Genomic DNA, 55674 nt, shown 5'->3' on the forward strand with positions numbered 1-55674 from the left:
GCTCAGTGTTGGCGGCGCCGAGCCCGTTGAAGCTGTTCAGCGAGGCGTTGCCGATGCCGGCGATCAGGAGGACACCGAAGCCGAGACCGCAGCCGATGGCCAGCCAGCGCTGGCCCTTGAGGGTCTCCTTCAGGGAGTCCGCCGCCGTGACACCGACGAGCATGACCACGAAGAGGAACAGCATCATGATCGCGCCGGTGTAGACGACGACCTGGACGATGCCCAGGAAGTACGCCCCGTTGGCGAGGTAGAAGACCGCCAGGATGATCATGGTCCCGGCGAGGCTCAGCGCACTGTGCACGGCCCTCCTCATCAGGACGGTGGACAGCGCGCCGATCACGGCGACGGTGCCGAGCACCCAGAACTGGAAGGCCTCGCCGGTGGAGGTCTGGGAGGCCGCAGCGGCCAGGCCGGTCATGCGTCCACCTCCGAGCCGTTGCTCTCGTGCGCGTCCTCGGCCGGCTTCTCGCCCTTGGAGACGGCGACCTGACGTTCCGTACCGGGGGCGACCTCGGTCACCAGGCCCCGGTAGTAGTCCTGTTCGTCCGTGCCGGGGAAGATCGCGTGCGGACTGTCGACCATGCCTTCCTCCAGGCCCGCGAGCAGCTCGTCCTTGGTGTAGATGAGGCTCTCGCGGGTGGTGTTGGCCAGTTCGAACTCGTTGGTCATCGTCAGCGCCCGGGTCGGGCAGGCCTCGATGCACAGTCCGCACAGGATGCAGCGCGCGTAGTTGATCTGGTAGACGCGGCCGTAGCGCTCCCCCGGGGAGTAGCGCTCCTCGTCGGTGTTGTCCGCGCCCTCGACGTAGATCGCGTCCGCCGGGCAGGCCCAGGCGCACAGCTCGCAGCCGATGCACTTCTCCAGGCCGTCCGGGTGGCGGTTGAGCTGGTGCCGGCCGTGGAAGCGCGGCGCCGTCACCTTCGGCGTCTCCGGGTACTGCTCGGTCAGCCGCTTCTTGAACATGGCCTTGAAGGTCACGCCGAAGCCGGCCACCGGATTCTGGAACTTGTCGTCCGAGGACTGCGGGGACTGGGCGGACCCGCCGGCCCCCGAACCCCCGGAAGCCACACTCGACCCCGTCGGCCCGGTGGCCTTCGGGGGCCTCTCGGACCCCCGCGACTCAGGCAGTTCAGACATGGTCGGCCTCCTTTCCGTCACTCGGATTTCCGTCACTCTGAGTATCCACGCCGCCACTGACAACGAGCTCGCGCTCACGGCGCGGCACCCGCCTCGGCACGGGCGGCAGGGTCTGTCCGGGCAGGGGTGGCACCGGGAATCCGCCCGCCATCGGGTCGAACGCGGGCTCCGGCTCGGCCTCCGCCTCGGCGGCCCGGCCCTTCCTGTCGCGGAACATGTCGACGACGAAGGAGATCAGCAGGATCGCGATCACGGCCCCGGCCACGTAGAGCAGGATCTTCGAGTAGTCGTAGCCCTCGTTGCGCAGCGCCCGCACCGTGGCGACCAGCATCAGCCAGACCACGGAGACCGGGATCAGGACCTTCCAGCCCAGCTTCATCAGCTGGTCGTAGCGGACCCGGGGCAGCGTGCCGCGCAGCCAGATGAAGAAGAACAGCAGCAGCTGGACCTTGATGACGAACCAGAGCATCGGCCACCAGCCGTGGTTCGCGCCCTCCCAGAAGGTGCTGATCGGCCACGGGGCCCGCCAGCCGCCCAGGAACAGGGTGATGGAGACCGCGGAGACGGTGACCATGTTGACGTACTCGGCGAGCATGAACATCGCGAACTTGATAGACGAGTACTCGGTGTTGAAGCCGCCGACCAGGTCACCCTCGGACTCGGGCATGTCGAACGGGGCGCGGTTGGTCTCACCGACCATCGTGATGATGTAGATGATGAACGAGACCGGCAGCAGCAGGATGAACCAGCGGTCCTGCTGCGCCTCCACGATCTTCGAGGTCGACATCGACCCGGAGTAGAGGAACACCGAGGCGAACGCGGCGCCCATCGCAATCTCGTAGCTGATCATCTGCGCGCAGGAGCGCAGGCCGCCGAGCAGCGGGTACGTCGATCCGGATGACCAGCCCGCGAGGACGATGCCGTAGATGCCGACCGAGGCGACCGCGAGGATGTAGAGCATCGCGATCGGCAGGTCGGTGAGCTGCATCGCCGTACGGTGCCCGAAGATCGAGACCTCGTTGCCGGACGGGCCGAACGGGATCACCGCGATCGCCATGAACGCCGGTACGGCGGCGACGATCGGGGCGAGGATGTAGACGACCTTGTCCGCACGCTTGACGACCAGGTCCTCCTTCAGCATCAGCTTGATGCCGTCGGCCAGCGACTGGAGCATGCCCCAGGGGCCGTGCCGGTTGGGACCGATGCGCAGCTGCATCCAGGCGACGACCTTGCGCTCCCACACGATGGAGAAGAGCACGGTCACCATCAGGAACGCGAAGCAGAAGACCGCCTTGACGACGACGAGCCACCAGGGGTCGGTGCCGAACATCGACAGGTCCTCGGCGGCGAGCACCGCACCGTGCGGGGCCGCGGCCAGTTGAGCGAGGGCAGTCACGCTCGCACCTCCGGTGTGACGTCGGGAGTACCCGGTGCGGCGGGACCGATCCGCACCAGACCGCCGGGCTGGGCGCCGGTGGTGGCCGGCACGCCCCGTCCGGTGGAGTTCAGCGGCACCCAGACCACCCGGTCCGGCATGTCGGTGACCTGGAGCGGGAGTTCCACGCTCCCGGCCGGACCGCTGACGGCCAGCAGGTCGCCGTCCTTGACTCCGGTCTCGGCCGCGGTGACGGCGGAGAGCCGGGCGACCGCGGCGTGCCGGGTCCCGGCCAGCGCCGTGTCGCCCTCCTGGAGCCGGCCCAGGTCGAGCAGCATCCGGTGGCCCGCGAGGACCGCCTCGCCGTCGCCGGGCCTGGGCAGCGGCTGGGACGCCTCACGCGGGTCGTCCGCGTGCGTGCCCCGCCACCCGCCGAGGCGGTCCAGCTCGCGGCGGACCGACTTCAGGTCCGGCAGCGCGAAGTGGACGTCCATCGCGTCGGCCAGCATGTGCAGCACCCGGGCGTCGCCCGGCGCGAGGGTCCGGGTCATCTGCTCGGGCTTCAGCGCGGCCTCGAACATCCGGGCCCTGCCCTCCCAGTTGAGGAAGGTGCCGGACTTCTCGGCGACCGCGGCCACCGGGAACACCACGTCGGCGCGGTCGGTGACCTCGCTGGGGCGCAGTTCGAGGGAGACCAGGAAGCCGACCCGGTCCAGGGCCTCCAGGGCCAGCGCGGGGTCGGGCAGGTCCGCGGTCTCGACCCCGGCGACGAGCAGGGCGCCCAGTTCACCGGAGGCCGCGGCCTCGATGATCTGGCCGGTGTCGCGGCCGAAGCGGGACGGGAGTTCGGCGACGCCCCACAGGGCCGCCACCTCGTCCCGGGCCCTCGGGTCGGTGGACGGGCGGCCGCCGGGCAGCAGCGACGGGAGTGCGCCCGCCTCCACCGCGCCGCGCTCGCCGGCCCGCCGGGGAATCCACACCAGGCCGGCACCGGTGGCGGCGGCGGCCCGTACCGCGGCGGTCGGGCCGCCCGGCACACCGGCCAGCCGCTCCCCCACCACGATCAGGGCGCCGGCACCGCGCAGCGCCTCGGCAGCGGCGGCTCCGTCGCCGTCCAGGCCGACGCCGCCCGCGATCGCGTCCAGCCACTCCGTCTCGGTTCCGGGGGCGGCCGGCAGCAGGGTGCCGCCCGCCTTGGTGAGCCCTCGGGTGGCGTGCGAGGCGACGGCGAAGGTCCGCTGGCCGCTCTTGCGGTTGGCCTTGCGCAGCCGCAGGAAGACGCCGGGCGCCTCCTCCTCGGACTCGAAGCCGACCAGCAGTACGGCCGGTGCCTTCTCCAGCGAGGTGTACGTGGCCCCGGCGCCGTCCAGGTCGCGGCCGCGCCCGGCGACGCGGGCGGCCAGGAAGTCGCCCTCCTCGCTGCTGTGCACCCGGGCCCGGAAGTCGATGTCGTTGGTGTCCAGGGCGATCCGGGCGAACTTGCTGTACGCGTAGGCGTCCTCGACGGTCAGCCGGCCGCCGGTGAGGACCCCGGCCCTGCCGCGTGCGGCGGCGAGCCCGGTGGCCGCGGCCTCCAGCGCCTCGGGCCAGCTCGCCGGCTCCAGCTCGCCGGACTCGCCGCGCACCAGCGGGGTGGTGAGCCGGTCGCGCTGCTGGGCGTAGCGGAAGCCGAAGCGGCCCTTGTCGCAGAGCCACTCCTCGTTGACCTCGGGGTCGTTGGAGGCGAGCCGCCGCATGACCTTGCCGCGCCGGTGGTCGGTGCGGGTGGCGCAGCCGCCGGCGCAGTGCTCGCACACGGAGGGCGTGGACACCAGGTCGAAGGGGCGGGAACGGAACCGGTAGGCCGCCGAGGTCAGCGCGCCGACCGGGCAGATCTGGATGGTGTTGCCGGAGAAGTACGACTCGAACGGGTCGCCCTCGCCGGTGCCGACCTGCTGGAGCGCGCCGCGCTCGATCAGCTCGATCATCGGGTCGCCCGCCACCTGGTTGGAGAACCGGGTGCAGCGCGCGCAGAGCACGCACCGCTCACGGTCCAGGAGCACCTGGGTGGAGATCGGGACGGGCTTCGCGAAGGTGCGCTTCTGCCCGTCGAAGCGGGAGGTCGCGTCGCCGTGCGACATCGCCTGGTTCTGCAGGGGGCACTCGCCGCCCTTGTCGCAGACCGGGCAGTCCAGCGGGTGGTTGATGAGCAGCAGCTCCATCACACCGCGCTGCGCCTTTTCCGCGACGGGCGAGGTGATCTGCGACTTGACGACCATGCCGTCGGTGCAGGTGATGGTGCAGGACGCCATCGGCTTGCGCTGGCCCTCGACCTCGACGATGCACTGGCGGCAGGCGCCTGCGGGGTCGAGGAGCGGGTGGTCGCAGAAGCGCGGGATCTCGATGCCGAGGAGTTCGGCGGCCCGGATGACCAGGGTGCCCTTGGGCACGCTGATCTCGATGCCGTCGATGGTCAGCGTGACGAGGTCCTCGGGCGGGAGAGCCGCCTCGCCGCCCCCGGAGGGCGCACTCGTGGTGACTGTCATGCGTTCACCCCCCGGTGAGCGTTCTTGTCGTCGGCCCAGACGGTCGACTTGGCGGGATCGAAGGGGCAGCCCTTGCCCGTGATGTGCTGCTCGTACTCATCGCGGAAGTACTTGAGCGAGGAGAAGATCGGTGAGGCGGCACCGTCACCGAGGGCGCAGAACGACTTGCCGTTGATGTTGTCGGCGATGTCGTTCAGCTTGTCCAGGTCGGACATCTGGCCCTTGCCCGCCTCGATGTCGCGGAGCAACTGGACGAGCCAGTAGGTGCCCTCGCGGCAGGGTGTGCACTTGCCGCAGGACTCGTGGGCGTAGAACTCGGTCCAGCGGGTGACGGCGCGTACGACGCAGGTCGTCTCGTCGAAGCACTGGAGCGCCTTGGTGCCGAGCATGGAGCCGGCGGCGCCGACGCCCTCGTAGTCGAGGGGTACGTCGAGGTGCTCGTCGGTGAACATCGGGGTGGACGAGCCGCCCGGGGTCCAGAACTTGAGCCGGTGGCCGGGGCGCATGCCGCCGCTGATGTCGAGGAGCTGGCGCAGCGTGACGCCGAGCGGGGCCTCGTACTGGCCGGGGCCCGCGACGTGGCCGCTGAGCGAGTAGAGCGTGAAGCCCGGGGACTTCTCGCTGCCCATCGACTTGAACCAGTCCTTGCCCTTGTTCAGGATCGCGGGAACCGAGGCGATGGACTCGACGTTGTTCACCACAGTGGGGCAGGCGTACAGACCGGCGACCGCGGGGAAGGGCGGCCGGAGCCGGGGCTGGCCGCGCCGTCCTTCGAGCGAGTCGAGCAGCGCCGTCTCCTCACCGCAGATGTAGGCGCCGGCGCCCGCGTGCACGGTGAGTTCCAGATCGAGTCCGGAGCCCAGGATGTCCTTGCCGAGATAGCCCGCCTCCCGCGCCTCGCGTACGGCCTCGTGCAGCCGCCGCAGTACGGGGACGACTTCGCCGCGCAGGTAGATGAAGGCGTGCGAGGAGCGGATCGCGTAGCAGGCGATCACGATGCCTTCGATGAGGCTGTGCGGGTTGGCGAAGAGGAGCGGGATGTCCTTGCAGGTCCCCGGCTCCGACTCGTCGGCGTTGACCACCAGGTAGTGCGGTTTGCCGTCGCCCTGCGGGATGAACTGCCACTTCATCCCGGTGGGGAAGCCTGCGCCGCCCCGGCCGCGCAGACCGGAGTCCTTGACGTACGCGATGAGGTCGTCCGGGGACATGGCCAGCGCCTTGCGCAGACCTTCGTAGCCCTCGTGGCGGCGGTAGGTCTCCAGCGTCCAGGACTCTGGCTCGTCCCAGAAGGCGGACAGGACCGGTGCCAGAAGCTTCTCGGGACTGGTCCCGTTCTTGTCGATTTCGGCGGCCAACGTCATCACTCCCCCTCCTCGGCGGCGGGACCGGCCGGGTGGTCCGGGTCGGATGCCGAGGTCTGCTGTGGCGCGTCATGGGAGCTGAGGTGTTCGGCACCCTTCTGCGGTTCGTCGCGCGGGGCTTCGCCGCGCTGGCCCACCACGCGGGGCTGCGGCCCGGCCTCGCCCTTGGCCAGCTTCAGGCCGATCAGCGAGGCGGGTCCGGCGCCGCCGGTCGCCTCGACCGCGCCGGGGCGCTCGTCGGGGAAGCCGGCCAGTATCCGGGCGGTGTCCTTGTACGAGCACAGCGGGGCACCGCGGGTCGGCTCGACGGTGCGGCCGGCGATCAGGTCGTCGACGAGCCGGGTCGCGCTCTCGGGCGTCTGGTTGTCGAAGAACTCCCAGTTCACCATCACGACGGGCGCGAAGTCGCAGGCCGCGTTGCACTCGATGTGTTCGAGGGTGACCTTGCCGTCCTCGGTCGTCTCGTCGTTGCCGACGCCGAGGTGCTCCTTGAGCGTGTCGAAGATGGCGTCGCCGCCCATCACCGCGCAGAGCGTGTTGGTGCAGACGCCGACCTGGTAGTCACCGCTCGGCCTGCGCCGGTACATCGTGTAGAAGGTGGCGACCGCGGTGACCTCGGCGGTGGTGAGGCCGAGCAGTTCGGCGCAGAACGCCATGCCCGTGCGGGAGACGAACCCCTCCTCCGACTGCACCAGGTGCAGCAGCGGCAGCAGCGCGGAGCGGCTGCCGGGGTAGCGCGCGATCACCTCCTTCGCGTCCGCTTCGAGCCTGGCGCGCACCTCGGCCGGGTAGGCGGGGGCGGGGAGCTGCGGCATCCCCAGACTGACTTCGCTGCGTGCTTCGGTCACCGGTCGACGCCTCCCATCACGGGGTCGATGGACGCGACGGCGACGATGACGTCAGCGACCTGGCCGCCCTCGCACATCGCCGCCATGGCCTGGAGGTTGGTGAAGGACGGGTCGCGGAAGTGGACCCGGTAGGGGCGGGTGCCGCCGTCCGAGACGACGTGCACCCCGAGTTCGCCCTTGGGCGACTCGACGGCGGTGTACGCCTGCCCGGCCGGGACCCGGAAGCCCTCGGTCACCAGCTTGAAGTGGTGGATCAGGGCCTCCATGGAGGTGCCCATGATCTTCCTGATGTGGTCGAGCGAGTTGCCGAGTCCGTCCGGTCCGAGCGCGAGCTGCGCGGGCCAGGCGATCTTCTTGTCGGCCACCATGACCGGGCCGGGGGCGAGCCGGTCGATGCACTGCTCGACGATCCGCAGCGACTGGCGCATCTCCTCCAGCCGGATGAGGAAGCGGCCGTAGGAGTCGCAGCTGTCGGCGGTGGGGACGTCGAACTCGTAGTCCTCGTAGCCGCAGTACGGGTCGGTCTTGCGCAGGTCGTGCGGGAGTCCGGCGGAGCGCAGGACGGGACCGGTGGCGCCGAGCGCCATGCAGCCGGTCAGGTCGAGGTAGCCGACGTCCTGCATGCGGGCCTTGAAGATGGGGTTGCCGGTGGCTAGCTTGTCGTACTCCGGCAGGTTCTTCTTCATGGTCTTCACGAACTCGCGCAGGTGGTCGACCGCACCCGGCGGCAGGTCCTGGGCGAGTCCGCCGGGCCGGACGAACGCGTGGTTCATCCGCAGGCCGGTGATCAGCTCGAAGAGATCGAGAACCAGTTCACGATCGCGGAAGCCGTAGATCATGATCGTGGTGGCGCCGAGCTCCATGCCGCCGGTGGCGATGCACACCAGGTGCGAGGAGATCCGGTTGAGCTCCATCAGCAGCACGCGCAGGACGGTCGCCCGGTCGGGGATCTGGTCCTCGATGCCGAGGAGCTTCTCCACCCCCAGGCAGTACGCCGTCTCGTTGAAGAACGGCGTCAGGTAGTCCATGCGCGTGACGAAGGTGGTGCCCTGCGTCCAGTTCCGGAATTCGAGGTTCTTCTCGATTCCGGTGTGGAGGTAGCCGATGCCGCAGCGGGCCTCGGTGACGGTCTCGCCGTCGATCTCCAGGATCAGCCGGAGCACACCGTGCGTGGACGGGTGCTGGGGGCCCATGTTGACGATGATGCGTTCGTCGTCCGAGGCGGCCGCCGACTGGACGACCTCGTCCCAGTCGCCGCCGGTGACTGTATATACAGTCCCCTCGGTGGTGGCCCTGGGCGTTGCGTGGGGAGTGGTCATCAGGAGTACGACCTCCGCTGGTCCGGAGCCGGGATCTGGGCGCCCTTGTACTCGACGGCGATGCCGCCGAGCGGGTAGTCCTTGCGCTGCGGGAAGCCCTGCCAGTCGTCCGGCATCATGATCCGGGTGAGGGCGGGATGCCCGTCGAAGACGAGCCCGAAGAAGTCGTAGGTCTCGCGCTCGTGCCAGTCGTTGGTCGGATAGACCGATACGAGGGACGGGATGTGCGGATCGCGGTCCGGTGCGGACACCTCCAGCCGGATCAGCCGGCCGTGGGTGAGCGAGCGCAGGTGGTAGACGGCGTGCAGCTCACGCCCCTTGTCACCGAGGAAGTGGACGCCGCTCACCCCCGTACAGAGCTCGAAGCGCAGTGCCGGGTCGTCGCGCAGGGTCTTCGCGACGGTGGGCAGGTGCTCGCGGGCGATGTGGAAAGTCAGCTCGCCCCGGTCCACGACGGTCTTCTCGATGGCGTTGGCGGGAAGCAGGCCCTGTTCCTCCAGGGCCCCTTCGAGCTCATCGGCCACCTCGTCGAACCAGCCGCCGTACGGGCGCGAGGTGGCGCCCGGCAGCGTGACGGTACGGACGAGCCCGCCGTAGCCCGAGGTGTCGCCGCCGTTGTTGGCGCCGAACATGCCCTTGCGTACGCCGATGACCTCGCCGGTCTCGTCGCGCGGGGAGGGGACGCCGTTGGCGCCGGGCTCCTGCTCGCTCATCGAAGCAGCCCCTTCATCTCGATCAGGGGCAGTGCGTTGATCGCCGCTTCCTCCGCCTCGCGGGCGGCCTCCTCCGCGTTGACCCCGAGCTTGGAGCCCTGGATCTTCTGGTGGAGCTTGAGGATCGCGTCGATCAGCATCTCGGGACGCGGCGGGCAACCCGGCAAATAGATATCAACCGGCACAATATGGTCAACACCCTGAACAATGGCGTAGTTATTGAACATCCCGCCCGATGACGCGCAAACCCCCATGGAGATGACCCACTTGGGGTTCGGCATCTGGTCGTAGACCTGCCGCAGAACGGGCGCCATCTTCTGGCTGACCCGTCCTGCCACGATCATCAGGTCCGCCTGCCGCGGCGATCCGCGGAAGACCTCCATCCCGAACCGGGCCAGGTCGTAGCGACCGGCCCCGGTCGTCATCATCTCGATGGCGCAGCAGGCGAGGCCGAAGGTGGCCGGGAAGACGGAGGACTTCCGTACCCAGCCGGCGGCCTGCTCGACAGTGGTCAGCACGAAGCCGCTGGGCAGCTTCTCTTCGAGTCCCATAAGTGCCCCTCAGCCCCTCAGTCCCATTCCAGGCCGCCACGACGCCACACATACGCGTAGGCGACGAAGACGGTGAGCACGAAGAGCAGCATCTCGACGAGCCCGAAAATCCCCAGGGCGTCGAAGGTGACCGCCCAGGGATAGAGGAAGACGATCTCGATGTCGAAGACGATGAAGAGCATCGCCGTCAGGTAGTACTTGATCGGGAAACGGCCGCCTCCGGCTGGAGTGGGGGTGGGTTCGATACCGCACTCGTACGCTTCCTGCTTTGCCCGGTTGTACCGCTTGGGGCCGATAAGCGTGGCGCTGACCACGGAGAAGATCGCAAACCCTGCCCCGAGGGCGCCGAGCACGAGGATGGGCGCGTAGGCATTCACGCTCCTCGCTCCTTCCAGTCGTCCTTGACCGTTGGACCGCATCGGGCAATCTGGCTCGCCACCCCACCAAGATCGTGCACATGTGAGGCAGTTCACAAGCCTGACTGCCCCGCATCCTATGCCCGCCATCCTGTGATCTGCGACACGGGGTACGACAACGCCTTTGTGATCTCCACCACCTGACGAACGATCATGAAGTCGGATGAGCGGTGATCTTCATACACGAAGCGGCCGAGTGATCACGAGACGTGACATCCGGTGTCGTCATGGCTGGTCAAAGGGGTGTCGCTCTATCAAGAGATGGTGGCTACAGCAAAATTGGCGATGGACGCGATGCGGTGATATAGGGATCTGCCCCACTCTGGGGCGACGACGGAACTCCGGGGCGATCGAGGCCATCGGGGTCGCGGGGGCCCATCGACGTCACCGGGGTCGCCACGGACAGGCGAATCCCTACGATCCGGACATCAACCCTCTTCCGGACGAATAGGCCACCGTGCGCAGTCAGTTCGACGGCCGCGCCACACCTCTCGCGCGAGGTGCTCGTATGTCCGTCACGTCGAGACCATGCTGTGACCTGCGTCACTCAACCATCCCCGTCATATAAGCGGGCTTGGCCAACCGTGTGAACGGATGGTAAGTGACGGGCAATTCGGGCGTATTACCGAAAACCCGTGATCACAGCCGTGATCGCTCCCGCCCGATTTGCCCGTTACGGCGTCAATAAAGGCCACCGGAAAGCGGATTCACAGATTCCGGACGTAACTGTGTCGCAACACACGTTTCTTGATGGGACCCCTGAGGCCCTGATAGCGCTAGTACCCATGTCCCACACCGCTCTCATACCCAGCCACCGGAAGCCCCGCCAAAGCGCCTCGAAGACGGCACTGCGGGCCGGAGTTGCCGGTGGCGTCCTCAGCACCATCGCGGTCGCAGGCGCTGCCGGTCCGGCCCAGGCCGAGCCGGTGACCCAGACCATCGAGATGCCCACCATCACGGCAGGCCTCTCCACCACCGTCGCGGCGTCCGCCGAGGCCACGCAGCAGGTCGCCCTGGACCTGGAGACGCAGGCCAGCGAGGACGCCGCAGCCGCGACCGCGGCCAAGGCCGCCAAGAAGGCCAAGGCGGAGGCCGTCCGCAAGGCAGAGGCCAAGAAGAAGGCCGAAGCCGCCGCGGAGGCCAAGGCGGAGGCCGCCGAGCGCGCCTCCCGCTCCGCCGAGCGCACGGCGCTGAGCGCCCCCTCCGGCTCTTCCTCCTCTTCCTCCTCCTCTTCCTCCGGTTCCTCGGTGTCGACCGCTTCGGCGCCCGCCTCCTCGTCCGCCACGGGCTCCGCGGCCTCCGTCGTCTCCTTCGTGCAGATGCAGGTCGGCGACGCGTACGTGTCCGGCGGCACCGGCCCCAACTCGTGGGACTGCTCCGGCCTCGTCCAGGCCGCGTTCCGCACGGTGGGCGTCGACCTGCCGCGCGTCTCGCAGAGCCAGTCGACCGCCGGCACCCAGGTCGGGCTCGGCAACCTCCAGCCGGGCGACATCCTTTACTGGGGCGGCGCGGGCAGCGCGTACCACGTCGGGGTCTACGTGGGCGGCGGCCAGTTCGTCGGTGCGCAGAACTCCTCCACCGGTGTGGTGCAGCGCCCGCTGGACTACGACATGCCGACCGGCGCGGTCCGCGTCCTCTGAGTCCCGCTCACTGAGTTCACGGATTCACAAGCGCCCAGGCGCACATCGACAGGCGCACATCGAAGGGCCGTCGCTCCCCCGCTCGGGAGCGACGGCCCTTCGCCGTTCCCGGCCATCGGTTCAGCCGGCCGATTCCACGTGCGCTTCCGCCGTGCGCGTCCAGCGTGCGCTTCCGGCTGCCGGTTCCAGCGAAAAGGCGACATCACCCCGGCGACCGCGGTTGACGTCGGGAACCTGCCGGACACCGGCCGCGCGCGCTTGTGAACTGGAGCGAACAGCCCCGCTCCACGAGCACAGGACGGCCCCGCCATGCGCCACACGCCCGCCACGGACACCGCCACCTCCGCCACGTCCCGCACCGGCGCTCCACCCCGCGCACACTTACGCGGCATCCCGGCGGTGTTCTCCCTGACGCTGGCCCTCTTCGCCATCGTCACCACGGAGATCCTGCCGATCGGTCTGCTGACGCCGATCGGGGCCGAGTTCGGCGTCGCGGACGGCACGGCGGGCCTGATGATGACGATGCCCGGCCTCCTCGCCGCCGTCGCCGCCCCGACGGTGACCCTCGCGACGGCCCGCGTCGACCGCAGGCTGATGCTCTGCGCCCTGGTCCTGCTGCTCGCGGTGGCCAACTTCCTCAGCGCCGCCGCGACGGCCTACTGGATGGTGCTGGTCGCCCGGGTCCTCGTCGGCGTCACCATCGGCGGCTTCTGGTCGATCGGCGCCGGGCTGGCCGGCCGGCTGGTCCCGCCCGCCTCGGCCGCGCGGGCCACGGCGGTCCTCTTCGCGGCCGTGCCCCTCGGCTCCGTCCTCGGCGTCCCCGCCGGCACGCTCATCGGCGATCTGGCGGGCTGGCGCACCGCGTTCGCGGTGCTGGGGCTGCTGAGCACCGGCGCACTGGCCCTGCTGCTCCTCACGCTCCCCACGCTGCCCCCGGCCGAAGTCACCCGCCTCCCGGTGCTCCGTAGCCTGCTGCGCGGCACGGGCACCCGGTACGCCCTGGGCATGACGTTCCTCGTCGTACTGGCCCATTTCGCCGCGTACACCTACGTAAGCCCCTTTCTGCGCCAGGCCACTGGGGCCGGTCCGGGCCGGATCACCGCCTTCCTGCTCGTCTACGGCGCCGCCGGGGTGCTCGGCAACTTCATCGGGGGCGCACTGGCCACCCGCGCCCCGCACCTCGCGTTCGGGGCGGTCGCCGCGACGATCGCCGCCGCGACCGCCCTGCTGCCCGCCCTCGGCCGCACCGACGCGGGCGCGCTCGCCCTGCTCGTCGCCTGGGGACTCGGCTACGGCGCGGTCCCGGTCTGCTCCCAGACCTGGTTCACCCGCGCCGCCCCACGGACCCCCGAGGCGGCGTCGGTCCTGTTCACCGCGTCCTTCCAGGCAACCCTCGCGGCCGGCGCCCTCACGGGCGGCACGATCGTCGACCACGCCTCGCTCCGCGCTGTCATGTGGTGGGGGGCGGTGGTGGCGGGGGGCGCGGTGGTGGTGGCGGGGCGGGCCGCGCTCGCCTCGCACACGCACGGCGGCCATCCGGGCTGAGGCGTCGGGCCCGCCGGCAGGAGGGGGTCGGCCCCGAAGAGCTCAGCTCCGCGCGCCCACGACCGCCGCGCGCTCCACGAGCACGAACCAGACGGTCTTCGCGGTCCGCACCCGCCCGCCGCGCGTCGTGGTCCCCCAACGGTCGGTCAGGCTCTCCACGATGACGAGCCCGCGCCCGCTCTCCGCGTGTGGCGCGTATGGCGTGTGTGGCACATGTGGCGCTACGCCCGGCTTCGGCAGCCGGGCCGGTTCGTCGTCGGTCACGTAGACCATCACCTGGCGCCGGTTCACCGTCACGTCGACCCGGATGCGGGCCGACCGCGTGTGGCAGTGCGCGTTGGACACCACCTCGCTCACGCACAACCGGGCGTCGTCGGCCAGCCCGGGGTGCTCGGTGGTCCGCAGCAGCGCTCCCACGAAATCCCGCGCGATGCGGGGCGCGGTGGGGGTGTTCGGCGCGACGAGCCGGTAGCGCTCGCCGCGCTGCGGGAGGTACGGGGCGGGCGCGGGCGGAACGGATACGGGGGTCATGGCACGGTCTCCCTACGGGTGTGGGTCTCCGGTACGTCGCCGGACCGTTCCGGTGGACCGTGGCATCGGCCGGGGCCCGTACGAGGTCAACTCGATTGAGGGTGGCTGCACTTCGGAGCACCGAGCCGTTGCCGGTCGATACCGTCGGACGCTAGGGCACAACATTGGGACGGCGCAACAATGGGACGGCCGTAGCACCCATACGAGTGGACCAGCGGCACAGTGGCGCGGCACACTCGTACCCGCACGAAAGGGAGGGCCGATGCCGCCAAGGAGCTACCCGACCGCCAGACAGAAGCGATTGGGCGCGGAGCTTCGCAAGCTGCGCGAGCGCGCCGGAATGTCCGGGAGCGAGGCCGCCGCGTTCCTGGGTGGCGAGCGCGCGCAGATCAGCCACATCGAATCCGGTCGCTACGGCGTGAGCGACCAGCGCGTACGTCGCCTGGCCGCCCATTACTCGGCCGGTGACAAGCACCTGGTGGACGCACTCGCGAGCATGGCCGAGGAGCGCACGAAGGGATGGTGGGACGAATACCGCGGCATACTCTCGCCGGGATTCCTGGACCTGGCCGAGCTGGAGCACCGCGCCACGTACATCCGCGCCATTCAGATGCTGAACATTCCGGGAATCTTCCAGACAGAGGCGTACGCACGGGATCTGATCCGCAGCGGCGTCTCCGACCTTCCGGCCGCAGAGCTAAACGCTCGTGTCGAGCACCGCGCGCGACGTCGGGACATCTTCGATCGGCCCGCCCCGACCTCGTTCGAGGCATTCGTCCACGAGGCCGCGCTCCGCATGCGCTACTGCGGCACCGGCATCATGCGCGAACAGCTCAACTTCCTTCACGAGGCTTCCACCTGGCCATCCGTGACGATCCGCGTCATCCCGTTCACAGCGCAGATCACCGGTTCGGCGCATTCGATGCTGTACGCAGGGGCCAGCATTCCGGCGCTCGACACCGTGCAGATCGACAGCGCTTTCGACGCCGGATTTCTGGACGCCGAAGCCCAGCTCGCCAGATACCGAGAACTGCTTGATTCCATCGAGTCGATCTCCCTCGGCCCGGAGGAATCGGCTCAGTTCATCCAACTCATCGCACACGAAATGTGAGTCGAAGCGACATGACCGACGCAATCAACTGGCAGAAGTCGTCATTCTCGGGAGCGGACAATAACCAGAGCTGCATCGAGCTGGCCCCCGTGGACGGTGCGATCAAGATGCGCGAGAGCGATGACCCCGACCTGGTCGTCACGACGAGCGTCGCCAAGCTCCGAGCCTTCGTCCTGGGCGTCAAGGCCGGCGAGTTCGACCACCTGATCTGACCAACTCAGCCGAACGCCCTCCGCCTGCACTCCAGGTGGAGGGCGTTTCGCGTGGTGAGGCACAACTTTGGGACGTCCCACTGTTGCGCCGCACACAATGGTGACGCTACGGTCACCGTACGTCGCCGCCCCGGTCGAGCGCATCACTCAACCGCACCGGGAGACGCCGTAACTTCCCCTGCATCCAGCCCAGTTGCAGGCCGCGCGCACCCCCACGCCGTGATCGGACGGTCGACCATGCGTACATCTCCCCGCCCCACCTCCGTAGAGGCCCGCGTCGAACGCGGCTTCCGGTTCGAAGTGCTCAGGTACGGGCCGGCGACCGGCTTCGTCCCGGAACCGGTCGACCTACGCGTCCTGCCCGGCCCCCGTGAGGCGATCCGCGCCATCCGCGTCCAGCTCCGCGCGAGCCACGTACTGGGGCTGACCCCGCGCGAGACGGCGCGGGCGCTCTACTGGGCGGACCAGGGCGGCTGGGTGCAGGCGCTCGGCGCGCTCCATCGCGGGGAGCCCTGCGGGTTCACGCTGATGCTCCGCAGGGGGCGCCACATCGAGTGGCACGTACGCCCCCTGCTGCACCTGTCGCTCACGCCTTCGGGGCCTCCGCCGGGAGCCCACCGAAGTGGGCAGCCGTCGCCTGCGGGTCCCCCGGCTCGGCTGCGCGGCGGTATTCGGCGTTGATGCGCTGGGCCTCTTCGAGCTGGTCCTCGAGGATCACGATGCGGCAGGCGTCCTCGATCTTCGTTCCCTGGTCGACGAGCTCACGGGCCCGTGCGGCGATGCGCAGCTGGTAGCGGGAGTAACGGCGGTGGCCGCCGTCCGAACGCAAGGGGGTGATCAGCCGGTTCTCACCGAGAGTACGGAGGAAGGCGGGGGTGGCGCCGAGCATCTCTGCGGCACGGCCCATGGTGTAGGCGGGGTAATCGTCATCGTCAAGAACATCGTTGGAACGGGGACTCCGAGGGGGCATAGCACCTCATCTTTCGGGGACACGATCGAGGGGCCCGAGTGCCTTGCGGCACCCGGGCCCCGAGCTTTCAACACCATCTACCGGCTGACTGCACCGGCCTTCTTGTTCCGCTTGTCCGCCTGGGAGGGCAGAGGTGCGGAGATCGCATATGCGTGACCGGGGACCACCTTCCGTTCCGGGGTCTGCGGTACCCGAGCGGCGCTCGTCCTCACTCGGGCGATCCTGATGGCGTCTGCTCCTTACCTCGTTCGAAATATCGGTCGTTACTGCGGGTACTGCGGGTACTGCTCGCGACCCCTGGGGCCGCTCGGCCCGGCTGCCAGCGAGGGAGCCCACCACTTCCGGCTCCGCCACTCCACCGCCGTTCCGCATCCTGTTCTGATCCTGCACGCACGGCAGTTCGTGTCTGCCGTGCCGTCCTTGCCGTCCTGGTTACGAGGAAAACACTACCCACGTCGAAAGCCAGATGTCTACTCTCCCCATGACAGTTTTTCTTCGTTGTGCAGTCGGCTTCTTCTTGCTGCACCCATGCGAGGGAAATTGCTCCGCTGTGGGCATGAAGACCGATGATCCGGGCACGCGAACCTGTCAGCGGTACAACCGACGCAGTGGGGTGATCGCGCATGAACAGCACGGCGACGACCGGCGCGGCAGCGCCCGAAGCCCTGGTCATCGAGGACGACAGCCCGGCAGGCGTGGCTCGCGCCCGCGATGCCACCCGCGCCTTCGCGCGCGGCCTGGACCCGGCCCTGGAAGCCGAAGCGGCGGACACCCTCGCCCTGGTGGTGTCCGAACTCGCCACCAACGCGGTGCGCCACGGGGGCGGCCGCTACACCCTCCGGCTCGACGCCACCGCCGAATCGGTGCACGTGGCTGTGAGCGACCCCAGCCCCTCGCCCCCGCGCGAACGCACCCCGGACCTGAGCGGCGGCACGGGGGGCTTCGGCTGGCACATGATCCGCCATCTCAGCGACACCGTGACCACCGTCCCCGGCCCGGGGCGGGGGAAGACCATCCACGCCCATCTGGGCCGACACCGGACCAAGGCGGGCAGTGCCGCCACCGCACAGCCGCCCCTGGCGATGCGCGGCCGCCGGAATGCCGTTCAGTGCTCCGGTGCGACTTCATGATCCAGGCTTAGTGATCCAGGCGTCCGGGGCGCTCATGAGGCGTCGAACGACTGGCACGTACGCCCCGCTCCCCACCTGACACTCACGCCCCCGGCGTCCGCGCACCGGTTCTTCAGTGCGCGATGCCGTCGATCAGTTCACGCGCGCCCTGGCGCAGCAGGCTGACGGCGACGGAGGTGCCGAGGGTCGCGGGGTCCAGGGGGCCCGCCCACTCGTGGGCGTTGAGGACGGTCTTGCCGTCGGGGGTGAACACCTTCGCCCGGAGGGAGAGTTCACCACTCCCCTCGACCTGGGCGTACCCGGCGATGGGGCTGTTGCAGTGCCCCTGCAGGACGTGGAGCAGCATGCGCTCGGCGGTGGTCTCCCGGTGGGTGGAGGCGTCACCGAGCTCGCTGATGACGTCGATGAGTGCGGTGTCGTCCTCGCGGCACTGCAGGGCAAGGACTCCCGCGCCGATGGGCGGGCACATCGTCTCGGGCGACAGCACCTCGGTGATCACGTCGGTGCGGCCGATCCGTTCGAGCCCGGAGAGCGCCAGGAGCAGCGCGTCGGCCTCGCCGGCGGCGAGCTTCTCCAGGCGCCGGTTGGCGTTGCCGCGCATCGGTACGCAGTCCAGGTGCGGGTGTGAGGCGGCCAGCTGGGCGACGCGCCGGACCGACGAGGTGCCGACGCGGGTGCCGGCCGGAAGCTCGTCGAGACGGAGGCCGCCCGGGTGGATGAGCGCGTCCCGGATGTCGTCACGGGCGAGGAACGCGGCGAACGTCGTACCGGCGGGCAGCGGCCGGTCGGCCGGGATGTCCTTGACGCAGTGCACCGCGAGGTCCGCCTCGCCCGCGAGGAGCGCCTGGTCGACCTCCTTCGTGAACGCGCCCTTGCCCTCGACCGCCGCGAGGTCGCCCATCCACTTGTCGCCGGTCGTCCTGACGGGGACGACCTCGGTGGCGGTGTCCGGGCAGCGGGCGGCCAGCAGGGCGCGGACGCGCTCCACCTGGGCGAGGGCCATGGGCGAATCGCGGGACACGATGCGGATGAGATTCAGTTCAGAGGCGGGCACAGCGCCCACGATAGACCTCGGCGCGAGGCACTCGGCGTCAACCCCCGGCGGTCATCTCAGCAATGTGCGGCGCGGGTTGGGGCATCGGACAGCAGTGCGAGACAGCCACCGGCGCACGGACGCCGGTGGGGTCATCCGGCTCGCAGACGGTCGAGGAAGTCGGCCACACCCTCGACCTGTCGGTAGGGCTCAAAGGCCGGAACGAGTTCACGGACCAGGGTGACGCACCGCCCGGCCCCGATCCTGGTGGCGAGGTCAAGTGATTCGGTGGTGACGGCAAGGGCCTGTTCGATGTCGTCGGACCGAAGGAATCCCTTGGCCTGGTAGGTCAAGAAGATGCCGCGCGTCTTGTCCCTGGCCCTCGGTAGGAGAGCCAGGCCCTCGGTCATCTTGGTCCGAGCTTCGCCGGTCCGGCCGAGGTCGAGCAGGCACTGTCCCGAATCCACCGCCAGGTCCGCCGGACTCATCCATGCGCACCAGCCCGGTGCGGGATCGACCGCAGGCGCCGCCAGTTCGGTCTCGGCCCGGGACAGGTCCCGGTAGCAGTCGGTCCGCCGACCGAGGGCCGCGTAAGCCCTGGCCCTGCGCACGAACAGCAGCGACCGGGCGGTGGGTGGCCGGTGCTCGAGATCGCGTGGCCGAGCTGTTCCACGGAGACAGCAGGCATGCCCAGCCAGTTGGACTGGTAGGCGAAGTCGGAGAGCACCCCGGCGCCGAAGTCTCGGTCACCTGCGGCGTGGGAGGCGTGCAGGGCCGCTGTCCAGAGCTTGCCTGCCGCGTAGTGCTTCCCCTGATCGAAGCGGTACCAGCCGCAAGTGGTGGACAGCGCGGCGGCCAGGGAGTGCAGACGCATGCCGGTCCGTTCGGAGCACCGGCCGCCGTCGATCAGGTCGGTGACTGTGGCCAGGTGGGCATCCGCGAGCTTGATTGTGTGCTGGCGCTGTTCGGTGGGAAGGGCCGTCAGCTTCGCGCTGGTGTCCTCCAGCCAGTCGACGAGTTCGGTGTCGACAGCCGTCCGCCCGCTGAGTGCGGCGCTGAGGCGGCCCGTCTCGATCGTGGCCCACTGGGCGGCGAGGCCGGCCAGCGCAGCCGCGCTGTAGGTCATGAAGCTGCGACGGTCCATGGCTGCTTTCTGTGCGTCTCGAAGTACGTGAACCGGGTACGCCGTCCCGAGTGGCATGGGGAGGTCCCGGCCGGGAAGCCAGTCGGGCCAGCCGCACAACTCCACTTCGCTCAGGGGGATGCCCAAGGCTTCGGCTATCAGGATCTGTGAGTCGGGGCCGGGCTTCTTGCGCCCGTTCTCCCAGCGGCTGACGGCTGTCTTGTCCGTACCGGAACGGAGTCCGTGTCTGCGGGCGACCCGGTCGAGGTGTGCGGCCAGGTCGCTCTGCGACCACCCGCGCAGTTCGCGGGCGTAGGCGAGGGGGTGCCGGATCGGATCGTCCACGCACCAATTCCACCATCGACAGTATCCGCAGGGATACGGCGAGTGAGGGCGGGACAACCCCGGGACTACACATGGGACCTGTTCGGCGGCCGGTCTCTGGGCTGTACTCAACACACATCGACAAGTTCCCGCATGCAGCGGAAGGACACTGCCATGAAACGACGCCCCGAAGCCATCGGCCTGGACCCCGCGACGATCGGAGACCACTTGCCGGGCCTGGTCGCAGCGAGCCAAAGGATCGAGGAGACCCCGATGTCCATCCCCGTCCAGCCGTGGGGCATCAACCGCCTGGCCCTCTACCCGAACACCGTGCGGTACCCGTTCACCCGGACCGAGATCGACCCCGAGACGCAGGCGACACGCTACTTCGACCCGGCGGGCCGGGCCGTCGACATGAGTAGCGCACACGGCACCAATCAGTCGACGGCCTCACCGACCGCGACCGGTTCCGACGGCGGCGGCTCGCAGCCGCCCGCTCCCGCGGACTCGGACGCGCTCGAAGACCACGTGCCGGACTGACATGACCGACTCGCCGGTTCTCGTCATCACCGCACTCGGTGACGTCACAGCGGATCTGGTGCTGAGTGAGCTGTACGGCCGGGGCATCCCGGCCGTACGGCTCGACCCCGCAGTCGACTTCCCCGAGCCGGCCCGCATGAGCGTCCGGGTCGGGGCAGCCTCGTTCACGGGGAATCTGGCCACAGCTTCCAGACACGTCGAACTCTCCGCCGTCCGTTCGGTCTACTGGCGGCGCCCCACGCCCTACGGCGACCCGAGGCGGAGCGAGTCGCCGCCGCAGCGGTTCGCCCTCGAACAGTCCCGCGCCGGATACACGGGAACGCTGACCGCGCTCCCCGGAGCGCTGCACGTCAACCACCCCGTCCGTAACCGAGCCGCCGACCACAAGTCCGGCCAGCTCGGCACAGCCGCTCGCCTCGGCTTCTCTGTTCCCGAGACCCTGATCACGAACGTTCCGCGGCACGCCCGCGAGTTCGCCGCCGAGCACGGGACCGTGATCTACAAACCGGTTCATGGCGTGCACCTCACAGGTGAGGACGGCCGTAACCGGACCATCTGGGTTCGTCCCGTGCACGCCGACGAACTGGACGACTCGATTGCCCTGTGCCCCCACCTGTTCCAAGCCTGTGTCCCGAAGATCGCGGACATCCGGCTCGCCGCCGTCGGTGACAAGTTGTTCGCCACACGGATCGACACCACCGGAGATCACTTGGACTGGCGGCAGGATCAACGTCTGATCACCTGCTCGCCGATGCCCATCCCGTACACGGTCCGCGAGGGCGTGGAGTACTTCCTCCGCGCGTTCGGGCTCACCTTCGGCGCCTTCGACTTCGCGCTCGACGGAAACGGCCGATGGTGGTTCCTCGAATGCAATCCGAACGGGCAGTGGGCGTTCGTCGACGAGCCCACAGTCCGGGACATCGCGAGCGCGCTCGCTGACATCCTCCAGAAGGGCTCCCCCACATGACCCCTGACAACTCCGCAGCCCTGCGCCGCCGCCTCGTCGAAGAGCTCGTCCACGAAGACCTGCTGCACGACTCGGACGTGCTCCGCGCGGCCGGGGCCGTACCGCGCGAGACGTTCCTCGGTCGCGCGGTCTACCTGCCGAGCGACCCGCCGGGTGTCACCGTGTGGACGCCCACTCGGCGCGCCGACGTTCCCGCCGAAGAGTGGATGCGCCTCACCTACCGGAACGCGACGTGGGTGACGCAGATCGACGGAGTGCTCGCGGAGGACGCCGCCGGACCGGTCACCGGCGGCACGCCGACGTCGTCCTCGACCCTCCCCGGGCTGATCCTTTGGATGATCGAGCAGGCCCGGGTCGCGGCCGGCACCCGGGCCCTGGTCATCGGCGCCGGTACGGGGCTTTCGACCGCCTACGTCTGCGAGATCGCGGGCGAGGACACCACCACCGCGATCGAGACCGACCCCGGCGTCGCGGAGCGGGCTCGCGCAGCCCTCGCCGAGGCCGGGTACGAGCCGACGCTGATCACAGGCGACGGGCTGCGCGGGCATGCCGACCGGGCACCGTACGACGTCGTCCTCGCGTTCTGCTCCATGCGCCATGTCCCGTACGGCCTGCTCCGGCAGGTCAGGAAAGGGGGAACCCTGCTCGTCACGCTGGCCGGGTGGGGGTTCGGGCACGGACTGGTGCTGCTCATCGCCGACGGGGAGGGCGGAGCGCGCGGCCGGTTCCTGCCCGGGTACACCTCGTTCATGATGGCCCGCACACACGACCGGCCGCCGCACGGCCCCTTCGAGCTGCTGCCGGGCGAACAGCGGCCGAGCAGGATCGACCCCGCCCTGCTCGACGACTGGAACGGGCGGTACGTCGCCCAGCTCGCCGCGCCCTCGGCCGAACGGCTCGGCGCGGGGGACGACCAGATCCTGCTCGACGTCGCCACAGGCTCGCAGGCGCGCACCCGGGCTGCCGAGGGCGGCGACGGGTGGACCGTGATCCAGCGCGGCCCGCTCAAGCTGTGGGACGCCGTCGAGGAGTCGGTCGCCCGCTGGCAGGCCCACGGTTCGCCGCACCTGTCCGAGTTCGGTATGACGATCACACCCCATGCCCAGCGAGTGTGGCTCGGCACTCCGGACGGTCCGGGCTGGATGCTGCCCGTCTAGAGCGCGTCTCTTTGATGGGTTGACCTGATGTGTCTGTTCGGATAGTGATCACTGGCGATGTGGGACCGGATCGAGCCGCAGATGTCGGCAGATCAGGTCCGTGGACGACAGTGGGCCGACCACCACCGGACCCTGGAAGCCATCGCGCGGAAGTACCGCACCTGCTCACCTTGGCGTGACCTGCCGGAGGCAGCTTGGACCTCTTCAGGCCGCACACGAACGCTTGCTCAGGTGGGCCGTCGAGCGGTGCATCGCCCGACTCAAGCAGTGGCGCGGTCTCGCAAGGCGGTCGGACAAGCCCGCCAGCGCCCACCAGGCCGCACTCCACCTTGTTGCCATCCCTATCTGGACCCGGCGCTGAGCGAGGCTCCGAAGGATTCGTCAGGCCGGCGGCCCATGCACGACGAGCCGGTTCTGCTCTCCGTCAAAGACTCCGGCCAAGACATCGGCGTCCAGCCGGTCCCCACCGAAGAGCCCCCGCTGGTCGACGTGCACGATCAGAATGTCGTGGCTGTCGATCACCTCAGAGATGCCCCGAGCCTCGATCGTGTCCGACCATGCGTCCAGGTTCCGGCCGAACCACTCCGGCAGTCCGCACGGCTCGCTCACCGCGTCCCAGAAGTCGTTGAGTGTCTCGATCAACCGACCACGCAGGTCAACGACCAACTCGCTATCAGTCATCGCAGCAGACTATCCAGCCCCCACCACGAGGCATTTACCGGTCAGAGAGACAGGCTCCAGGAGGGGGCTCGAAGACCGCGCTGCGTGGCGAACTTCACGACCTTCGGGTTGCCGATCAGCTTCACGAAGGCGCGACCCTTCGTCGTTCAGCAGCCGCCGTAGGTGCCCTTGAGCACCCTTTGGGTGCTTGTTCAGGACCAGTTCGCGCTGCGCCGGGGTCGCACGGGCGTGCACGTGCACGATGACGTCCAATGCCATCTCGCCCGACTCCATGGCGTACACCGCACCTCACAAAGCGGTTCGACGGACTTCGCCGTTCTGGGCGTCAGGGTTTCGGCCCGCCTCGATTTCCATGCAGCCCACCGTCCTGCTGCCGCTCGCAGCTTCCGTCGAAGAGGCCGCCGAGAAGGACACAGGCAGATTCTCAGGCCTTCGGCGCCACCTTGGAGAGGCCGTTGATGATGCGGTCCATCGCGTCGCCGCCCGTCGGGTCGGTGAGGTTGGCGAGCATCTTCAGGGTGAACTTCATCAGCAGCGGGTGGGTCAGGCCGCGCTGGGTGGCGATCTTCATGACCTTCGGGTTGCCGATCAGCTTCACGAAGGCGCGGCCCATCGTGTAGTAGCCGCCGTAGGTCTCCTTGAGCACCTTCGGGTAGTTGTTCAGGGCCAGTTCGCGCTGGGCCGGGGTGGAGCGGGCGTGGGCCTGGACGATGACGTCGGCGGCGATCTGGCCCGACTCCATGGCGTACGCGATGCCTTCGCCGTTGAACGGGTTGACCATGCCGCCCGCGTCACCGACGAGCAGCAGGCCCTTGGTGTAGTGCGGCTGGCGGTTGAAGGCCATCGGGAGGGCGGCGCCGCGGATCGGCATCGTCATGTTGTCCGGGGTGTAGCCCCAGTCCTCGGGCATGGACGCGCACCAGGCCTTGAGGACCTCGCGCCAGTCCAGCTCCTTGAAGGCGGCGGAGGAGTTGAGGATGCCGAGGCCGACGTTGGAGGTGCCGTCGCCCATGCCGAAGATCCAGCCGTAGCCGGGCAGCAGCCGGTCCTCGGTGCCCCGGCGGTCCCAGAGTTCCAGCCAGGACTCCAGGTAGTCGTCGTCGTGGCGGGGCGAGGTGAAGTACGTACGGACCGCGACGCCCATCGGGCGGTCCTCGCGGCGGTGCAGGCCCATCGCGAGGGAGAGCCGGGTGGAGTTGCCGTCGGCGGCGACGACGAGGGGGGCGTGGAAGGTGACCGGGGTCTTCTCCTCGCCGAGCTTCGCGTGCACGCCGGTGATCCGGCCGGTGCGGGGGTCGGTGATCGGGGCGCCGACGTTGCAGCGCTCGTACAGCCGCGCGCCGCCCTTCTGCGCCTGGCGGGCCAGCTGCTCGTCGAAGTCGTCTCGCTTGCGGACCAGGCCGTAGTCCGGGTAGGAGGCGAGATCCGGCCAGTCCAGCTGGAGCCGGACACCGCCGCCGATGATGCGCAGGCCCTTGTTGCGGAGCCAGCCCGCCTCTTCGGAGATGTCGATGCCCATGGAGACGAGCTGCTTGGTGGCGCGCGGGGTGAGGCCGTCGCCGCAGACCTTCTCGCGGGGGAAGGCGGTCTTCTCCAGGAGGAGGACGTCCAGGCCCGCCTTGGCGAGGTAGTACGCGGTCGTGGAGCCGGCTGGGCCTGCCCCGACGACGATCACATCCGCACTGTGTTCGGACAGGGGCTCGGTCACGGTCGGATCTCCCGAAGACTCGAAATCGCGTGCCGCGCGGCACATGTCCCGTGCAGTCTATGGGGGCCTGCTGATCAACCTCCCGAAGGGCTCCCCACATGTCGATCGCGCCCCGCGCACTCCCTGTCGTTCAGCTGCGTGTCCCGACCGACGAGGACGCGGTGGCCTGGCACCGCGCCTTCGCGGACCCCGAGGTCATGGCGTTCCTCGGCGGCCGCCCGTCCGAGCTGTCGCTGTACGACGAGTGGACCGCCAGGCAGCGCCGCCTGGATGCCGAACGCGGCTTCTGCCTCTGGAGCGTGCTCGACGAGGACGGCGGGTTCGTCGGCTTCACCGGTGCGCAGCCCTGGCCACAGAGCGCGTACGGGCCGGTGGGCGAGATCGAGATCGGCTGGCGGCTGGCCCGTCCGGCGTGGGGCCGGGGCTACGTGACGGCGGCCGCGCGCCTCACGCTGGAGCGGTTGCGCGCGGCCGAGGTGGAGCGGGTGGTGGCGGCGGTCGACGAGCGGAACGAGCGGTCGGTCGCGGTGGCCCGGCGCCTCGGCATGGAGCCGGCCGAGACCTTCACGGAGCCCCGGTCGGGGCAGCCGGTGCGCTGCTTCCGGCTGGAACTGGAGCGGGAGCCGGGCCGGTGAGCCGGTGAGCCGACTGGACCGCTGAGCCCTGTGAGCCGGTGAGTCCGGTGAGGCGGTGAGTCCGGTGAGCCCGGTGAGCCGGTGAGTCCGGTAAGGCGGTGAGTCCGGTGAGCCCACTGGGCCGGTGAGCCAGGTGGGCCGCCCGCCGTGGCGCGGAGCCCGGTGAAGGGCCGGGCCCCGTGCTGCGCTGTCAGGCGCGGACGCCCCGGTGCAGCGCGACCACGCCGCCGGTGAGGTTGCGCCAGGCGACGTCCGACCAGCCGGCCCGCTGGAGCCTGGCGGCGAGCCCGGCCTGGTCGGGCCAGGCGCGGATCGACTCGGCGAGGTAGACGTACGCGTCGGGGTTGGACGACACCGCGCGCGCGACCGGCGGCAGGGCCCTCATCAGGTACTCGGTGTAGACGGTCCGGAACGGTGTCCAGACCGGCTGGGAGAACTCGCAGATGACGACCCGGCCGCCCGGCTTCGTCACCCGGTACAGCTCGCTCAGCGCCGCGTCCGTGTCCTGGACGTTGCGCAGCCCGAAGGAGATCGTCACCGCGTCGAACGTCTCGTCCCGGAACGGCAGCCGCGTCGCGTCGCCCGCGGTGAACGGCAGCCAGGAGTTGCGCTTCTTGCCCTCCTGGAGCATGCCGATGGAGAAGTCGCACGGCACGACGTACGCCCCGGTCGCGGCGAACGGCAGCGAGGACGTCGCGGTCCCGGCGGCCAGGTCGAGGACCTTCTCCGCAGGCCGGGCGTGGACCGCCTTGGCGACCTCCTTGCGCCACAGCCGGGCCTGGCCGAGCGAGAGCACGTCGTTGGTGAGGTCGTAGTTCGCCGCCACGTCGTCGAACATCGAGGCGACTTCGTGCGGCTGCTTGTCCAGGGAGGCTCGGGTCACGTCTCCCATTCAAGCAGTCCGCCCGGGGGGCGGCGGGGCGGGCCCGCCGCCCGGCCACCCAGCCCTGCCGTACCGCTCAGCATTCGGACAGGACACGGACAGCACAGGACTCGGACACTGATTCGGATTCGGCTTCAACCTTTCCGGCCCGTGAGCTCTCAGTAACAGGAGGAGAGACCACCGACGGACCGTGAAGGGGGCCGGATGAGCGCGGGGACCGGCCCGGACGCCGACAGCTTCGAGGAGTTCGCGCGGGCGAGCCAGCGCCGGCTGTACCGCACCGCGTACCTGCTGTGCGGCGACGCCGAGGCGGCCCGTGACCTGACCCAGACGACGCTGGCCAAGCTGTTCCAGCACTGGCACCGGGTGAGTGCCGCCCACCATCCGGACGCCTACGCCCGGACCGTGCTGACCCGCACCTACATCGCCGAGCGGCGGCGACGGCTGCGCGACTTCCGTGCCCATACGCCGATCGCGGCGCACGCGCCCGCGATCGGCCCCGAGCTGACGGTCACGCTGCTGGCCGCCCTGGCCGAACTGCCGCCCCGCGCGCGGGCGATGGTCGTGCTGCGCTACTGGGAGGACCTGAGCGTCGAGACGGTCTCCGACCTGCTGCGGTGCAGCCCGTCCACCGTGAAGAGCCAGTGCTCGCGCGCACTCGCCACGCTGCGTAAGCGGCTGGGCGACGCACACCTCTACACCACCCGAAGCTGAGGAGAACCGTCGTGGACACGTCTTCTGACCGCTTTCCCGGCGACCGGGCACCAGAACCGGACGAAGGAGCAGCGGAGGCCGGCTTCCTGCTGATCAGGGCCGCCATGGAACAGGCGACGGACGAGGCACCTGCCCTGCCCGACCTGGTGCCCGGCGCCCTGGTCCAGGGCCGGCGGCGCCGCACCCGGGCCCGCGTGACCATCGGGGCGGCGGTGACGGGTGTGGTGGCGCTCGGTGTGCTCGGCGCGGTGCTGCCGCTGTGGAGCGGGGGCGGCGGCGCGGAGCCCGCCCGGGGGTGGTCCGCCGCCTCGCAGCGTACGAGCGTCTCTCCGTCGCCGGACCAGGCCCCGGGCCCGTCCCCGACTCCCACGAACGTGCCGTCACCGGTTTCGTCGGACGTGCCGTCGGAGGCGTCATCGGCCCCGCAACCCCCCTTTGCCACGGACGCCCCCGGGCCGTCCACCGTGCACGTCGAGCCGTCCCCCGGCCAGTCCTCGATGGCCGACCTGCCGGCTGCCGAACGCATCCGGCAGGAGAAGTTCCAGCTGCACGCCGCGCTGCTGTTCGGGGAGTTGCTGCCCCGGCAGGCCGGTCCGGTCCATCCGGTGGACCTCGCCGTCAGCCGGTACCAGGCCGGGAGGGACGGCACCGTCTTCCCGATCGTCTTCTCGGTACGCCCCGGGAGCGATCGGAGCGTCGCTCCGCAGGAGGCGCCGTGCAGCGAATACCCGGACACGAAGCTGCGGTGCGAGCAGGCGACGCTTCCCGGCGGGATCGAGGCCCATGCCGTGACCTCGGTGGCCGACCTGAACGGGGCTCCGGTCTCCACGGGCACCGTCGTCCGGTTCACCTACGGCACCAGCACCGTCGCCCTCTCGGTCGACGGTGACGAGGACACGACGAGGCCGGCCCCCGTCACCGCTGATCAATTGCTCGCCGTCGCGGGGAACTCCAGGTTCCTTGAGCTTGTGAAGTACGCGGCGGCACACCCCATGGAACCGAAGGAGTACGCGGATCGTGTCGGCTGAGGTACGCAGACAGCAGAGACAGCGACATGGCGGGGGGTCCCGGCGGCGCTCGCGGCGGGAGCGCCGCCGCCGCAGCCGAATACGGTTGCTGCTCGCGGTCCTCGTGCCGGCGGCGGTGGCCTGTGTCGCGGTCGCGGCCGCACCGCTGTGGACGGACGGGGACGGTCTATCGACGGCGGCCGCCGCGTCCGGGTCGGACGGTCCCGCCAAGGACCCGGCTGCCTCGGCCTCGGCGTCCGGTCCCGGCTCGAAGACCGGGGCCGGCACAGGGCCGAAGGTGAGCCACAGGCCCAAGGCGAGCCACAAGCCCGGCCCGAAGACGAAGCCCGGTTCCGGGTCCGGCTCCGGCTCCAAGACCGGCGGCCACCCCGCCATCCCCCCGTCCGGCCCCGGCACCTTCACGGTCGCGCGGGCGGGCGCGACCTCGGGCGGCGGCAACGCCTACCGGGTCGAGGTCGAGGACGGTTCCGGCGTCGACCCGGACGCGGCCGCCGAGCAGATCGCCGGTTTCCTGGCCGCGCCGCGCGGCTGGGCGCACGGCGGCGAGCACACGTTCCACCAGGTCACGGATGGCCCGGCAGGGCTGGTCGTCCGCATCGCCACGGCGGCCACGACCGACCGGATCTGCGGGAGCAGCGGCCTCGACACGCACGGCGAGGTCAACTGCCGCGTCGGCGTGAACGTCATGGTCAACCTCAAGCGCTGGCAGACCGGTTCACCCGAGTTCGACGGCCCCCTGGCCGACTACCGCGCCCTCATCATCAACCACGAGGTCGGCCACTGGCTCGGCCACGGCCACGAAACCTGCCCCGGCAAGGGCCGCCCCGCGCCCGCCATGATGCAGCAGATCTACGGCCTCAAGGGCTGCGTCGCCAACGCCTGGCCCTACGACACCAACGGCCGATACCTGAGCGGACCATCCGTACCCTGACACCCCTGTGACTGGCGTCCACGGCCACTGGTCACGCTCTGCGCCAGGCGCCCAGCAGTTCTACGGGCCCGTACGCCGCCTGGAGCCCGGAACAGGCGGTCCCGTTGCGCGAGACCGCCACGAGCGGCACCGGCTCGTCGGTGAGCGCGGCCCGGTGCTTCTGGAGCGCGGCCAGGTCGTGGCTGTCGAACGCGGAGTTCTCCAGCCACTTGACCGAACCGAGGAAGAGCAACTCCTTGGCCACCGGCTGCCGGTCGGCACCGACCAGGTCGATTTCGACATCGTTGCTTCGGGTCCAGTAGCCGCCGATCGCCGGAGCGGCGGGCAGGAGCCCGTCCGGCAGGAGGCGGGCGAGGGATTCCCGGACGAGGGGTTCGATCGCACGCCCCCGCCAGCTCGTCCACTGCTCCTTGATCCGCCGCAGCGTGAGATCCCCCCGCATCCGCTCGATCTCCGCCATGTGCGGATCAAGGAACGAGAGCCAGAACCGTAGGTAGGGATCGGCCACGCGGTAGCGGCGTTCCTTCGACGGCCTCAGTGAGAGGGGCAGCTCGGCTGCTACCACCCGCTTCTCGGTCAGGACGTCGGCGGCTCGCGTGAGGGTGGTGTGGGCGATACCGCCCGCCGCGCGAGCGATGTTGGTGAAGGTTCTCTCGCCGCTTCCGATGGCCCGCAGGACCTGCCGGCTCATCGTCTGCGGCGGAAACTCCGCGGCAAGCGATCGCTCGGCGGAGACCAGCAGCGCCGAGATCGGGTTGTCGAGCGAGTCGCGGAGGAACTCCCGGACATCTGCTCCGGGCCGCCACTCCGCGCAGATCAGCGGAAGGCCGCCGGTGATCAGAGCGGCGTCGAAAGCGGCTGCCGGCTCAAGCCCGAGCATCTCGCCGATGTCGGCCGGGTTCAGCGGCCCCACGACCATGTCCCGGCCACGCTGGTTGAAGGGGCGGTCGTAGCTGTTCAGCGCCTCCATCATCGCCAGGTCGGAGCCGACCAGGAGGAGCAGTACGGGTTTGCGACTCAGCAGACGGTCCCATGCTCGCTGGAGCATGCCCTCGAAGGCGTCGATGCGGTCCATCAGGTACGGAACCTCGTCCATGACGACCACGCTCGGGCTGTCGTCGGGAAGGATCTCCGCGAGCAGCCTGAATGCCGCATTCCATTGCGTCGGCGTCTCCTCGGAGAACAGTGCCCGCTCCGGCAGGGCGGATCTGGCGACGGTGTCGAGCAGCTCCGTCAGCTCGTCCTCCGCTCCGCCCCCCGCCGCGGTGAAGAAGAGGTGCGGCACCTCGGCGCGTCGGAGGAATTCCTCGACGAGGCTGGACTTGCCGACTCGTCTGCGTCCGCGCATCAGGATGCACTGTCCGGGCTTCGCCGAGCCGACGGCGTCGTGGACCGACCGCAGGGCTCTGCCGAGCACGTTCAGCTCGTGGTCCCGTCCGATGAAGCGCCTCACACAAGCCTCCCGTCAAGGAAAGTATCGGTAGCGATACTATCTCTGACGCTACCATCCCTTCATTCGGGTGCGACTCTCGCGACACTGCGCCTCGGTGGCCCCGGCACGCTTTCCGAGCGAGTGGACTGAACCAATCCGAGCCCGCAGCAGTCATTACAGGGGGAAGTACGAACACCGGAGTACTCCGGAGCACTGGGGAGGGGCGCGGATGTCCGGATCGGACGTGCGTCAGCAGGGGCAGCGAAGACGTGGCCGGAACCGGCTGCTCGTCATGGCCGTCGTCCCGGCCGTCCTGGTGGCGGCCACCGTGGCGGGGCTGCGGTGGAAGAGCGAGCGCGCGGGCGGTACCGGCGACTCGGGCTCCGCCGCCTCGTTCACCGTCGCCCGCGCGGACGCGTCGGCCACCGGCAGGGGTCACGCGTACCGGGTCGAGGTGGAGGACGGCTCCGGCCTGGACCCGGACAAGGCGGCTGCCGAGGTCGCCCGCATCCTGGCCGCGCCCCGGGGCTGGTCGCACCACGGCGAGAACACCTTCCGCCAGGTGGCCCAAGGGCCGGCGGGGCTGGTCGTACGCATCGCCTCACCCCGGACCACGGACCGGATCTGCGGGAAGAGCGGCCTCGACACGCACGGCGAGGTCAACTGCCGTGTCGGCGTGGACGTCATGGTCAACCTCAAGCGCTGGCAGACCGGTTCGCCCGAGTTCGACGGCCCCCTGGCCGACTACCGCGCCCTCATCATCAACCACGAGGTCGGCCACTGGCTCGGCCACGGCCACGAGACCTGCCCCGGCGCAGGCCGCCCCGCGCCCGCCATGATGCAGCAGATCTACGGCCTCAAGGGCTGCGTCGCCAACGCCTGGCCCTACGACACCAACGGCCGATACCTGGGCGGACCATCCGTGCCCTGAGGCTCCTGAGGAAACCGCGCCGCTCAGCGCCGCCGGTACACCAGCCGCCCGGCGAGGACGGTGACCACGCAGGACGCCGCCCCCACCGCGACGAGCGCGGTCTCGTCGGGCACGTCGAAGACCGCGAAATCGGCGCGGACGCCGGTGCCGAGCGGGGTGTGCACGGAGCCCGGCAGGTCACGGCCCCCGGCGAGCGGATCGAGGTCCCGGACCTCACTGTCGGGAACCCCGGCGGCGGGCGGCACCTCGACCAGCCCGGAGCGGGACACGGCGGTACGCACGGCCGGGTCGCGGAAGGGGCCGGTGAGGTGCGTCGTGCCGTGCCGCAGCATCTGCTGGAGGCCCCGCCGTACGCTCCCGGCCCACCGGGTCGCGTCCAGCTCGCCCGCGAGCCGCGCGAACGCCCCGCCCGAGAGCGGTTCGGTCCCGAGCGCGTCCGCCTCTCGCGGGTCGGGGTGGTAGCAGCGGGTCAGCAGCCACTCGGCGTGCGGCTGCCGGAGGCCGGGGGCGATGACTCCCGGCCACTGCCGCACCCGCGCCGACGGGTACGCGGCGGCGACCTCGTCGTACGGGCCGAGGGCGGTGATCCGGTCCCCGTCCACGGCCACCGCGCCCCGCTCGACCACGGCCGCGCCGGCCGGGAGTACCAGCGGCGCGGCGTGAACGGTCAGCACGGCGTCGTCAGTTGGCGCTGAGGAGCTTCAGCTCCGGGTGGGCGGTGCCGCCGGCGATCGCGGTGGACGAGATGTGCGAGACGACGCGCTCGTCGACCGGGTCGTTCGCCGGGTCGTCGTGCACGACGAGGTGCTCGTAGGTGGTGGCGCGCTGGGCCGGGACCCGGTCCGCCTTGCGGATCAGGTCGATGATCTCCAGCCGGTTGGAGCGGTGCTTGGCACCGGCCGATGAGACGACGTTCTCCTCCAGCATGATCGAGCCGAGGTCGTCCGCGCCGTAGTGCAGCGACAGCTGGCCGACCTCCTTGCCGGTGGTGAGCCAGGAGCCCTGGATGTGGGCGACGTTGTCCAGGAACAGCCGGGCGATGGCGATGATCCGCAGGTACTCGAAGAGCGTGGCCTGCGTCTGGCCCTTCAGCTTGTTGTTCTCCGGCTGGTACGTGTAGGGGATGAAGGCGCGGAAGCCGCCCGTGCGGTCCTGCACGTCCCGGATCATGCTGAGGTGCTCGATGCGCTCGGCGTTGGTCTCGCCGGTGCCCATCAGCATGGTGGAGGTCGACTCGACGCCCAGGCCGTGCGCGATCTCCATGATCTCCAGCCAGCGCTCGCCGGACTCCTTGAGCGGGGCGATCGCGGTACGCGGACGGGCCGGCAGCAGCTCGGCGCCGGCGCCCGCGAAGGAGTCGAGGCCGGCGGCGTGGATGCGGCTGATGGCCTCCTCGGCGGAGACCTTGGAGATCCGGGCCATGTGCTCGATCTCGGAGGCGCCGAGCGAGTGGATGACCAGCTGCGGGAACGCCTTCTTGATCGCGGAGAAGTGCTCCTCGTAGTACTCCACGCCGTAGTCCGGGTGGTGCCCGCCCTGGAACATGATCTGCGTTCCGCCGAGCTCGACGGTCTCCGCGCAGCGGCGCAGGATGTCGTCGAGGTCGCGGGACCAGCCCTTGGCGGTGTCCTTGGGCGCCGCGTAGAACGCGCAGAACTTGCACGCCGTCACGCACACGTTCGTGTAGTTGATGTTGCGCTCGATGATGTACGTCGCGATGTGCTCCGTACCGGCGTAACGGCGTCGGCGTACGGCGTCGGCGGCCGCGCCCAGCGCGTGCAGCGGAGCGGAGCGGTAGAGGTCGAGCGCCTCCGCCGGAGTGATCCGACCGCCTTCGGCGGCTCGGTCGAGGATGGGCTGGAGGTCGGCCTTCTCGGTCACCGGGCTGTCACCTTTCGGCGGTTTTTCAACGGATCTACGGACCGGTTCAGCGTACGCCAGCCCTGCCGCAGGTCAGCCGCCGGACCGGTTGAGCGTGCCGTAGGGAAGCCCCGCGCCCCGCTCGTCGGACCGGAAGCGCAGGGTGTCGTCGGTGACGCGGGTGAAGTGGATGTCCGTGGTGGTGGTCGTGCACAGGCCTGCGGTGCCGGGGCGTTCCGGGTCGGCGCGCTCCCGCAACGTCAGCTCCTTGTCGGTGGCGGAGGTGAGGGAGGCGACGCTGTGACAGCTGACCTCGACGCCGAGGCTGGAGATCGTCGTGCTCGTACGGACCACGTCGGCGCCCTTCTTCCCCTTCCTGATCACCACGCTGAGCGTGCCGTGCGGCTGGCCGGTCGTCTTCTCGGTGAGCGGCCCCTCCCAGGTGCCGATGAAGCCCTGCGGTACCTCGACGGCCCGGCGGTCCGGAGTGGCTTCGGCGCCGTCCCCCGGGCGGGTCGGCGCGGGGGACGCGGTGGCGCCCGGGGTGCGGTCGGTGCCTCCGTGTCCGGCGGTGTTGTCGCCGCCACCGCCCGGCATCAGGTCCAGCACGTAGGCGCTGCCCACCGTCACCGCGGCCAGCGCACCGGCCACCGCGAGGGCGACGGTGCAGCTCAGCCTGCGCCCCCGGCGCTCGCCCGGCCGGGAGTCGGCGCTCACCGTCACGGCGAACCGGGGGTCGGGGGCGCGCTGCGCCGGCACCCCGTCCGTCCCCGGCGCGGGCGGGAACGGCGGCGGCGTCGGGCCGGCCAGGTGGGCGGCCGGTTCGACCGGCGGACCGAACACACCGAGGGCGGGGCCCCCGTTGGCCCCGTGCGAGGCGTTGGTGAACGGCACCGGACCCGATCGCACCGGGGCGTCCTGCGGTTCCAGGTCCAGCAGCGCGACCGCGGACCGGCTGACCTCGCGCACCAGCGGGCCGGGCAGCCAGCCCGCCGCCACCCGGGCCGCCGCGCCGTCGGGGGCCAGCCGGTGCGCGAGCTCCGCCGGAGTGGGCCGGTGCGCCGGGTCCTTCGCCAGGCAGGAGGCGACGACCTCGCGCAGCGGGCCCGCCAGCTCACCCAGTTCGGGCTCCTCGTGCACCACCTTGTAGAGCAGCACGGCGGAGGAGTCGCCGAGGAAGGGGGCCGCGCCGGTGGCCGCGTACGCGAGCACCGCGCCCAGCGAGAAGACGTCGGCCGCGCCCGAGATCTCCCGGCCCCGGATCTGCTCCGGGGCCATGTAGCCGGGCGAGCCGACCGAGACCCCGGTGGAGGTGAGCGAGGCGGTGGCGTCGACAGCCCTGGCGATCCCGAAGTCGATCAGGCGGGGGCCATCGAGGGCGAGCAGGACGTTGGAGGGCTTCACGTCCCGGTGGATCAGGCCCTGTTCGTGGACCGCCCCGAGCGCCTCGGCCAGCCCGGCGCCCAGGGTGCGTACCGCGTGTTCGGGCAGCGGGCCGTGTTCGGCGACCGCGGCGGAGAGCGGGGGCCCGGCCACGTAGCCGGTCGCGACCCACGGGACGGGTGCGTCGGGGTCGGCGTCCAGGACGGGCGCGGTCCACTGGGCGCCGATCCGCCGCGCCGCGTCCACCTCGCGCCGGAACCGGGCGCGGAACTGCTCGTCGAGCGCGAAGTGCGGATGGACCACCTTGACCGCGACGGTGCGGCCGCCGGTGCTGCGTCCCAGGTACACGCGCCCCATGCCACCGGCACCGAGCCGGCCGATCAGCCGGTAGGCACCGATGCTCGGCGGTTCGCCGGCTTCCAGCGGCTGCATATGCGGACTCCCCCTGTGGACCGGCCCCGGACCTCCGACGAAGCCTAAGGTCTTTCGCTTTCCCGAGGGGCTTCGCTTGAGGGAGCGTGACTGAGGGGGCGCGTTTGAGGGGTGTGTGCTTGAGGGGTGTGTGCTTGAGGGGTGCGTGCTTGGGGGACGTGCGTCAGGACCGTCGGCGCATCCCGCCGTAGAACACGGCGCCGGCGGTCAGCAGGAGGAGACCTGCGGCGATCTCCGCCGAGATCTCCGCGTCGGAGTGCCCCGGGCCGTCGGGCATCCGAGGCGGAAACAGGCCGAGCGGATCCTTGCGGATCTCGATGCGCTCGCCCGCCTCGACCCCGCCGAAGCAGTTCTGCTGCTGGGAGAGTTCGTACTTCTTGTGGCCGCCGCCGGCCTCCGCCACGGCGCAGTGCCAGTCGGAGCCCTGCCCGTCGTTGTCGTCGGTCAGCTCCGTCACCACCGCCGCGACCGGATCGCCCGCGGTCTTCATGTAGACGTCGTACAGCGCGGGGCCCGCGAAGAGCATCAGGGCGAAGCCGCTGACACAGACCAGCGTCGCGGCGCCCGCGCGGCTCCAGACGCCACCGACCAGGCAGCCGGCGACCGCGACGACCGCGAGCATGACGACCACACCGGCCCACATCATCCAGTTGGCGATCCCGGCTCCGAGGACCATGAGGGCGGGAAGGAGCACGGCCCACATCAGGGAGCCGAACAGCTTCCCCGGGCCCGCAGCCGGCCGCCCCGGCCCGCGCACCGCGGCCCCGGGCGTGCCGCCCGGATCCGTGGTCGTCCTGTTCCCGCTCATCGGCCCCCGCCCCCTGCGGCGCGTGCCGCTCGGTGCCACACGATAGCGCGGCATTTCCGCCCGAAACTTACGCGGACAGCGGCTTTCCCGTTCTCACCGCACGGCCTGCGGAGTGGATTGGCCGATGAATACCGAATGGGTACGCCGCCCGGCCCCCGGCCGCGACCGAGCGCACAGCCGGAGGAGGAATGCCTTCCGTTTACCGCAATGCCCGGTCGCAATCCGGACGACAGGCGCCATTGCGGTGGAAGTGACATTCCGGGGCAATCGAAATGGGCGTCCGGCCCGCCCCGGACGTACCGCTATTCGGACCAGTCCAATTCCGTACGGACGCGTTCCGGGAACGACATGGAGGGACCCGCCGCCCGCGTTCGGGCAGCGGGTCCGGACAGGCGGGCGCGTGCCGGGTCCGGCGCGTGCGCTCAGCCGCCGAGGAGCTCCACGTTCACGTCTGCGGCGAAGCCGGTCGTGGGGCCGGTCCGGCGGGCGAACTCCTGGACGCCGGCCAGCTGCGCGGGGCCGAAGCGGAAGTCGAGGGTCGTGAAGTAGCGCTCCAGGACCTCGGCGTCGAAGGCCTCCCAGCGTGCGGCCTGCTCAGCGACCTTGGTGACCTCCTCCAGGGAGACGTCCCGCGAGGCCAGGAACGCCTCGTGGACCTTCTGGACCGCGGTGGGCTCGGCCGCCAGGTAGTCCTTGCGGGCGGCCCAGACGGCGAAGACGAACGGCAGCCCTGTCCACTCCTTCCACATCGCGCCCAGGTCGTGGACCTGGAGCCCGAGGCGGGGGGCGTCGTGCAGGTTGGCGCGCAGCGCGGCGTCACCGATGAGGACGGCGGCGTCCGCCTCCTGCATCATCACGCCGAGGTCGGGCGGGCAGGTGTAGTAGTCGGGGGTCACCCCGTACCGCTCGGCGAGCAGCAGCTGCGCCAGCCGTACGGAGGTGCGGGAGGTCGAGCCGAGCGCCACCCGGGCCCGGTCGAGGTCCTCCAGGGGCCGCTGCGACACGATCACGCACGACATGACGGGCCCGTCGCAGCCGACCGCGATGTCGGGGAAGGCGACCAGGTCGTCGGCGTTGCGCAGGAACTCCACGAGGGTGATGGGGCCGATGTCCAGATCGCCCCTGATCAGCTGCTCGCTGAGCTTCTCCGGGGTGTCCTTCGAGAGCTCCAGGTCGAGCAGGGTCCCGGTTCGTGCCAGCCCCCAGTAGAGGGGAAGGCAGTTGAGGAACTGGATGTGGCCGACGCGCGGCCGGTTGCGACGGTCGTCGCCTGCGACGGTTGTGACGGTTGAATTGTCCACATCGCGAGGCTAGACCTGTCGCCCGCCGTCAGCCCCACCGGGGGCGCGCGGCGCCGCACGATCCCTCTCCCGGAGGGCGCCGGAGCGGCGTCCGGCCTCTCCCCCGGACCACCGCAGCGGAGGGCTCCCCCGGAGGCTCCGCCGAGGGCTACGGCGCCGCTCGAAGGACCCCGCGGAGCCCTCCCGAAGGGCCTCTCGGACCGCCCGTACGCACGGCAATCAAACATTCGGGTCAAGTGATCTTTCCCTCTACCGTTCCGCACATGCTGCGTGCTAGGCTCAGCGCCAAGTTGCAGTTTGGTTTCCCTTGCAGTACAGAGCCTGCGGAGCATGTAACCCGCAGGCTTTTGTAGTTTTCAGACTTCTTTGCAGGTTCTGGAGCAGGGCAACCCTTTGGCCCAAGGAGGGCTTATGGCTACCGGAACCGTCAAGTGGTTCAACGCTGAAAAGGGCTTCGGCTTCATCGCCCAGGACGGCGGCGGCCCGGATGTCTTCGTCCATTACTCCGCGATCAACGCGTCCGGGTTCCGCTCCCTCGAGGAGAACCAGGTCGTGAACTTCGACGTCACTCAGGGACCCAAGGGTCCGCAGGCTGAGAACGTCACCCCGGCCTAGTTGCCCGGGTCGGCCGATCGCGGCCGGTAACGCAGTACCCAAGGAGCCCCGTTCCCCCGCCTCGGCAGGGGAACGGGGCTCCTGCCTGTGCGCTCCGCCGCCTGTGCGCGCTACTTCCTGGGGGTCTCGTCGCGGCTGTTCACGACTCCTCGGCCGAGCGCGGCCTGCATCTCGGTCACGGCGCCCTTCCTGCCCGGCACGGTGTCCTGGACGAGGCAGGCGCGCAGGCCCGGGTAGGCGTAGCTGTTGGCGTCGAAGGCCAGCTCCGTGCGCTCGTGGTTTGCGCTCGTCCGTGCGGGCGAGCGCCACGCCGGGGCAGCCCTTAGGCGCTGCGATTCTTGACCTTGACACCGTGTGAGGCCGTGCACTGGGAGACATCATGTTCACCATCGGAGACTTCGCCCGCCACGGGCGGGTATCGGCCCGCATGCTGCGCCACTACGACGCGATCGGGCTGCTGCCCCCCGACATGACCGACCCCGCCACCGGCTACCGCTCCTACGGCGGCGGCCAGCTCGCCCGGCTCAACCGGATCATCGCCCTCAAGGACCTCGGCTTCACGCTCCAGCAGGTGCGGGCCGTCCTGGACGAGGAGGTGGGCCCGCAGGAGCTGCGCGGGATGCTGCGGCTGCGGCGGTCGGAACTGGCGGAGGCCATGGCCGCGGCGGCGGCCCGGCTGATCCAGGTCGAGGCGAGGCTCCGGTCGATCGAGAGCGAGGGACACATGCCAGTGGACGATGTGGTGGTCAAGAGCGTCGCGGCGGTACGGGTCGCGGAGCTGACCGGGGTGGCGGCAGGGTACGGGCCGCAGGACATCACGCCGGTGATCCGCCCCCTGTACGAGCGGCTGCTCCCGCTGCTGGGCCGGGCCGGGGTCTCCCCGACGGGCCCCGGGATCGCCCGCTACGAGGACGCCCCGGAGGGCGGCGGCTCGGTCGTCGTCCACGCCGGGGTGACGGTCTCGGAGCCCGTGGGGCCGCTGGGCGACACCGGGATCACGGTGGTCGAGCTGCCCCCGTTCGAGGCGGCGACCGTCATCCACCGGGGCCCGATGGACGGCGTACTGCCGACGTCCCAGACCCTGGCCCGCTGGATCGACGGCTCCGGCTACCGGTCGGCGGGGTACGCCCGCGAGGTCAGCCTGGAGTGCCCCGAGGACGAGTCGCAGTGGGTGACGGAGCTCCAGGAGCCGGTCGAGGCGGTCACCAACAGCTGACGCGGCAAGGACTGACGGGTGCCGCGGCCGTCCGAGGGGACGGCTGCGGCACCCGCCCGTCTCACGCCCCGGTGCCGGGTCCCGCCCACAGCCCTTCGTCGGTGAGCCCGAGCAGGTCGATCGCGTTGCGGCGCACGATGCGGTCCACCACGTCCGCGTCCAGGTGCCCCATCTGTTCCTCGCCGACCTCACGGGACTTGGGCCAGGTCGAGTCGGAGTGCGGGTAGTCCGTCTCGTACAGCACGTTGGCGACGCCGATCGCGTCCAGGTTCTTCAGCCCGAAGGCGTCGTCGAAGAAGCAGCCGTAGACGTGCTCGGTGAACAGCTCCGACGGCGGCCGGTGGACCTTGTCCGCGACCCCGCCCCAGCCCCGGTTCTCCTCCCAGACCACGTCGGCGCGTTCCAGGATGTACGGGATCCAGCCGATCTGCCCCTCCGCGTACATGATCCGCAGGTTAGGGAAGCGCTCGAACTTGCCGCTCATCAGCCAGTCGACCATCGAGAAGCAGCAGTTGGCGAAGGTGATGGTGGAGCCGACGGCCGGCGGGGCGTCGGCCGAGGTGGACGGCATCTTCGAGGACGAGCCGATGTGCATGGCGATCACCGTCCCCGTCTCGTCGCAGGCCCGCAGGAACGGATCCCACTCGTCCGTATGAATGGACGGCAGTCCGAGATGTGGAGGTATTTCGGAGAACGCCACCGCACGCACCCCGCGCGCCGCGTTGCGCCTGACCTCGTCGGCCGCCAGCTGCGCGTCCCAGAGCGGGACCAGAGTGAGCGGGATGAGCCGGCCGTGCGCGTCCGGGCCGCACCACTCGTCGACCATCCAGTCGTTGTACGCGCGCACGCCGAGCAGGCCCAGTTCGCGGTCCTTCGCTTCGGTGAAGGTCTGGCCGCAGAAGCGGGGGAAGGTCGGGAAGCAGAGCGCGGACTGCACGTGGTTGATGTCCATGTCCGCGAGCCGCTCGGGCACCGAGAACGAACCGGGGCGCATCTGCTCGTAAGTGATGACTTCGAGCTTTATCTCGTCCCTGTCGTAGCCGACGGAGGTGTCGAGGCGGGTGAGCGGGCGGTGCAGGTCCTCGTACACCCACCAGTCGCCGATCGGGCCGTCGTCGCCCTTCGCACCCATCACGGGCGCGAACTTGCCGCCCATGAACGTCATTTCCTTGAGCGGCGCCCGGACGATGCGCGGGCCGGAGTCGGCGTACTTGGACGGGAGCCGGTCCCGCCAGACATGAGGGGGCTCCACCGTGTGGTCGTCCACCGAGATGATCTTCGGGAAGGTCTCCATGCGTACCACGGTAGCGCTGATCTGACGAACCGTCAGCAATCTGTGCGAGGCTCCGTTCCACAATCGTTGTCGAGGGCTCGTGCAGACAGTCACCCACTGCTGACGTGTCCACCCTTCACAAGGCAGACTGTTGACGGCGATACGAACGGTATGGAGCAATCCGGATCTCCTCGGCGGTGTCCCGACATGTTCGGTGCGGCACTGGGCAGTGCGCAGAGAGCAGGACAGGAGGCGGCAATGGGCCGTGACGGCGAGCCACGGGTGCGTGTTCCGGAACAGCGAGCTCCGGAGCGACAGCCGGCGGACGGCACAGAGCTGCGCTTTTCCGTGCTCGGACCGGTACGGGCCAGGCGGGGCGACGAGACGCTGCCGTCGGGTTCACCGCAGCAGCGCGCCCTGTTGTCGGCCCTGTTGCTGCGCGGCGGCCACACCGCCACGTCCGGTGAGCTGATCGACGCCATCTGGGGCGACGAGCCGCCCTCCCAGGCGCTGGCCGCCGTACGCACCTACGCCTCCCGGCTCCGCAAGATCCTGGGCCCGCAGACCCTGGCGAGCGATTCCGGCGGGTACGCGATGCGGACCGGGCCCGACGCGCTCGATGTGACCGTGGCCGAGGAACTGGCCTCCGGCGCCGACAAGGCCCGCGCCTCGGGCGACCGCTGCCGCGCCAGGGAGCTGCTGAACAAGGCGCTCGCCCTGTGGGACGGCGAGGCGCTCGCCTCGGTGCCCGGCCCGTACGCGGAGAACCAGCGCACCCGCCTGGAGGAGTGGCGCCTCCAGCTCACCGAGACCCGCCTGGACCTGGACCTGGAGGTCGGCTGCCACGCGGAGGCCGTCTCCGAACTGACCGCGCTCACCGCCGCGCACCCGCTGCGCGAACGGCTGCGCGAGCTGCTGATGGTGGCCCTGTACCGCAGCGGGCGCCAGGCCGAGGCCCTCGCCGTGTACGCCGACACCCGGCGACTGCTCGCCGAGGAACTGGGCGTCGACCCGCGCCCCGAACTGGCCCAGCTCCAGCAGCGCATCCTCCGGGCCGACGAGGAGCTGGCCCGCCCGGCCGACGAGCCCGTCCAGGCCGCCGCCCCGCTCCGCCCGGCCCAGCTCCCGGCCACCGTCCCGGACTTCACCGGCCGCACCTCCTTCGTCCGCGAGCTGGGCGACCGGCTCGCCACCGCCGAGGGCTCCGTCATGGCCGTCTCCGCGCTGGCCGGCATCGGCGGCGTCGGCAAGACGACCCTGGCCGTGCACGTCGCCCACCAGGCCCGCCCGCACTTCCCGGACGGCCAGCTGTACGTCGACCTCCAGGGCGCGGGCGCCCGCGCCGCCGAACCGGAGACGGTGCTCGGCGCCTTCCTGCGCGCCCTGGGCACGGCGGACTCCGCCATCCCCGACTCCCTCGACGAACGCGCCGCGCTCTACCGCTCCACGCTCGACGGCCGCCGCATCCTGGTCCTCCTGGACAACGCCCACGACGCGGCCCAGATCCGCCCCCTGCTCCCGGGTACGGCGGGCTGCGCGGCGCTCGTCACCAGCCGGGTCCGGATGGTCGACCTGGCCGGCGCGCACCTGGTCGACCTGGACGTGATGTCGCCCGAGGAGGCGCTCCAGCTCTTCACCCGCATCGTGGGCGAGGAGCGCATCAACTCCGAGCGCGAGGCCGCCCTCGACGTGGTCGCCGCCTGCGGCTTCCTCCCCCTCGCCATCCGCATCGCCGCCTCCCGGCTGGCCGCCCGCCGCACCTGGACGGTCTCGGTCCTGGCCGCGAAGCTCGCGGACGAGCGCCGCCGCCTGGACGAACTCCAGGCGGGCGACCTCGCGGTGAAGGCCACCTTCGAACTCGGCTACGGCCAGCTGGAACCCGCCCAGGCCCGCGCCTTCCGCCTCCTCGGCCTCGCGGACGGACCGGACATCTCCCTCGCCGCCGCGGCCGCCCTGCTGAACCTGGAGACGCACGCGGCGGAGGACCTCCTGGAGGCCCTGGTCGACACGTCCCTGCTGGAGTCGGCGGCCCCGGGCCGCTACCGCTACCACGACCTGGTCCGCCTCTACGCGCGTTCGTGCGCGGAACGGGACGAGAAGTCGCCGCAGGAGCGGGAGTCGGCCCTCTCCCGGCTGCTGGACTTCTACCTGGCCACGGCGGCGGGGGTGTACGCGCTGGAGCGGCCGGGGGACCGGGCGGTGGATCACCTGGTGGCGCCGGACAACCCCGGTCTCCGGTTCAGCGACGGCCACACCGCCGTGGACTGGCTCTACAGCGAGGCCAGTGCGCTGCTCGCCTGCGCTCACCAGAGCGCCGGCAGCGGGATGCTCCGGCGCGCTGTCGACCTGCTGTGCGCCTCGAAGGACCTGGCCGAGTCGGGTGCGAACTCCCGCCAGTACGAGACGACCGGAACAGCTCTGCGCAACGCGGCGCAGGCGGAGAACGACTCCCGCGCGGAAGCGCGCGCCCGCGCCTCGTTGTCCACGGTCTACCTCGTGTCCGGCCGGTTCGCGCTGGCCGACGAGGAGGCCATGCACGCGATGGAGCTCGCCAGGGACTCCGGTGACCCGATCCCCGCCTGCTGGGCCCCGAACGACCGGGGAATCATCGCCTTCTACCAGGGCCGGCACTCGGACGGCGAGAAGTTCCTGCAGGAGGCGATCGACAACTACCGCGCGGACAGGAACCTCGTGGGCGAGGCATCCGCGTTGTGCAACCTCTCGCGGATCCACGTGGACATGGGTCGCACGACGAGCGCGGTCGAACTCGCTCAGCAGGGCACGGCCATCTTCGACGGCATGGGGCTCAGCCTGCGTACCGCCAACGGCCGTTTCGCCCTGGGTATCGCACTCACCCGGGCCGGGCGCACCACCGAGGCACTGCAACAACTGGCCAAGGCGATGAGCCTGTTCCAGAGCACCCGCCAGCGCCTCTGGGAAGGGTCGACCCACTTCCGTATCGCCGAGGCCTACCTGGCGTCACAGCAGACGGCGCTCGCCGCCCAGCACGCGGAGCAGGCCCTTGCGCTGCGCGTCATCGGGGGCGAATGGATGCGTGGCAACGTCCTGACGACGCTGGGCCGCGCCCTCCTGGACCTGGGGCAGACCGATCGGGCGCGGGCGTGCTGGCAGGAGGCGTTGTCCATCTACGAGCAGACCGGTGCTGCGGAAGCGGCCGCGGTCCGCGCGCTCCTCGCCCCCGCCGCTGCCTGAGGGAGCCCCGTCGCCGATTGCCGTCGGCGTTCATCGATTGTTTATCGCCGCTCGGCAGTCTGGTGCCCATCGATCCGTCGCGTCGGGGGGCAGGCGGATCGTACGGGGGACCACACCGCTAGGGTGAACGGTCCTTGTACGCCCGTCCGGCAGCCCACGGGGGAGCAGCCGGACGGGCATCGCCGACCGCGCACGTAACACCTCTGGGAGACAGGCATGAGCGACGCAATCAAGCCCAAGGCCGGCAACGCCACGACGCAGGAGAACCACGCGGGCAGCCCGGCCGCCGACGGCGGCACGGTCACTCCGCTGGAGAACCACGCGGGCAGCGTCACCGAGGGTGTCGCCACCCTGGAGAACCACGCCGGCGGCACGCCGAAGGACCTTCTCAAGCCGCAGGAGAACCACGCGGGCTCCGAGAAGGCCTAAAGACCAGAGCGACGGGGTGGGGGAACGGCCGCGGCGGCGCGGAGGGGGAGCCGTCGCGGCCGCCGCACGTCCGGGCCCCGGCCGGGCTGCCGGCCCGCGATCACCGCGAGGGCCGCGTCGACGGCGTACTTGTGGCCGTGCAGGCCGGTCGCCCTGAGCAGGCGGATCGCCTCGTCCGCGATGTCCTTGGTGACCGGCTCGACGACGACCCGCACAGGGCGATCAGTTCGTCCTCAGGAGGGACCGCCCTCCCCCCGCAGCTCCCCCTTCACCACCTTGCCGCTCGCGTTGCGCGGGAGGCCGCTGACGAACTCCACCGCCCTGGGCACCTTGTAGTTCGCCATCTCGCGCCGCGACCAGGCGATCAGGTCGTCGGCGGTCACCGTCGCGCCGGGGCGGCGGACCGCGTACGCCTTGCCGACCTCGCCGAGGCGGGGGTCGGGGATGCCGATGACCGCGACGTCGGCGACGTCCGGGTGCAGGCCCAGGAGCTGTTCGATCTCCGCGGGGTAGGCGTTGAAGCCGCCGACGATGAACATGTCCTTGATCCGGTCCGTGATGCGCAGGCTGCCGTCCGTGTCCAGGACGCCCACGTCGCCGGTGTGCAGCCAGCCGTCCGAGGTGATCGTGGCGGCCGTCGTCTCCGGGTCCTCGAAGTAGCCGCTCATCACGTTGAAGCCGCGGACCAGGACCTCGCCCGGTTCGCCGGGGGCGGCCAGGACGCGGATCTCGGTGCCGGGGATCGCGCGGCCGGAGGTGGCGGCGATGGTGCGGGCCGGATCGCCCCGGCGGCACATCGAGACGATGCCGCTCGCCTCGGAGAGGCCGTAGGCGGTCAGGACCGTGGCGATGCCGAGTTCGGTGCGCAGGCGCTCCACCAGCTGGAGCGGGACCACCGCCGCGCCCGTCACGACCAGGCGGAGCGCGGAGAGGTCGTGGGTGGAGCGGGCCGGGTGGTCCAGCAGTGACTGGTGGAGCGTGGGCGGGCCGGGGAGGACGGAGATGCGCTCGGCGGCGATGTTGGCGAGGACCGTGTCCACGTTGAAGACGGGCTGCGGGATCATCGTCGCGCCCCGCATCAGACAGGCGATGACGCCCGCCTTGTAGCCGAAGGTGTGGAAGAACGGGTTCACGATCAGATAGCGGTCGCCCTCGCGCAGACCGGCCAGTTCGCTCCAGATCTCGTAGCAGCGCAGCGTCTGGGCGTGGCTGATGACGGCGCCCTTGGGGCGTCCCGTGGTGCCGGAGGTGTAGATGATGTCGGAGGGGGAGGACGGGTCGATGGCGTCGGCCCGTGCCCGTACCCGCTCGGGGGAGATCCGCTCGCCCGAGGCCAGGAAGTCCTTCCAGGTGACGTAGTCGGCGGGGGCGGTGTCGGCGAGGACCACCACCTTCTCCAGGTCCGGGAGTTCGATGTCGGCGCGGCGCAGGGAGGCCACGTACGAGGTGCCGAGGAAGGTGCCGGTGACGAACAGCAGCCTGGCCCGGCTCCGCTCCAGGATGTACGCCGCCTCCGTGCCCTTGAAGCGGGTGTTGAGCGGGACCAGGACCGCGCCGGCCGTGACCGCGCCCAGCGCGGAGACGATCCAGTCCAGGGTGTTGGGCGCCCAGACCGCCACCCGGTCCCCCGGCTCCACCCCGGAGGCCATGCACGCGGCGGCGGCCCGTTCCACGCGTTCGCCGAGTTCCGTGTAGGTGATCCTGGTGCGGCCCTCGGCCACCGCCTCGCGGTCGCCGTAGCGTCGCGCCGCCTCCCGTACCAGGTTCGGGACGGTGGACCATTCCTCGTCGCCGCGCATCTCGTGCCCTCCCGCCGGACCGCACCGCGGTGGTCGGCTCCGGTGGCCGGCCGCAGTAGCTGACTATCCGTCAGATTAGCTGTAGCCTCCTCCGCTGTCAGCAGTCATGACGGCCTCGGAGGTGGCGGGTGGCGACGCTCAAGGACAAGACAGCGATAGCCGGGATAGGGCAGACGCGGTTCGCGAAACACCTGCCCGAGTCGGAGAAGACCCTGGCCTGCCGGGCCATCGTCGCGGCGCTCGACGACGCGGGCATCGCCGCGTCGGAGGTGGACGCGTTCGCCTCGTACACGATGGAGGAGACCGACGAGGTCGAGGTCGCCAAGTCCATCGGGGCCGGTGACGTGACCTTCTTCAGCAAGGTGGGGTACGGGGGCGGCGGCTCCTGCGCGACGCTCGCGCATCTCGCCGCCGCCGTCGCGACCGGACAGGCGAGCGTCGGGGTCGCCTGGCGGTCGCGCAAGCGCGGATCGGGGCCCCGGCCCTGGAAGAACACCGCCGTGCAACTGCCGACGCCCGCCCAGTGGACCCGTCCGTACGGACTGCTGCGGCCCGCCGACGAGATCGGCATGCTGGCCCGGCGCTACATGCACGAGTACGGGGCCACCCGCGACCACCTCTTCAACGTCGCGCTGGCCTGCCGCAACCGGGCCAACCAGAACCCCGACGCCGTGATGTACGAACGCCCGCTGACCCGCGACATGTATATGACCTCGCGCTGGATCAGCGAGCCGCTCTGCCTCTTCGACAACTGCCTGGAGACGGACGGCGCGCTGGCCTGCGTCATCGTCTCCGCCGAACGGGCCCGCGACTGCCGGCAGAAGCCCGTCTACCTCCACTCGGTCGCCCAGGGACTGCCCGCCCAGCACCACGGGATGGTCAACTACTGGAACGAGGACCCGCTCACCGGACCGGCCTGGGCCGCCGCCCGACAACTCTGGAAGCAGGCCGACTTCGGCCCGGACGACGTCGATGTCGCCCAGATCTACGACGCGTTCACCCCGCTCATCCCGCTCTCCCTGGAGGGCTACGGGTTCTGCGGGCGCGGCGAGGGCGCCGCGTTCACCGAGGGCGGGGCACTGGAGAGCGGCGGCCGGCTGCCCGTCAACACCGGCGGCGGCGGGCTCAGCGAGGGGTACGTGCACGGCTTCAACCTCATCAACGAGGGCGTGAAGCAGCTGCGCGGCGTCTCCACCGCCCAGGTCCCCGACGCCTCGACCTGCCTGGTCACCGCCGGGGAGGGCGTCCCCACGTCCGCCGTACTGCTGAGGAATTGAGGAGCGATTCGCGATGGATGGACTGTTGCTGCCCGTCGTCGACGAGGACGGCGCGCCCTTCTGGGAGTACGCGGCCCGCGGCGAACTGCGCGTCCAGGCCTGCGCGGCCCCGGACTGCGGAAAGCTCCGCTTCCCGCCCCGGCCGTGCTGCCCGCACTGCCAGTCGTTCGAGAGCGAGTGGCGGGCGATGAGCGGGCGCGGCCGCATCTGGTCGTACGTGCTGCCGCACCCGCCGCTGCTCCCCGCCTACGCCGACCAGGCCCCGTACAACGCGGTGGTGGTCGAACTGGCCGAGGCCCCCGGGATCCGGCTGGTCGGCAACGTGGTCAGCGGGCCCGACGCGCCGCTGAACTCCGTCGACCCGGAGCGGCTGCGGATCGGCGCGGCCGTGAAGGCGGTCTTCTGCCCCGTCTCGCCCGAGGTGACCATGGTCCGCTGGCTGCTGGAGCGGTGAGGGGCGATGGCGCTGCGCACGGAGACGGACGGGGCGACCGGGGTCGCGCTGCTCACCCTGGACCGGCCGGAGAAGCTCAACGCGATCGACCTCGCTACGGCCGCCGAACTGACCGCCGCCTGGCGGGCGTTCCGCTACGACGACGAAGTGCGGGCGGTCGTGGTGACCGGCGCGGGCGGCCGGGCGTTCTGTACCGGGATCGACCGGGGCGCGGACGTCCCGCAGCCCTCGTCCCCGTACACGATCGACGATCCGCTGATCGCGATCGGGCCGAAGGCCAACGACCTGTGGAAGCCGGTGATCGCGGCCGTGGAGGGGATGGCCTGCGGCGGGGCGTTCTACCTGCTGGGCGAGGCGGAGTTCGTCATCGCGTCCGAGGAGGCGACGTTCTTCGACCCGCACACCACGTACGGCATGGTCAGCGCGTACGAGGCGATCTCGATGGCGCAGCGGATGCCGTTCGGTGAGGTCGCCCGGATGTCCCTGATGGGGACGGCCGAGCGGGTGTCGGCCCGGCGCGCGTACGAGACCGGGCTGGTCAGCGAGGTCACCCCGGCCGGCGGCGCGGTGGCGGCCGCGCTGCGGGCGGCGGCGGTCATCGCCTCGTACCCGGCCGGGGCGGTGGAGGGCACGGTACGGGCCGTCTGGTCCGCCAAGGAGGCCGCCAGGACCCAGGCGCTGGCCCATGCCCCGCACCTGATCGCGCTCGGGAACCTGACGCCGGAGCGGCAGGCGGAGCTGTTCAGGGAGCGGGGCAGGGGGGCCGGTGGCGGTGAACCCCGTCTGAGGTGAGGACCGTCCGAGATGAGCGCCGGAGCCGCGTCCGTCAGTAGCTCAGCTCGGCGGTGACCGAGCACTTCTTCACCCGGGAGACCTTGCTCGGGTTGTCCATCCGGACGGAGAGGGTCTGCGTGACGCCGCCGTCGACGTTCACGCTGGCCTCCCCCCTGTCCACGGTGTTGCCGCGCGAGTCGAGGAACGTCACGTCGACCTCGTAGGTGTGGCTGCCGGCCGCGTTCGCCGTGAGCCGCACGGTGGAGAAGGTGACGGCCTTGCGCTTGCCCTTGCCGGGTGCCGCGCAACGGAACACGTACGCGCGGGGCGCGTCCGTCGCGGTGGCGGTGGGGGTCGCCGTGCCGTAGGTGGAGCCGGTGGACGAGCTGTAGTCGTCATCGTCGTAGTCGGAGTCGGAGTCGGTGTCGTGGTAAGTGCCGTTGCTCTTCTTGGAGTTGGAGCACCCGCCGCCACTGCTGCTGCTGCCGCCGCTGCTGGACTTTCGGCTCTTGCTGCCGCTCTTGCTGCCGTGTCCGTGGCTGGAGAAGCCCGTGAGCGCGAGGACCACCGCGACCAGGACCACTGTCAGTTTCATGTGCTGCCGCATCATCGATGCAGCCCCCCTTGTGTTGTGACTCGTCTCTTCGCCGTCGCACGGCGCGCGACACCGTAGCGCACAGCATGGCCGGTCCCGGTCGGCAGCCCGGTCATGGCCCTGTCACGGTCTTGTCATCATCTGCCCGTGATCGGAACGCGGCCCGGCATATCTCCGTCTGGTGGCGGGCGTCATTCGCCCGGCGTAGCGTCGGGAGGCGAGAGCGGTGCTGATCCGCGCCACCGGCCGGTGGCGCCTCGCGCGTCCCGCTGGAGGCCGGAGATGATCCGTAACGTCCTCGGCTCGATCGTCGCTCTCATCGGAGCGGCGGCCGCCGTGCTGAGCCCCTTCCGTGACTGGTACGACGGCCGCCTCGGGCGGCACTACCGGATCGGCGACCTCTTCACCGGCACCGGCGTCACCGGGGCGCACCCCGGCCTGTTCGGCTCGCTGATGCTGCCCTTCGTGCTGGCCGCGGTCGTGACGGTCGTCGGCGTGGTCCTGCGCTCCCGGCTGCTGGTGGCCCTCGCGGGCGTGGTGGTGCTCGGGTTCACCGTGCTGTGGATGGTCCGCCAGGGCCAGGCGGCCGGCGAACTGACGGTCGCGGGCGACGGTTCCGGGCTTCAGCAGGGCGTGGCGAACGCCGCGGGCGGCGGGGTGCTGCTCCTGCTGGGGGCGGCGCTGATGTCGGGGCGCCGCCGCCGGAGCGCGGCGCGGCCGGAGCCGTACGACGCGCCGGGGTCGGCGGATCCCGATACCTGGCCGCCCACCCGGGAGCCGGGCCCCTCGGTGCAGACGAGCCCCTGGCCGGAGCCGGAGGCGGACCCGTACGTGGGACCGGATTCGGAGTCGGGCCCGCCTCCGGACCCGGGCCCCGGGCCGGAATCAGGCCCGCCGCCGAAATCAGGCCCGTCCGGCGGCTGATCGCCGGAGGAGCCAGAAGGGCCGGACGGGCGTCTACGCGCGGGCCCTATTCCCCGTCCCCGTGCCCTTCACCGCGTCCAGCGCGTACACGCAGCGGTCCTTGCTGCACGCGTACACCACCCCGCCCTGCGCCACCGGCGACCCCGTGATCTCGCCGCCCGTCGCGAGCTTCCAGCGGAGCTGGCCGCCCGCCGCGTCCAGGGTGTAGAGCACGTGGTCGGCCGAGCCGAAGTGGACCCGTCCGTCCGCGACGACCGGGGCGCCCACCACGTCGCCGCCCGCGGCGAAGCGCCACTTCGGGGTGCCGGTGACCGCGTCCAGCGTGTACAGCGCGCTGCCGCTGCCGACGTGCACGTTCCCCGTCGCCACCAGCACCGGTTCGGTCGACTGCCGGGACTCGGTGGCGATGCGCCAGCGGTCCTTGCCGGTCGAGGCGTCCAGCGCGTACACCGTGCCGAGGTAGTCCGCGAGGTACACGCCGCCGCCGGTGACGGCCGGCCCTGCCGCGAACGCGGGCGGTGAGAGGAAGACCGCCGGGGACTCGAAGTGCCAGCGCACCCGGCCGGAGCCGATGTCCAGGGCGAGCACCCGGGCCCCCGCACTGACGTACACGTAGCCGTCCGGCGCCGGGGTCACCCGGATCGGGACCCCGCCGCAGGAGGCCGCGTCGCCCACCGGGTACGACCAGCGCTCGGTGCCCGTGCGGGCGTCGACGGCCCGCAGCCGGGCGTCCTGCCAGAGGTAGACCGTGCCGTCGTGGACGGCCGGTCCGGCCTCCGCCGTCTCGAAGTCCGTCTGCGCGCCGGTGGTCTCCCAGAGCTTCTCGCCGGTGGACGCCTCCCACGCCTGGATGCCGCCGCCCCGGGTGCCGGTGACGACCGTGCCGCGGTCCGCCTTGAGCGAGTACACCCACGCGTCGGTCTGCAGCCGCCAGCGCTCGGCGCCGCTGACCGCGTCCAGGGCGTAGAGCGAGGGCCCGTCGGAGGCGTGGATGCGGCCGCCCTCCACGGCCATCGCCCAGGCCACGTCACGGGTCTTGAACTGGCGCCGCCCGTTGCCGGTGTCCAGCGCGTGCACCTCGAAGGAGGTGACGTACAGCAGATCACCGACCACGACCGGCGTGCCCCACACGTCGTTCGACATCCGGAACCGCCAGGGCCGCCAGCGATCCGGCCCGGAGGAGGCGCTGTCCGGCGCGTGCGCCGGAGCGGGCACCGGGGCCGCCGGGGCCGTGAGCGCGCCGTTCACCCCGGCGGGCGGGCGCACCCAGCCGGTCGCCGGAGCCGCCTCGGCGGCGGCCGAGGCGCGCACGTCCTGGGCGCGCGGACCGGGCCCGATCGGCACCTGCGCACCGGAGAGCCGCACCGGGCCGCCCGCGTCGGGCGCCTCGGCGGGCGGGGCGGGGGGCGGGACGACGGGCGACACGGCCTGGGGGCGCGGGTCCACGGCGCTGTGCCGGGCGGTGTCCCAGTCGGCGCCCGGATGCGTGGCGGGCAGCGGCGGTACGGGGGCGGGCACGGGCACGGGAGGGGGCGCGGCGATCACGCGTCCGCCGCCCCGGCGCAGCTCGATCATCTCGGTGGCGGAGGCAGGCAGCCAGGCCGACGCCGTGCCGCTGTCGTCGCCGCCGGAGGCGAAGAGGTGCGGGGAGAGCTGGGACTGGAGCTCGGCAGGGGTGGGCCGGCGCGAGGCGTCCATCTGCATGCAGGACTCGATCAGCGAGCGCAGATCGTCGGGCAGCCCGGCCAGGTCGGGGCCCTCGCGCAGCAGCATGAAGACCGTCTCGACCGGGTTCGCCCCGTGGAAGGGCGCGTGGCCGGTCGCGGCGAAGACGAGCGTCGAGCCGAGCGAGAAGATGTCGCTGGCGCCCGTGACGCTGCGCGAGTCCCGCGCCTGCTCGGGCGACATGTACGCGGGCGTGCCGACGGCGACGTTCGTCATGGTCAGCCGGGTGTTGGAGACGCCGGACGCGATCCCGAAGTCGATGACGCGGGGGCCGTCCTCCACGACGAGCACGTTCGACGGCTTCATGTCGCGGTGGACGAGCTTCGCACCGTGGATGGACTGGAGGGCCTCCGCGATGCCCGCGGCCAGCCAGCGCACGGCCTGGGTCGGCATCGGCCCGCACTCATTCACTATTTCCTCGAGCGAGGGCGCGGGCACGTAGGCGGTGGCGAGCCAGGGCACCGCGGCACGCGGGTCGGCGTCCACCACGGCGGCCGTGTAGAAGCCGCTGACGGCCCGCGCGGCCTCGACCTCACGCGTGAAGCGCACCCGGAACAGCTGGTCCTCGGCCAGTTCCGTACGCACCGTCTTGATCGCCACCCGCCGGCCCGACGCCGAGCGGGCGAGATAGACCAGCCCCATGCCGCCGGCTCCGAGCCGTCCCAGCACCTCGAACGGGCCGATCCGCCTCGGGTCGTGCTGCGTCAGCTGCTCCATCACTTACCTGCCACCCTCCCCGTACGGCCCCCGGTCGCCCGAGGTCCGCGAATTCCCGCCCTGTGCAGCGTCTCACCACTGGGCACCACCCGACGGTGCGCACCCCGATTGTTCCTGGCGGAGGCGCCGGTTGCGAACCCGGGGGCAGAACCGGGTGTCGTGGATCACTCCGGGCGGTATCAGGACACCGGTGGCTGAAGTACGGCGAAGACGGCGGCCTGGTCGTCCTGGAGCACCGCCATCCGCCCGTACGGGATGTCGAAAGGCGGTGCGGAGACCCGGCCGCCGAGCCGGACGACGGTCTCGGCCGACTCGTCGCAGTCCGCCACGGCGAAGTAGTTGAGGAAGTAGCTGGGCATCATCGCGGGGAACGCGTCGGTGATGACGCTGCGCCCGCCGACCGCGGTGTCCGGCCCGGGTTCGGTGCCGGCCGGCGACCACATGCGGTAGTCGACGCGGGACTCGTCCGTGCCGGGGGCACCGGGGGTGCCGGGGCCCGCCTCGTCCGGGTCGGTGGAGCGGAAGCCGAAGACCTGCTCGTAGAAGGGGTCCACGCGCTCCTTCTGCCGGGTGTAGACCTCGGTCCAGCAGAAGGAACCGGGCTCGTTCTGCTTCTGGAAGCCCTGGCGTTCACCCGCCTGCCAGAGCCCGAAGACCGCGCCTCCGGGGTCGGCGGCCTGGGCGAGCGCCCCCAGCCGGCCGGCCCGCACCGGTTCGGTGATCACCTGCCCGCCCGCCTCCCGGACGCGGGCGACCGAGGCGGTGATGTCGTCGGTCGCGAAGTAGACGCCCCAGGCGGTCGGCATCCGGCCGTCCTGCTTGGCGGCGAGCGCGGCGACCAGGGCGCCGCCGCTGAGGGCGTCGGTGTACGGGCCCTCGCCCGCCCGGAAGGTCCAGCCGAAGAGCTCACCGTAGAAGCGCTTGCCGGCTTCGAGGTCGGGGAGCTGCACATCCACCCAGCACGGCGCGGACTGCGCGAATGCGGCCATGGGCCCGGATCCTTCCGTCGCGGTGACGCTCGTCACAGCCAACGTAGCCTCGGCCCGTCCCGTGCGCGCCCCAGCCTCTCCGATACGAACATATTTTCGAGATGAATTTCCCGGATTGTCGGTGTTCCGGCTCCGTCACGGAAAGTTATCCACGGAAGTTATCCACAGGCTGTTGATAATACTAATCAGCCTGTGGGGAACGGCGGGAGCGGAACTGCGGGGCACATCGCCGGAAATCCCCGCACTCCCCCCGCCATTCCTGCGGCCCTCCCCATTTGCAGTCGGCCGAATCGCGCTCCGATCACCCGTCGGTAAGCTGACGGCATGACAGGACAAGTACGCACCGTCGACGGCCGCGTGGCCGGCCGACGCGGACAGGCGACGCGGCAGAAGCTGCTCGACTGCCTCAGCGAGATGCTCAGTTCCTCGCCGTACCGGGACGTCAAAGTCATCGACGTCGCCCGGAAGGCGGGGACTTCACCCGCGACCTTCTATCAGTACTTCCCCGACGTCGAGGGCGCCGTCCTCGAGATCGCGGAGGAAATGGCCAAGGAGGGTGCCGGACTGACCGAACTGGTCGCCGGGCGCTCCTGGGTCGGCAAATCCGGCTGGCAGACGGCCGAAGAACTCGTCGAGGGCTTCCTCGACTTCTGGCGGCGCAACGACGCGATCCTCCGCGTGGTCGACCTCGGCGCGGCCGAGGGCGACAAGCGGTTCTACAAGATCCGCATGAAGATCCTGAACTCCGTCACCAACTCCCTTACGGATTCGGTGAAGGAACTCCAGGCCAAGGGCAAGGTGGACAAGGACATCAGCCCCGCGGCGATGGCCGGTTCGCTGGTCGCGATGCTGGCCGCGGTCGCCTCGCACCAGAAGGGCTTCACCACCTGGGGCGTGAAGCAGGCCGAACTCCGGCCCAACCTCGCGCTGTTGGTGCATCTGGGCATCACCGGCAAGAAGCCGGCCAAGTAGCGCCCGCGCCGGAATCCCGTACTGGGTGACGCGCGGTGATCCCGGGCGCCCCAGGTCCTGTCTCACCGACGGCGGACCACCCATGTGGTCCGCCGTCGGTGCATCCGGACACCGCCGCGAGCCCGCACCCCCTGCGCCCCCGCGCCGCTCACCCCGACGCGTCGCGCCGCTCCAGCCTGAACAGCCGGATCTCCCGGTCGATCCGGGCCTGGTACGCCGCGTAGGGCGGCCAGAACCTCAGCGCCGCCTCCCACACCTCGGCGCGCTCCTCCCCCGCCAGCAGCCGGGCCCGTACCGGAATGCCGACGCCCTTCCAGCTGATCACCGGCGCCTCCGGGTGCGCCAGCAGGTTCGCCGTCCAGGCCGGATGACCCGGACGGCCGAAGTTGCTGCCGACCAGCACCCAGCCGCCCGGACCGCCGTCCCGCCCCACCGGCATGCAGGCCAGCGGCGTCGTCCTGAGCTGCCCGCTGCGCGCCCCCGGCACCGTCAGCACCACCCCCGGCAGCATCTGTGCGCTGAGCAGCACCCTGCCGCGGGTCAGCCGGTGGACCGCGCGGTCCATGGCGGGCACCACATGGGGGGCGATCCGCGCGAAGGCCCGGGTGGAGGAGACCTTCTGGACGAGGCGCACACCGGGCGCCATCAGACGGCCACCCGTTCGGCCGGACCGTTCCCGGCCGCCTGCCGCTGCCCGGCGCCCGGCCCCTCCGCCGCGCTCCCGAAGAGTCCCGCCCGCTGGGCCGCGTGGTCGCGGAGCCGGTGGACGGGGCCCAGGAGCAGTTCGGCGGCGGCGGCCCGCTTGAAGTAGAGCTGCGCCTCGTGCTCCCAGGTGAAGCCGATGCCGCCGTGCAGCTGCACGGCCTCGGCGGTGGTGACCCGCAGTGCCTCCAGCGCCTGGGCGAGGGCGAGCCCGCCGGCCTCCGGGTCCCAGGCCGCGTAGTACGCCGCCGAGCGGGCCGACTGCACCCGGACGTACAGATCGGCCAGCCGGTGCTTCACCGCCTGGAAGGAGCCGATCGCCCGGCCGAACTGCTCGCGCTCCCCGACGTAGGCGACCGTCCGCTCCAGCGCGCTCGCCGCCGTCCCCACCGCCTCGGCGGCGAGCACGGCGGCGGCGGCACGGCCTGCCACGGCGAGGGCCCCGGCCGCGTCCACCGTGTCGTCGGCGCCGAGGAGTTCGGCCTCGGTGTCGCGCAGCTGGACCCGGGCGAGCGGCCGGGTCTCGTCCAGCGCGGTCTGCCGGGTGCGGACGAGCCCGGCGGGCGGCTGCGGCCCGTCCGTCCGGACCAGGAACAGCAGGGTGCGGCTGCGCGGGAAGCCGCCCGTGTGCGCGGCGACCAGGAGGAGTCCGGCACTGTGCCCGTCCAGCACCTGATCGGCCTCCCCGTACAGCCGCCATCCCCCCTCGTCGCCGCCGGCCGGCCTGGCCTGGACGCCGCCCGCC

Annotated in this window: 55 protein-coding genes and 2 pseudogenes (2 of these 57 running past the window's edge); 23 read left to right on the top strand and 34 right to left on the bottom strand. The window is 70.9% G+C overall.

From position 1 onward, the window contains the following. The 10 genes in view from EDD93_RS06550 to EDD93_RS06595 are tightly spaced (at most 29 nt apart) and all read right to left on the bottom strand, a layout consistent with a single transcriptional unit that may run on beyond the window. On the bottom strand, nt 1–418 hold the 5' portion of the coding sequence (locus EDD93_RS06550) for an NADH-quinone oxidoreductase subunit J (RefSeq protein ID WP_123524249.1). Its footprint begins 413 nt before the window's first position; 418 of the gene's 831 nt are visible here — the first part of the coding sequence; its start codon is at nt 416–418; the stop codon falls past the left edge of the window. After that, nucleotides 415–1137, bottom strand: a complete 723-nt coding sequence (gene nuoI / locus EDD93_RS06555) for an NADH-quinone oxidoreductase subunit NuoI (RefSeq protein ID WP_123524250.1) — start codon at nt 1135–1137, stop codon at nt 415–417. The genes EDD93_RS06550 and nuoI overlap by 4 nt, the downstream gene beginning before the upstream one ends. Next, nucleotides 1130–2533 (bottom strand): NADH-quinone oxidoreductase subunit NuoH, encoded by a 1404-nt coding sequence (gene nuoH / locus EDD93_RS06560; protein WP_123524251.1) that lies wholly within the window; start codon nt 2531–2533, stop codon nt 1130–1132. Before nuoH ends, nuoI begins: the two co-directional genes overlap by 8 nt. Further along, nucleotides 2530–5037, bottom strand: coding sequence for an NADH-quinone oxidoreductase subunit G (locus EDD93_RS06565; protein ID WP_123524252.1), 2508 nt, complete (start codon nt 5035–5037; stop codon nt 2530–2532). Before EDD93_RS06565 ends, nuoH begins: the two co-directional genes overlap by 4 nt. Further along, nucleotides 5034–6398: an NADH-quinone oxidoreductase subunit NuoF gene (gene nuoF, locus EDD93_RS06570; protein WP_123524253.1), complete on the bottom strand. Its 1365-nt coding sequence runs from the start codon at nt 6396–6398 to the stop codon at nt 5034–5036. The genes EDD93_RS06565 and nuoF overlap by 4 nt, the downstream gene beginning before the upstream one ends. Next, complete coding sequence (gene nuoE / locus EDD93_RS06575) at nt 6398–7213, bottom strand: NADH-quinone oxidoreductase subunit NuoE (RefSeq protein WP_123524254.1); 816 nt, start codon at nt 7211–7213, stop codon at nt 6398–6400. The genes nuoF and nuoE overlap by 1 nt, the downstream gene beginning before the upstream one ends. A gap of 29 nt (nt 7214–7242) precedes the next feature. Further along, entirely contained in the window at nt 7243–8565 is a 1323-nt protein-coding gene (locus tag EDD93_RS06580) for an NADH-quinone oxidoreductase subunit D (RefSeq protein ID WP_123524255.1), read from the bottom strand. Next, a complete protein-coding gene (locus tag EDD93_RS06585) occupies nt 8565–9278 on the bottom strand; it encodes an NADH-quinone oxidoreductase subunit C (RefSeq protein WP_123524256.1) in 714 nt (237 codons plus the stop codon). The genes EDD93_RS06580 and EDD93_RS06585 overlap by 1 nt, the downstream gene beginning before the upstream one ends. After that, complete coding sequence (locus EDD93_RS06590) at nt 9275–9829, bottom strand: NADH-quinone oxidoreductase subunit B family protein (protein WP_123524257.1); 555 nt, start codon at nt 9827–9829, stop codon at nt 9275–9277. The genes EDD93_RS06585 and EDD93_RS06590 overlap by 4 nt, the downstream gene beginning before the upstream one ends. Before the next feature lie 17 nt (nt 9830–9846). Next, a complete protein-coding gene (locus EDD93_RS06595) occupies nt 9847–10206 on the bottom strand; it encodes an NADH-quinone oxidoreductase subunit A (protein WP_024491741.1) in 360 nt (119 codons plus the stop codon). Nucleotides 10207–11030: 824 nt separating this feature from the next. Between EDD93_RS06595 and EDD93_RS06600 the strand changes: the two genes are divergently transcribed. Together EDD93_RS06600 and EDD93_RS06605 are read left to right on the top strand one after the other, a co-directional pair. Continuing rightward, complete coding sequence (locus EDD93_RS06600) at nt 11031–11885, top strand: C40 family peptidase (protein ID WP_123524258.1); 855 nt, start codon at nt 11031–11033, stop codon at nt 11883–11885. 309 nt (nt 11886–12194) lie between these two features. After that, a complete protein-coding gene (locus EDD93_RS06605) occupies nt 12195–13430 on the top strand; it encodes an MFS transporter (protein ID WP_123524259.1) in 1236 nt (411 codons plus the stop codon). Between the two features lie 42 nt (nt 13431–13472). Here EDD93_RS06605 and EDD93_RS06610 read toward each other — a convergent pair whose 3' ends face one another. Then, complete coding sequence (locus EDD93_RS06610; RefSeq protein ID WP_123524260.1) at nt 13473–13961, bottom strand: ATP-binding protein; 489 nt, start codon at nt 13959–13961, stop codon at nt 13473–13475. 262 nt (nt 13962–14223) lie between these two features. Between EDD93_RS06610 and EDD93_RS06615 the strand changes: the two genes are divergently transcribed. Then, on the top strand, nt 14224–15072 hold the full coding sequence (locus tag EDD93_RS06615) for a helix-turn-helix transcriptional regulator (RefSeq protein ID WP_123524261.1): 849 nt from the start codon (nt 14224–14226) through the stop codon (nt 15070–15072). A gap of 11 nt (nt 15073–15083) precedes the next feature. Continuing rightward, nucleotides 15084–15284, top strand: a complete 201-nt coding sequence (locus tag EDD93_RS06620; RefSeq protein ID WP_123524262.1) for a DUF397 domain-containing protein — start codon at nt 15084–15086, stop codon at nt 15282–15284. A gap of 586 nt (nt 15285–15870) precedes the next feature. On the opposite strand, the gene EDD93_RS06630 is transcribed toward EDD93_RS06620, so the two are convergent. Beyond that, complete coding sequence (locus EDD93_RS06630; RefSeq protein WP_260255638.1) at nt 15871–16254, bottom strand: MerR family transcriptional regulator; 384 nt, start codon at nt 16252–16254, stop codon at nt 15871–15873. Between the two features lie 623 nt (nt 16255–16877). Here EDD93_RS06630 and EDD93_RS06635 point away from each other — a divergent pair. Beyond that, nucleotides 16878–17384 carry an ATP-binding protein gene (locus EDD93_RS06635; protein WP_123524264.1) on the top strand — a complete coding sequence of 169 codons (507 nt, stop codon included), beginning with the start codon at nt 16878–16880 and terminating at the stop codon, nt 17382–17384. Between the two features lie 112 nt (nt 17385–17496). On the opposite strand, the gene hemC is transcribed toward EDD93_RS06635, so the two are convergent. The 3 genes from hemC to EDD93_RS06645 form a co-directional block, all read right to left on the bottom strand. Beyond that, entirely contained in the window at nt 17497–18447 is a 951-nt protein-coding gene (gene hemC, locus EDD93_RS06640; RefSeq protein WP_123524265.1) for a hydroxymethylbilane synthase, read from the bottom strand. Nucleotides 18448–18569: 122 nt separating this feature from the next. After that, entirely contained in the window at nt 18570–18905 is a 336-nt protein-coding gene (locus EDD93_RS40110) for a hypothetical protein (protein ID WP_260255639.1), read from the bottom strand. Beyond that, nucleotides 18902–19885, bottom strand: a complete 984-nt coding sequence (locus EDD93_RS06645; RefSeq protein ID WP_260255640.1) for a helix-turn-helix transcriptional regulator — start codon at nt 19883–19885, stop codon at nt 18902–18904. The genes EDD93_RS40110 and EDD93_RS06645 overlap by 4 nt, the downstream gene beginning before the upstream one ends. Before the next feature lie 153 nt (nt 19886–20038). Between EDD93_RS06645 and tgmA the strand changes: the two genes are divergently transcribed. From tgmA to EDD93_RS40785, 4 genes and pseudogenes are all read left to right on the top strand, one after another. Continuing rightward, nucleotides 20039–20404, top strand: coding sequence for a putative ATP-grasp-modified RiPP (gene tgmA, locus EDD93_RS06650; protein ID WP_185092227.1), 366 nt, complete (start codon nt 20039–20041; stop codon nt 20402–20404). Between the two features lies 1 nt (nt 20405). Continuing rightward, nucleotides 20406–21371, top strand: a complete 966-nt coding sequence (gene tgmB / locus EDD93_RS06655) for an ATP-grasp ribosomal peptide maturase (protein ID WP_123524267.1) — start codon at nt 20406–20408, stop codon at nt 21369–21371. Continuing rightward, nucleotides 21368–22528, top strand: a complete 1161-nt coding sequence (locus EDD93_RS06660) for a methyltransferase domain-containing protein (RefSeq protein WP_123524268.1) — start codon at nt 21368–21370, stop codon at nt 22526–22528. Before tgmB ends, EDD93_RS06660 begins: the two co-directional genes overlap by 4 nt. A gap of 29 nt (nt 22529–22557) precedes the next feature. Continuing rightward, nucleotides 22558–22772 (top strand): annotated as a pseudogene (locus EDD93_RS40785) (transposase); the annotation flags it as partial. Nucleotides 22773–22909: 137 nt separating this feature from the next. On the opposite strand, the gene EDD93_RS06675 reads toward EDD93_RS40785, so the two are convergent. From EDD93_RS06675 to EDD93_RS06685, 3 genes and pseudogenes are all read right to left on the bottom strand, one after another. Continuing rightward, on the bottom strand, nt 22910–23209 hold the full coding sequence (locus EDD93_RS06675; RefSeq protein WP_123524270.1) for a barstar family protein: 300 nt from the start codon (nt 23207–23209) through the stop codon (nt 22910–22912). 62 nt (nt 23210–23271) lie between these two features. Continuing rightward, nucleotides 23272–23497: pseudogene (locus EDD93_RS40790) on the bottom strand (FAD-dependent oxidoreductase); the annotation flags it as partial. A gap of 136 nt (nt 23498–23633) precedes the next feature. Continuing rightward, on the bottom strand, nt 23634–24917 hold the full coding sequence (locus EDD93_RS06685) for a geranylgeranyl reductase family protein (protein WP_123524271.1): 1284 nt from the start codon (nt 24915–24917) through the stop codon (nt 23634–23636). 98 nt (nt 24918–25015) lie between these two features. Here EDD93_RS06685 and EDD93_RS06690 point away from each other — a divergent pair, with 98 nt between their 5' ends. After that, on the top strand, nt 25016–25552 hold the full coding sequence (locus EDD93_RS06690; RefSeq protein WP_123524272.1) for a GNAT family N-acetyltransferase: 537 nt from the start codon (nt 25016–25018) through the stop codon (nt 25550–25552). A gap of 190 nt (nt 25553–25742) precedes the next feature. Here the strand turns inward: EDD93_RS06690 and EDD93_RS06695 are convergent, their stop codons facing one another. Next, entirely contained in the window at nt 25743–26435 is a 693-nt protein-coding gene (locus EDD93_RS06695; RefSeq protein ID WP_123527617.1) for a demethylmenaquinone methyltransferase, read from the bottom strand. A 204-nt stretch (nt 26436–26639) separates the two neighbouring features. On the opposite strand from EDD93_RS06695, the gene EDD93_RS06700 reads away from it, so the two are divergent. The 3 genes from EDD93_RS06700 to EDD93_RS06710 are packed head-to-tail and all read left to right on the top strand — an operon-like array spanning nt 26640 to nt 29108. Then, a complete protein-coding gene (locus tag EDD93_RS06700; RefSeq protein ID WP_123524273.1) occupies nt 26640–27149 on the top strand; it encodes a SigE family RNA polymerase sigma factor in 510 nt (169 codons plus the stop codon). Nucleotides 27150–27160: 11 nt separating this feature from the next. Then, nucleotides 27161–28177: a hypothetical protein gene (locus tag EDD93_RS06705; RefSeq protein WP_260255641.1), complete on the top strand. Its 1017-nt coding sequence runs from the start codon at nt 27161–27163 to the stop codon at nt 28175–28177. Next, a complete protein-coding gene (locus EDD93_RS06710) occupies nt 28164–29108 on the top strand; it encodes a DUF3152 domain-containing protein (protein ID WP_185092461.1) in 945 nt (314 codons plus the stop codon). Before EDD93_RS06705 ends, EDD93_RS06710 begins: the two co-directional genes overlap by 14 nt. A gap of 31 nt (nt 29109–29139) precedes the next feature. Here the strand turns inward: EDD93_RS06710 and EDD93_RS06715 are convergent, their stop codons facing one another. Further along, nucleotides 29140–30561 carry an ATP-binding protein gene (locus EDD93_RS06715; RefSeq protein WP_123524274.1) on the bottom strand — a complete coding sequence of 474 codons (1422 nt, stop codon included), beginning with the start codon at nt 30559–30561 and terminating at the stop codon, nt 29140–29142. A 271-nt stretch (nt 30562–30832) separates the two neighbouring features. Here EDD93_RS06715 and EDD93_RS06720 point away from each other — a divergent pair, with 271 nt between their 5' ends. After that, nucleotides 30833–31471 carry a DUF3152 domain-containing protein gene (locus EDD93_RS06720; protein WP_123524275.1) on the top strand — a complete coding sequence of 213 codons (639 nt, stop codon included), beginning with the start codon at nt 30833–30835 and terminating at the stop codon, nt 31469–31471. A gap of 23 nt (nt 31472–31494) precedes the next feature. On the opposite strand, the gene EDD93_RS06725 is transcribed toward EDD93_RS06720, so the two are convergent. The 5 genes from EDD93_RS06725 to EDD93_RS06745 all read right to left on the bottom strand — a co-directional run bounded on the left by EDD93_RS06725 (nt 31495) and on the right by EDD93_RS06745 (nt 37255). Continuing rightward, nucleotides 31495–32145 carry an imidazolonepropionase-like domain-containing protein gene (locus EDD93_RS06725; RefSeq protein WP_123524276.1) on the bottom strand — a complete coding sequence of 217 codons (651 nt, stop codon included), beginning with the start codon at nt 32143–32145 and terminating at the stop codon, nt 31495–31497. A 7-nt stretch (nt 32146–32152) separates the two neighbouring features. Continuing rightward, nucleotides 32153–33352 carry a cyclic dehypoxanthinyl futalosine synthase gene (gene mqnC, locus EDD93_RS06730; RefSeq protein ID WP_123524277.1) on the bottom strand — a complete coding sequence of 400 codons (1200 nt, stop codon included), beginning with the start codon at nt 33350–33352 and terminating at the stop codon, nt 32153–32155. Nucleotides 33353–33424: 72 nt separating this feature from the next. Continuing rightward, complete coding sequence (locus EDD93_RS06735; protein ID WP_123524278.1) at nt 33425–35146, bottom strand: serine/threonine-protein kinase; 1722 nt, start codon at nt 35144–35146, stop codon at nt 33425–33427. Nucleotides 35147–35309: 163 nt separating this feature from the next. Further along, entirely contained in the window at nt 35310–35954 is a 645-nt protein-coding gene (locus EDD93_RS06740) for a hypothetical protein (RefSeq protein ID WP_123524279.1), read from the bottom strand. Nucleotides 35955–36376: 422 nt separating this feature from the next. Continuing rightward, a complete protein-coding gene (locus EDD93_RS06745; protein ID WP_123524280.1) occupies nt 36377–37255 on the bottom strand; it encodes a menaquinone biosynthetic enzyme MqnA/MqnD family protein in 879 nt (292 codons plus the stop codon). Nucleotides 37256–37666: 411 nt separating this feature from the next. Between EDD93_RS06745 and EDD93_RS06750 the strand changes: the two genes are divergently transcribed. Continuing rightward, nucleotides 37667–37870, top strand: a complete 204-nt coding sequence (locus tag EDD93_RS06750) for a cold-shock protein (RefSeq protein WP_003967102.1) — start codon at nt 37667–37669, stop codon at nt 37868–37870. A 110-nt stretch (nt 37871–37980) separates the two neighbouring features. Here EDD93_RS06750 and EDD93_RS06755 read toward each other — a convergent pair whose 3' ends face one another. Next, nucleotides 37981–38238, bottom strand: a complete 258-nt coding sequence (locus EDD93_RS06755; RefSeq protein WP_123524281.1) for a hypothetical protein — start codon at nt 38236–38238, stop codon at nt 37981–37983. A gap of 11 nt (nt 38239–38249) precedes the next feature. Between EDD93_RS06755 and EDD93_RS06760 the strand changes: the two genes are divergently transcribed. Next, a complete protein-coding gene (locus EDD93_RS06760) occupies nt 38250–39086 on the top strand; it encodes a MerR family transcriptional regulator (RefSeq protein ID WP_123524282.1) in 837 nt (278 codons plus the stop codon). A gap of 61 nt (nt 39087–39147) precedes the next feature. Here the strand turns inward: EDD93_RS06760 and EDD93_RS06765 are convergent, their stop codons facing one another. Next, the gene (locus tag EDD93_RS06765) at nt 39148–40380 is read right to left on the bottom strand and encodes an amidohydrolase family protein (protein WP_123524283.1); all 1233 of its coding nucleotides are present in this window, start codon (nt 40378–40380) and stop codon (nt 39148–39150) included. Between the two features lie 237 nt (nt 40381–40617). Here EDD93_RS06765 and EDD93_RS06770 point away from each other — a divergent pair, with 237 nt between their 5' ends. Beyond that, entirely contained in the window at nt 40618–43572 is a 2955-nt protein-coding gene (locus EDD93_RS06770) for a BTAD domain-containing putative transcriptional regulator (protein WP_123524284.1), read from the top strand. Between the two features lie 216 nt (nt 43573–43788). Beyond that, a complete protein-coding gene (locus EDD93_RS06775; RefSeq protein ID WP_123524285.1) occupies nt 43789–44001 on the top strand; it encodes a hypothetical protein in 213 nt (70 codons plus the stop codon). Here EDD93_RS06775 and EDD93_RS06780 read toward each other — a convergent pair. Both EDD93_RS06780 and EDD93_RS06785 read right to left on the bottom strand, forming a co-directional pair. Further along, the gene (locus tag EDD93_RS06780; protein WP_123524286.1) at nt 43998–44216 is read right to left on the bottom strand and encodes a hypothetical protein; all 219 of its coding nucleotides are present in this window, start codon (nt 44214–44216) and stop codon (nt 43998–44000) included. The two genes, EDD93_RS06775 and EDD93_RS06780, sit on opposite strands and share 4 nt — an antisense overlap. Before the next feature lie 18 nt (nt 44217–44234). Next, nucleotides 44235–45800: a FadD3 family acyl-CoA ligase gene (locus EDD93_RS06785; RefSeq protein ID WP_123524287.1), complete on the bottom strand. Its 1566-nt coding sequence runs from the start codon at nt 45798–45800 to the stop codon at nt 44235–44237. A gap of 128 nt (nt 45801–45928) precedes the next feature. On the opposite strand from EDD93_RS06785, the gene EDD93_RS06790 reads away from it, so the two are divergent. Genes EDD93_RS06790 through EDD93_RS06800 form a run of 3 tightly spaced genes read left to right on the top strand, consistent with a single transcriptional unit; the run spans nt 45929 to nt 48323 of the window. Then, a complete protein-coding gene (locus tag EDD93_RS06790; RefSeq protein WP_123524288.1) occupies nt 45929–47077 on the top strand; it encodes a lipid-transfer protein in 1149 nt (382 codons plus the stop codon). Between the two features lie 13 nt (nt 47078–47090). Beyond that, complete coding sequence (locus EDD93_RS06795; RefSeq protein WP_123524289.1) at nt 47091–47531, top strand: Zn-ribbon domain-containing OB-fold protein; 441 nt, start codon at nt 47091–47093, stop codon at nt 47529–47531. A 6-nt stretch (nt 47532–47537) separates the two neighbouring features. Beyond that, nucleotides 47538–48323, top strand: a complete 786-nt coding sequence (locus tag EDD93_RS06800; RefSeq protein WP_123524290.1) for an enoyl-CoA hydratase/isomerase family protein — start codon at nt 47538–47540, stop codon at nt 48321–48323. Between the two features lie 34 nt (nt 48324–48357). On the opposite strand, the gene EDD93_RS06805 is transcribed toward EDD93_RS06800, so the two are convergent. Further along, nucleotides 48358–48915, bottom strand: a complete 558-nt coding sequence (locus EDD93_RS06805; RefSeq protein WP_123524291.1) for a hypothetical protein — start codon at nt 48913–48915, stop codon at nt 48358–48360. A gap of 267 nt (nt 48916–49182) precedes the next feature. Between EDD93_RS06805 and EDD93_RS39535 the strand changes: the two genes are divergently transcribed. Then, a complete protein-coding gene (locus tag EDD93_RS39535) occupies nt 49183–49824 on the top strand; it encodes a hypothetical protein (RefSeq protein ID WP_185092229.1) in 642 nt (213 codons plus the stop codon). A 33-nt stretch (nt 49825–49857) separates the two neighbouring features. On the opposite strand, the gene EDD93_RS06810 is transcribed toward EDD93_RS39535, so the two are convergent. Continuing rightward, nucleotides 49858–52266 (bottom strand): PQQ-binding-like beta-propeller repeat protein, encoded by a 2409-nt coding sequence (locus tag EDD93_RS06810; RefSeq protein ID WP_123524292.1) that lies wholly within the window; start codon nt 52264–52266, stop codon nt 49858–49860. A gap of 179 nt (nt 52267–52445) precedes the next feature. Continuing rightward, nucleotides 52446–53255, bottom strand: coding sequence for a VOC family protein (locus tag EDD93_RS06815; RefSeq protein WP_123524293.1), 810 nt, complete (start codon nt 53253–53255; stop codon nt 52446–52448). Nucleotides 53256–53579: 324 nt separating this feature from the next. On the opposite strand from EDD93_RS06815, the gene EDD93_RS06820 reads away from it, so the two are divergent. After that, a complete protein-coding gene (locus EDD93_RS06820) occupies nt 53580–54227 on the top strand; it encodes a TetR family transcriptional regulator (RefSeq protein WP_123524294.1) in 648 nt (215 codons plus the stop codon). Nucleotides 54228–54375: 148 nt separating this feature from the next. Here the strand turns inward: EDD93_RS06820 and EDD93_RS06825 are convergent, their stop codons facing one another. Next, nucleotides 54376–54873 carry a nitroreductase family deazaflavin-dependent oxidoreductase gene (locus EDD93_RS06825; protein ID WP_123524295.1) on the bottom strand — a complete coding sequence of 166 codons (498 nt, stop codon included), beginning with the start codon at nt 54871–54873 and terminating at the stop codon, nt 54376–54378. Further along, nucleotides 54873–55674 carry the 3' portion of an acyl-CoA dehydrogenase family protein gene (locus EDD93_RS06830; protein ID WP_123524296.1) on the bottom strand. The gene runs 452 nt beyond the window's last position, so only the last 802 of its 1254 coding nucleotides appear in the window; its start codon lies beyond the right edge, outside the window — the gene reads right to left on this strand; it ends in the stop codon at nt 54873–54875. The genes EDD93_RS06825 and EDD93_RS06830 overlap by 1 nt, the downstream gene beginning before the upstream one ends.

Origin of the sequence: Streptomyces sp. 840.1 (assembly GCF_003751445.1) — a bacterium.
GTDB lineage: Bacteria > Actinomycetota > Actinomycetes > Streptomycetales > Streptomycetaceae > Streptomyces.

Coding starts and splice junctions, on each gene's coding strand:
- EDD93_RS06800 (WP_123524290.1), top strand. CDS start 47,538: ATGGCGCTGCGCACGGAGACGGACGGGGCGACCGGGGTCGCGCTGCTC.
- tgmA (WP_185092227.1), top strand. CDS start 20,039: ATGAAACGACGCCCCGAAGCCATCGGCCTGGACCCCGCGACGATCGGA.
- nuoI (WP_123524250.1), bottom strand. CDS start 1,137: ATGTCTGAACTGCCTGAGTCGCGGGGGTCCGAGAGGCCCCCGAAGGCC.
- EDD93_RS06700 (WP_123524273.1), top strand. CDS start 26,640: ATGAGCGCGGGGACCGGCCCGGACGCCGACAGCTTCGAGGAGTTCGCG.
- EDD93_RS06825 (WP_123524295.1), bottom strand. CDS start 54,873: ATGGCGCCCGGTGTGCGCCTCGTCCAGAAGGTCTCCTCCACCCGGGCC.
- EDD93_RS06785 (WP_123524287.1), bottom strand. CDS start 45,800: ATGCGCGGCGACGAGGAATGGTCCACCGTCCCGAACCTGGTACGGGAG.
- EDD93_RS06600 (WP_123524258.1), top strand. CDS start 11,031: ATGTCCCACACCGCTCTCATACCCAGCCACCGGAAGCCCCGCCAAAGC.
- EDD93_RS06740 (WP_123524279.1), bottom strand. CDS start 35,954: ATGAGCGGGAACAGGACGACCACGGATCCGGGCGGCACGCCCGGGGCC.
- EDD93_RS06770 (WP_123524284.1), top strand. CDS start 40,618: ATGGGCCGTGACGGCGAGCCACGGGTGCGTGTTCCGGAACAGCGAGCT.
- EDD93_RS06605 (WP_123524259.1), top strand. CDS start 12,195: ATGCGCCACACGCCCGCCACGGACACCGCCACCTCCGCCACGTCCCGC.
- nuoF (WP_123524253.1), bottom strand. CDS start 6,398: ATGACGTTGGCCGCCGAAATCGACAAGAACGGGACCAGTCCCGAGAAG.
- EDD93_RS06760 (WP_123524282.1), top strand. CDS start 38,250: ATGTTCACCATCGGAGACTTCGCCCGCCACGGGCGGGTATCGGCCCGC.
- EDD93_RS06610 (WP_123524260.1), bottom strand. CDS start 13,961: ATGACCCCCGTATCCGTTCCGCCCGCGCCCGCCCCGTACCTCCCGCAG.
- EDD93_RS06580 (WP_123524255.1), bottom strand. CDS start 8,565: ATGACCACTCCCCACGCAACGCCCAGGGCCACCACCGAGGGGACTGTA.
- EDD93_RS06660 (WP_123524268.1), top strand. CDS start 21,368: ATGACCCCTGACAACTCCGCAGCCCTGCGCCGCCGCCTCGTCGAAGAG.
- EDD93_RS06585 (WP_123524256.1), bottom strand. CDS start 9,278: ATGAGCGAGCAGGAGCCCGGCGCCAACGGCGTCCCCTCCCCGCGCGAC.
- EDD93_RS06720 (WP_123524275.1), top strand. CDS start 30,833: ATGGCCGTCGTCCCGGCCGTCCTGGTGGCGGCCACCGTGGCGGGGCTG.
- EDD93_RS06815 (WP_123524293.1), bottom strand. CDS start 53,255: ATGGCCGCATTCGCGCAGTCCGCGCCGTGCTGGGTGGATGTGCAGCTC.
- EDD93_RS06675 (WP_123524270.1), bottom strand. CDS start 23,209: ATGACTGATAGCGAGTTGGTCGTTGACCTGCGTGGTCGGTTGATCGAG.
- EDD93_RS40110 (WP_260255639.1), bottom strand. CDS start 18,905: ATGAGTCCGGCGGACCTGGCGGTGGATTCGGGACAGTGCCTGCTCGAC.
- EDD93_RS06765 (WP_123524283.1), bottom strand. CDS start 40,380: ATGGAGACCTTCCCGAAGATCATCTCGGTGGACGACCACACGGTGGAG.
- tgmB (WP_123524267.1), top strand. CDS start 20,406: ATGACCGACTCGCCGGTTCTCGTCATCACCGCACTCGGTGACGTCACA.
- EDD93_RS06735 (WP_123524278.1), bottom strand. CDS start 35,146: ATGCAGCCGCTGGAAGCCGGCGAACCGCCGAGCATCGGTGCCTACCGG.
- EDD93_RS06615 (WP_123524261.1), top strand. CDS start 14,224: ATGCCGCCAAGGAGCTACCCGACCGCCAGACAGAAGCGATTGGGCGCG.
- nuoE (WP_123524254.1), bottom strand. CDS start 7,213: ATGCCGCAGCTCCCCGCCCCCGCCTACCCGGCCGAGGTGCGCGCCAGG.
- EDD93_RS39535 (WP_185092229.1), top strand. CDS start 49,183: ATGATCCGTAACGTCCTCGGCTCGATCGTCGCTCTCATCGGAGCGGCG.
- EDD93_RS06820 (WP_123524294.1), top strand. CDS start 53,580: ATGACAGGACAAGTACGCACCGTCGACGGCCGCGTGGCCGGCCGACGC.
- EDD93_RS06690 (WP_123524272.1), top strand. CDS start 25,016: ATGTCGATCGCGCCCCGCGCACTCCCTGTCGTTCAGCTGCGTGTCCCG.
- EDD93_RS06775 (WP_123524285.1), top strand. CDS start 43,789: ATGAGCGACGCAATCAAGCCCAAGGCCGGCAACGCCACGACGCAGGAG.
- EDD93_RS06620 (WP_123524262.1), top strand. CDS start 15,084: ATGACCGACGCAATCAACTGGCAGAAGTCGTCATTCTCGGGAGCGGAC.
- EDD93_RS06805 (WP_123524291.1), bottom strand. CDS start 48,915: ATGATGCGGCAGCACATGAAACTGACAGTGGTCCTGGTCGCGGTGGTC.
- EDD93_RS06810 (WP_123524292.1), bottom strand. CDS start 52,266: ATGGAGCAGCTGACGCAGCACGACCCGAGGCGGATCGGCCCGTTCGAG.
- EDD93_RS06565 (WP_123524252.1), bottom strand. CDS start 5,037: ATGACAGTCACCACGAGTGCGCCCTCCGGGGGCGGCGAGGCGGCTCTC.
- EDD93_RS06630 (WP_260255638.1), bottom strand. CDS start 16,254: ATGCCCCCTCGGAGTCCCCGTTCCAACGATGTTCTTGACGATGACGAT.
- EDD93_RS06750 (WP_003967102.1), top strand. CDS start 37,667: ATGGCTACCGGAACCGTCAAGTGGTTCAACGCTGAAAAGGGCTTCGGC.
- EDD93_RS06635 (WP_123524264.1), top strand. CDS start 16,878: ATGAACAGCACGGCGACGACCGGCGCGGCAGCGCCCGAAGCCCTGGTC.
- EDD93_RS06590 (WP_123524257.1), bottom strand. CDS start 9,829: ATGGGACTCGAAGAGAAGCTGCCCAGCGGCTTCGTGCTGACCACTGTC.
- EDD93_RS06795 (WP_123524289.1), top strand. CDS start 47,091: ATGGATGGACTGTTGCTGCCCGTCGTCGACGAGGACGGCGCGCCCTTC.